Annotated in this window: 49 protein-coding genes, 2 tRNA genes, 1 rRNA gene, 1 other RNA gene and 1 pseudogene (1 of these 54 cut by a window edge); 24 read left to right on the top strand and 30 right to left on the bottom strand. The window is 71.2% G+C overall.

All coding sequences use genetic code 11. The annotated features are described in order from the left end of the window. Window positions 1–1,149, top strand: partial view of a diguanylate cyclase gene (locus tag ABZ780_RS17945; protein WP_357009713.1) — the 3' portion only. Its footprint begins 273 nt before the window's first position; 1,149 of the gene's 1,422 nt are visible here — the last part of the coding sequence; its start codon lies off the left edge, out of view; its stop codon occupies window positions 1,147–1,149. Window positions 1,150–1,260: 111 nt separating this feature from the next. On the opposite strand, the gene ABZ780_RS17940 is transcribed toward ABZ780_RS17945, so the two are convergent. Together ABZ780_RS17940 and ABZ780_RS17935 are read right to left on the bottom strand one after the other, a co-directional pair. Further along, a complete protein-coding gene (locus tag ABZ780_RS17940; protein ID WP_357009710.1) occupies window positions 1,261–2,322 on the bottom strand; it encodes an aspartate-semialdehyde dehydrogenase in 1,062 nt (353 codons plus the stop codon). 5 nt (window positions 2,323–2,327) lie between these two features. Next, window positions 2,328–3,593 carry an aspartate kinase gene (locus ABZ780_RS17935; protein WP_357009707.1) on the bottom strand — a complete coding sequence of 422 codons (1,266 nt, stop codon included), beginning with the start codon at window positions 3,591–3,593 and terminating at the stop codon, window positions 2,328–2,330. Window positions 3,594–3,862: 269 nt separating this feature from the next. Between ABZ780_RS17935 and ABZ780_RS17930 the strand changes: the two genes are divergently transcribed. After that, complete coding sequence (locus ABZ780_RS17930) at window positions 3,863–4,648, top strand: hypothetical protein (protein ID WP_357486700.1); 786 nt, start codon at window positions 3,863–3,865, stop codon at window positions 4,646–4,648. A gap of 84 nt (window positions 4,649–4,732) precedes the next feature. After that, window positions 4,733–5,263: a nitroreductase family protein gene (locus ABZ780_RS17925; protein ID WP_357486698.1), complete on the top strand. Its 531-nt coding sequence runs from the start codon at window positions 4,733–4,735 to the stop codon at window positions 5,261–5,263. Between the two features lie 13 nt (window positions 5,264–5,276). On the opposite strand, the gene ABZ780_RS17920 is transcribed toward ABZ780_RS17925, so the two are convergent. Beyond that, window positions 5,277–6,269 (bottom strand): ArsR family transcriptional regulator, encoded by a 993-nt coding sequence (locus ABZ780_RS17920; RefSeq protein WP_357009699.1) that lies wholly within the window; start codon window positions 6,267–6,269, stop codon window positions 5,277–5,279. A gap of 68 nt (window positions 6,270–6,337) precedes the next feature. Between ABZ780_RS17920 and ABZ780_RS17915 the strand changes: the two genes are divergently transcribed. Both ABZ780_RS17915 and leuA read left to right on the top strand, forming a co-directional pair. Continuing rightward, entirely contained in the window at window positions 6,338–7,609 is a 1,272-nt protein-coding gene (locus ABZ780_RS17915; protein ID WP_357009696.1) for an MFS transporter, read from the top strand. 239 nt (window positions 7,610–7,848) lie between these two features. Continuing rightward, window positions 7,849–9,600, top strand: coding sequence for a 2-isopropylmalate synthase (gene leuA, locus ABZ780_RS17910; RefSeq protein WP_357009693.1), 1,752 nt, complete (start codon window positions 7,849–7,851; stop codon window positions 9,598–9,600). A 31-nt stretch (window positions 9,601–9,631) separates the two neighbouring features. Here leuA and ABZ780_RS17905 read toward each other — a convergent pair whose 3' ends face one another. Beyond that, window positions 9,632–11,125 (bottom strand): MFS transporter, encoded by a 1,494-nt coding sequence (locus ABZ780_RS17905; protein ID WP_357486695.1) that lies wholly within the window; start codon window positions 11,123–11,125, stop codon window positions 9,632–9,634. A gap of 107 nt (window positions 11,126–11,232) precedes the next feature. Here ABZ780_RS17905 and ABZ780_RS17900 point away from each other — a divergent pair, with 107 nt between their 5' ends. Both ABZ780_RS17900 and ABZ780_RS17895 read left to right on the top strand, forming a co-directional pair. Then, a complete protein-coding gene (locus ABZ780_RS17900; RefSeq protein ID WP_357009688.1) occupies window positions 11,233–11,889 on the top strand; it encodes an HNH endonuclease family protein in 657 nt (218 codons plus the stop codon). Continuing rightward, on the top strand, window positions 11,886–12,263 hold the full coding sequence (locus ABZ780_RS17895; RefSeq protein WP_357486693.1) for a hypothetical protein: 378 nt from the start codon (window positions 11,886–11,888) through the stop codon (window positions 12,261–12,263). The genes ABZ780_RS17900 and ABZ780_RS17895 overlap by 4 nt, the downstream gene beginning before the upstream one ends. Before the next feature lie 24 nt (window positions 12,264–12,287). On the opposite strand, the gene ABZ780_RS17890 is transcribed toward ABZ780_RS17895, so the two are convergent. From ABZ780_RS17890 to ABZ780_RS17860, 7 genes are all read right to left on the bottom strand, one after another. Further along, window positions 12,288–13,391, bottom strand: a complete 1,104-nt coding sequence (locus ABZ780_RS17890) for an oligopeptide/dipeptide ABC transporter ATP-binding protein (RefSeq protein WP_357486691.1) — start codon at window positions 13,389–13,391, stop codon at window positions 12,288–12,290. 76 nt (window positions 13,392–13,467) lie between these two features. Next, a complete protein-coding gene (locus ABZ780_RS17885) occupies window positions 13,468–14,481 on the bottom strand; it encodes an ABC transporter ATP-binding protein (RefSeq protein WP_357486689.1) in 1,014 nt (337 codons plus the stop codon). 66 nt (window positions 14,482–14,547) lie between these two features. Next, window positions 14,548–15,510 (bottom strand): ABC transporter permease, encoded by a 963-nt coding sequence (locus ABZ780_RS17880; RefSeq protein WP_357009678.1) that lies wholly within the window; start codon window positions 15,508–15,510, stop codon window positions 14,548–14,550. Beyond that, entirely contained in the window at window positions 15,507–16,511 is a 1,005-nt protein-coding gene (locus tag ABZ780_RS17875; RefSeq protein WP_357009675.1) for an ABC transporter permease, read from the bottom strand. The genes ABZ780_RS17880 and ABZ780_RS17875 overlap by 4 nt, the downstream gene beginning before the upstream one ends. An 81-nt stretch (window positions 16,512–16,592) precedes the next feature. Further along, window positions 16,593–18,254: an ABC transporter substrate-binding protein gene (locus ABZ780_RS17870; protein ID WP_357009672.1), complete on the bottom strand. Its 1,662-nt coding sequence runs from the start codon at window positions 18,252–18,254 to the stop codon at window positions 16,593–16,595. A 323-nt stretch (window positions 18,255–18,577) separates the two neighbouring features. Further along, on the bottom strand, window positions 18,578–19,171 hold the full coding sequence (recR, locus tag ABZ780_RS17865) for a recombination mediator RecR (protein WP_357009669.1): 594 nt from the start codon (window positions 19,169–19,171) through the stop codon (window positions 18,578–18,580). Window positions 19,172–19,179: 8 nt separating this feature from the next. Beyond that, window positions 19,180–19,488 carry a YbaB/EbfC family nucleoid-associated protein gene (locus ABZ780_RS17860; RefSeq protein WP_357010708.1) on the bottom strand — a complete coding sequence of 103 codons (309 nt, stop codon included), beginning with the start codon at window positions 19,486–19,488 and terminating at the stop codon, window positions 19,180–19,182. Window positions 19,489–19,689: 201 nt separating this feature from the next. Here ABZ780_RS17860 and ABZ780_RS17855 point away from each other — a divergent pair, with 201 nt between their 5' ends. Next, the gene (locus tag ABZ780_RS17855) at window positions 19,690–20,355 is read left to right on the top strand and encodes a DUF998 domain-containing protein (RefSeq protein ID WP_357486687.1); all 666 of its coding nucleotides are present in this window, start codon (window positions 19,690–19,692) and stop codon (window positions 20,353–20,355) included. A gap of 186 nt (window positions 20,356–20,541) precedes the next feature. Here the strand turns inward: ABZ780_RS17855 and ABZ780_RS17850 are convergent, their stop codons facing one another. Both ABZ780_RS17850 and ffs read right to left on the bottom strand, forming a co-directional pair. Beyond that, window positions 20,542–23,724: a DNA polymerase III subunit gamma and tau gene (locus tag ABZ780_RS17850; RefSeq protein WP_357486685.1), complete on the bottom strand. Its 3,183-nt coding sequence runs from the start codon at window positions 23,722–23,724 to the stop codon at window positions 20,542–20,544. A 193-nt stretch (window positions 23,725–23,917) separates the two neighbouring features. Then, window positions 23,918–24,007, bottom strand: an RNA gene (gene ffs / locus ABZ780_RS17845) — signal recognition particle sRNA small type. 82 nt (window positions 24,008–24,089) lie between these two features. Between ffs and ABZ780_RS17840 the strand changes: the two genes are divergently transcribed. Then, window positions 24,090–24,174: transfer RNA gene (locus ABZ780_RS17840), tRNA-Ser, on the top strand. Between the two features lie 76 nt (window positions 24,175–24,250). Further along, window positions 24,251–25,087 (top strand): class I SAM-dependent methyltransferase, encoded by an 837-nt coding sequence (locus ABZ780_RS17835; RefSeq protein ID WP_357486683.1) that lies wholly within the window; start codon window positions 24,251–24,253, stop codon window positions 25,085–25,087. Between the two features lie 6 nt (window positions 25,088–25,093). Here ABZ780_RS17835 and ABZ780_RS17830 read toward each other — a convergent pair whose 3' ends face one another. Continuing rightward, complete coding sequence (locus ABZ780_RS17830) at window positions 25,094–25,336, bottom strand: flavin reductase (RefSeq protein WP_357486681.1); 243 nt, start codon at window positions 25,334–25,336, stop codon at window positions 25,094–25,096. 203 nt (window positions 25,337–25,539) lie between these two features. Between ABZ780_RS17830 and ABZ780_RS17825 the strand changes: the two genes are divergently transcribed. Beyond that, window positions 25,540–26,307, top strand: a complete 768-nt coding sequence (locus tag ABZ780_RS17825) for a helix-turn-helix transcriptional regulator (protein ID WP_357486679.1) — start codon at window positions 25,540–25,542, stop codon at window positions 26,305–26,307. After that, window positions 26,298–26,489 (top strand): DUF397 domain-containing protein, encoded by a 192-nt coding sequence (locus ABZ780_RS17820; RefSeq protein WP_357486677.1) that lies wholly within the window; start codon window positions 26,298–26,300, stop codon window positions 26,487–26,489. Before ABZ780_RS17825 ends, ABZ780_RS17820 begins: the two co-directional genes overlap by 10 nt. Window positions 26,490–26,676: 187 nt before the next feature. Here the strand turns inward: ABZ780_RS17820 and ABZ780_RS17815 are convergent, their stop codons facing one another. After that, window positions 26,677–27,312, bottom strand: a complete 636-nt coding sequence (locus tag ABZ780_RS17815; protein WP_357486675.1) for a DUF1349 domain-containing protein — start codon at window positions 27,310–27,312, stop codon at window positions 26,677–26,679. Window positions 27,313–27,430: 118 nt separating this feature from the next. Between ABZ780_RS17815 and ABZ780_RS17810 the strand changes: the two genes are divergently transcribed. Further along, on the top strand, window positions 27,431–27,985 hold the full coding sequence (locus ABZ780_RS17810; protein WP_357486673.1) for a hypothetical protein: 555 nt from the start codon (window positions 27,431–27,433) through the stop codon (window positions 27,983–27,985). 92 nt (window positions 27,986–28,077) lie between these two features. Next, complete coding sequence (locus ABZ780_RS17805) at window positions 28,078–28,569, top strand: hypothetical protein (RefSeq protein WP_357486928.1); 492 nt, start codon at window positions 28,078–28,080, stop codon at window positions 28,567–28,569. 68 nt (window positions 28,570–28,637) lie between these two features. On the opposite strand, the gene ABZ780_RS17800 is transcribed toward ABZ780_RS17805, so the two are convergent. Beyond that, window positions 28,638–28,724 (bottom strand) — tRNA-Ser (locus ABZ780_RS17800). Window positions 28,725–28,799: 75 nt separating this feature from the next. On the opposite strand from ABZ780_RS17800, the gene deoD reads away from it, so the two are divergent. The 3 genes from deoD (at window position 28,800) to ABZ780_RS17785 (ending at window position 30,731) form a co-directional block, all read left to right on the top strand. After that, window positions 28,800–29,507 (top strand): purine-nucleoside phosphorylase, encoded by a 708-nt coding sequence (gene deoD / locus ABZ780_RS17795; RefSeq protein ID WP_252417441.1) that lies wholly within the window; start codon window positions 28,800–28,802, stop codon window positions 29,505–29,507. Window positions 29,508–29,634: 127 nt separating this feature from the next. Beyond that, entirely contained in the window at window positions 29,635–30,273 is a 639-nt protein-coding gene (locus ABZ780_RS17790) for a TetR/AcrR family transcriptional regulator (protein WP_357486671.1), read from the top strand. After that, window positions 30,270–30,731, top strand: a complete 462-nt coding sequence (locus ABZ780_RS17785) for a thioesterase family protein (protein ID WP_357486669.1) — start codon at window positions 30,270–30,272, stop codon at window positions 30,729–30,731. The genes ABZ780_RS17790 and ABZ780_RS17785 overlap by 4 nt, the downstream gene beginning before the upstream one ends. Window positions 30,732–30,763: 32 nt before the next feature. Here the strand turns inward: ABZ780_RS17785 and ABZ780_RS17780 are convergent, their stop codons facing one another. The 3 genes from ABZ780_RS17780 to ABZ780_RS17770 all read right to left on the bottom strand — a co-directional run bounded on the left by ABZ780_RS17780 (window position 30,764) and on the right by ABZ780_RS17770 (window position 32,632). Continuing rightward, on the bottom strand, window positions 30,764–31,210 hold the full coding sequence (locus tag ABZ780_RS17780; RefSeq protein ID WP_357486926.1) for a nucleoside deaminase: 447 nt from the start codon (window positions 31,208–31,210) through the stop codon (window positions 30,764–30,766). A 157-nt stretch (window positions 31,211–31,367) separates the two neighbouring features. Then, the gene (locus ABZ780_RS17775; protein ID WP_357009637.1) at window positions 31,368–31,895 is read right to left on the bottom strand and encodes a tRNA adenosine deaminase-associated protein; all 528 of its coding nucleotides are present in this window, start codon (window positions 31,893–31,895) and stop codon (window positions 31,368–31,370) included. A gap of 398 nt (window positions 31,896–32,293) precedes the next feature. Continuing rightward, on the bottom strand, window positions 32,294–32,632 hold the full coding sequence (locus tag ABZ780_RS17770; protein WP_357486924.1) for a hypothetical protein: 339 nt from the start codon (window positions 32,630–32,632) through the stop codon (window positions 32,294–32,296). Between the two features lie 117 nt (window positions 32,633–32,749). On the opposite strand from ABZ780_RS17770, the gene ABZ780_RS17765 reads away from it, so the two are divergent. Next, window positions 32,750–33,499, top strand: a complete 750-nt coding sequence (locus ABZ780_RS17765; protein ID WP_357486667.1) for a M23 family metallopeptidase — start codon at window positions 32,750–32,752, stop codon at window positions 33,497–33,499. Window positions 33,500–33,528: 29 nt separating this feature from the next. Next, entirely contained in the window at window positions 33,529–34,599 is a 1,071-nt protein-coding gene (locus ABZ780_RS17760) for a PHP domain-containing protein (RefSeq protein ID WP_357009631.1), read from the top strand. A gap of 142 nt (window positions 34,600–34,741) precedes the next feature. Here ABZ780_RS17760 and ABZ780_RS17755 read toward each other — a convergent pair whose 3' ends face one another. Further along, entirely contained in the window at window positions 34,742–35,722 is a 981-nt protein-coding gene (locus ABZ780_RS17755) for a DMT family transporter (protein ID WP_357009628.1), read from the bottom strand. Window positions 35,723–35,841: 119 nt separating this feature from the next. On the opposite strand from ABZ780_RS17755, the gene ABZ780_RS17750 reads away from it, so the two are divergent. Continuing rightward, window positions 35,842–37,512, top strand: a complete 1,671-nt coding sequence (locus tag ABZ780_RS17750; RefSeq protein WP_357009625.1) for a DUF885 domain-containing protein — start codon at window positions 35,842–35,844, stop codon at window positions 37,510–37,512. 142 nt (window positions 37,513–37,654) lie between these two features. Here the strand turns inward: ABZ780_RS17750 and ABZ780_RS17745 are convergent, their stop codons facing one another. Both ABZ780_RS17745 and ABZ780_RS17740 read right to left on the bottom strand, forming a co-directional pair. Beyond that, entirely contained in the window at window positions 37,655–39,031 is a 1,377-nt protein-coding gene (locus tag ABZ780_RS17745; RefSeq protein ID WP_357009623.1) for a DUF6114 domain-containing protein, read from the bottom strand. A 71-nt stretch (window positions 39,032–39,102) separates the two neighbouring features. Then, window positions 39,103–39,663 (bottom strand): DUF6230 family protein, encoded by a 561-nt coding sequence (locus tag ABZ780_RS17740; RefSeq protein WP_357010700.1) that lies wholly within the window; start codon window positions 39,661–39,663, stop codon window positions 39,103–39,105. A gap of 446 nt (window positions 39,664–40,109) precedes the next feature. Between ABZ780_RS17740 and ABZ780_RS17735 the strand changes: the two genes are divergently transcribed. Then, window positions 40,110–40,844 carry a class I SAM-dependent methyltransferase gene (locus tag ABZ780_RS17735; protein WP_357009621.1) on the top strand — a complete coding sequence of 245 codons (735 nt, stop codon included), beginning with the start codon at window positions 40,110–40,112 and terminating at the stop codon, window positions 40,842–40,844. Window positions 40,845–40,941: 97 nt separating this feature from the next. Here the strand turns inward: ABZ780_RS17735 and ABZ780_RS17730 are convergent, their stop codons facing one another. Then, window positions 40,942–41,982, bottom strand: coding sequence for a DUF3068 domain-containing protein (locus ABZ780_RS17730; RefSeq protein WP_357009619.1), 1,041 nt, complete (start codon window positions 41,980–41,982; stop codon window positions 40,942–40,944). Between the two features lie 134 nt (window positions 41,983–42,116). Between ABZ780_RS17730 and ABZ780_RS17725 the strand changes: the two genes are divergently transcribed. Then, entirely contained in the window at window positions 42,117–43,610 is a 1,494-nt protein-coding gene (locus ABZ780_RS17725) for an acyltransferase (protein ID WP_357010698.1), read from the top strand. Between the two features lie 2,055 nt (window positions 43,611–45,665). Here the strand turns inward: ABZ780_RS17725 and ABZ780_RS17720 are convergent. The 5 genes and pseudogenes from ABZ780_RS17720 to ABZ780_RS17700 form a co-directional block, all read right to left on the bottom strand. Continuing rightward, window positions 45,666–47,663: pseudogene (locus ABZ780_RS17720) on the bottom strand (alpha-(1->3)-arabinofuranosyltransferase family protein); the annotation flags it as partial. A gap of 59 nt (window positions 47,664–47,722) precedes the next feature. After that, window positions 47,723–49,174, bottom strand: coding sequence for a glycosyltransferase family 4 protein (locus tag ABZ780_RS17715; protein ID WP_357009617.1), 1,452 nt, complete (start codon window positions 49,172–49,174; stop codon window positions 47,723–47,725). Further along, complete coding sequence (locus ABZ780_RS17710; protein WP_357009614.1) at window positions 49,171–49,986, bottom strand: glycosyltransferase; 816 nt, start codon at window positions 49,984–49,986, stop codon at window positions 49,171–49,173. The genes ABZ780_RS17715 and ABZ780_RS17710 overlap by 4 nt, the downstream gene beginning before the upstream one ends. A 30-nt stretch (window positions 49,987–50,016) precedes the next feature. Continuing rightward, the gene (locus tag ABZ780_RS17705; protein ID WP_357009612.1) at window positions 50,017–50,178 is read right to left on the bottom strand and encodes a hypothetical protein; all 162 of its coding nucleotides are present in this window, start codon (window positions 50,176–50,178) and stop codon (window positions 50,017–50,019) included. A 41-nt stretch (window positions 50,179–50,219) separates the two neighbouring features. Further along, a complete protein-coding gene (locus tag ABZ780_RS17700) occupies window positions 50,220–51,959 on the bottom strand; it encodes a hypothetical protein (RefSeq protein WP_357009610.1) in 1,740 nt (579 codons plus the stop codon). A 171-nt stretch (window positions 51,960–52,130) separates the two neighbouring features. On the opposite strand from ABZ780_RS17700, the gene ABZ780_RS17695 reads away from it, so the two are divergent. After that, window positions 52,131–53,402: a polysaccharide biosynthesis protein gene (locus tag ABZ780_RS17695; protein ID WP_357009608.1), complete on the top strand. Its 1,272-nt coding sequence runs from the start codon at window positions 52,131–52,133 to the stop codon at window positions 53,400–53,402. On the opposite strand, the gene nudC is transcribed toward ABZ780_RS17695, so the two are convergent. After that, entirely contained in the window at window positions 53,299–54,216 is a 918-nt protein-coding gene (gene nudC, locus ABZ780_RS17690; protein ID WP_357009606.1) for an NAD(+) diphosphatase, read from the bottom strand. The genes ABZ780_RS17695 and nudC overlap by 104 nt on opposite strands. A gap of 180 nt (window positions 54,217–54,396) precedes the next feature. Between nudC and ABZ780_RS17685 the strand changes: the two genes are divergently transcribed. Continuing rightward, complete coding sequence (locus tag ABZ780_RS17685; RefSeq protein WP_357009603.1) at window positions 54,397–56,226, top strand: VanW family protein; 1,830 nt, start codon at window positions 54,397–54,399, stop codon at window positions 56,224–56,226. A gap of 551 nt (window positions 56,227–56,777) precedes the next feature. Here ABZ780_RS17685 and rrf read toward each other — a convergent pair. Next, window positions 56,778–56,866 (bottom strand): 5S ribosomal RNA (gene rrf, locus ABZ780_RS17680); the annotation flags it as partial.

The raw sequence follows: 56,866 nt of genomic DNA, 5'->3' as shown, positions 1-56,866 counted from the left end.
TACCTGCCGGTACGCCCCGACGTGACCGCAGAGCTGTGCGTGCCGGTGCTGGACCCGGCAGGCCGGGCGATCGGCGTCCTCGACGTGCAGTGGAGCGGGCCGGTCGACCTGGAGCCGTGGCGGGACACCGCGCAGCGGGTGGCGGCTCGGCTCGGCGCTCGGATCGCCGCGCTCGGCGGCCCTCCGGCGGAGAGTCGCAGCGAGAAGCTTCTCCGGCACGCCGCCGCGCTCTCGTCCGCCGCGACCGAGGGGGACGTGATGAGCGCGGCGACCTGCGCCGCCCGGGAGGTCTCCACCCTCTCCACGGCGGTGTTGCTGATCGGCGGGCCGGGTGGTGCCCGGCTCGGGCCGTCGCCGCTGGCCCCGGGGGACCTGGAGATCCGCATCCGTGCCGAGTTGGCCGTGGCGGGGCCGGAGGCGCTCGGTCGGATGGTGGACCGGGCGCACCGGTACGGGGCCGGGTACACGCTGGGCGAGGTGGGGCACCCGCCGACGGAGGACTACCGGCCGCTGACCCGGGCCGGGGTGCGCTCGCTGATCGCCGTTCCGGTCGGGCCGTCGGACGCGGGCGGGGCGCTCCTCGTCGCCGACGAGCGGGCACTGCGTCCGGACCCGACCACGGTCAGCCTGATGGAGTTGCTCGCCGGGCAGGTGTGGACCAGCCTGGACCGACTGCGCACACTGGCCCGGCTGCGGGAGCAGGCCAGCTCGGACCCGCTGACAGGGCTGGGGCACACCGGCCCGTTCGGGCAGCGGATAGCGGCGGCCACCCCGGGGCGTACGGCGCTGCTGGCGATCGACGTGGACGGCTTCAAGACGATTAACGACACGTACGGCCACCAGGCTGGCGACCAGGTGCTGGTCGGGCTGGCCCGGGCGCTGGAGGGAGCGCTGCGGCACGGGGACGAGCTGTACCGGATCGGCGGTGACGAGTTCGTCGCGGTGATCGAGGTGAACCGTCCGGAGGAGGCGGTCCGGATCGCCGAACGGCTGGCCGAGGCGGCGCGTCGCACCGGACGCACGATCAGCGTGGGCGTCGCGCTACCCCGCCCCGGCGAGTCCCCCGATCGCACCCTCCGGAGAGCCGACCAGGCCCTCTACGCGGTAAAACGCCAAGGCCGAGACGGAGTCCACCTAGCAGCGGCCTAATCCCCGCCACCCCACCCCCGCGATCTTGCACTTTCGGTCGCCTCTTTGCCGCATTCACCCCATATGTCGGGGCAGAAACTGCAAGATCGCGGGTGAAGAGAGGCAGCGGGGTTACGGGGTTTTTAGCTCTTTGGCTAGGAGTTCGGCGATCTGGGCTGTGTTGAGGGCGGCGCCCTTGCGGAGGTTGTCGCCGGTCACGAAGAAGTCGAGGGCGCGCGGGTCGTCGAGGGCGCGGCGGATCCGGCCGACCCAGGACGGGTCGGTGCCGACCGCGTCGATCGGCATCGGGAACTCCCCGGAGGCCGGGTCGTCGACCAGGATCACGCCGGGGGCGTTGCGCAGCGCCTCGCGGGCGCCCTCGGCGTCCACCTCTGTGGCGAAGACGGCGTGCACGGCCACCGAGTGGGCGGTCACCACCGGCACCCGGACGCAGGTGGCGCTGACCTTGAGGTCGGGCAGGCCGAGGATCTTCCGCGACTCGTTGCGGATCTTCATCTCCTCCGACGACCAGCCGTCGTCGGCGGGTGAGCCGGCCCAGGGCACCACGTTGAGCGCCAGCGGGGCCGGGAACGGGCCGAGGTCGTCGCCGACGGCCTGGCGGACGTCACCCGTGCGGGAGCCGAGCGCGCGATCCCCGGCGACCTTGGCGAGTTGGTCGTGCAGGATGTCCACGCCGGCCTTGCCGGACCCGGAAACCGCCTGGTAGGAGGCGAGCACCAGCTCCCGCAGGCCGTACTCGCGGTGCAGCGGCGCGACCGCGACGATCATCGCGAGGGTGGTGCAGTTGGCGTTGGCGATGATGCCCCGGGGCCGGTCGCGAACCTGCTCGGGGTTGATCTCCGGAACCACCAGCGGGACGTCCCGCTCCATCCGGAAGGCGCCCGAGTTGTCCACCGCGATCGCGCCGCGGGCGACGGCGATGGGCGCCCACTCGGCGGAGACCTCGTCGGGCACGTCGAACATCGCCACGTCGACCCCGTCGAATGCCTCTGGTGTCAGAGCCTGGACGACCATCTCCTCGCCCCGGCAGCGCACCCGCTTGCCCACCGAACGTTCGGAGGCGATGAGCCGTATCTCACCCCAGACGTTGCGACGCCCGGTGAGCAGCTCACACATCACGGTGCCGACGGCACCTGTCGCTCCGACCACGGCGAGGGTGGGCAGCGCCGTCATCGGCGCTACCTACCCGTCCCCGCATAGACCACGGCTTCGCTGTCGCCGCCCAGCTCGAACGCGTCGTGGATGGCGCGCACCGCGGCGTCGAGGTCGGTGTCCCGGCAGACGACGGAGACCCGGATCTCGGAGGTGGAGATCATCTCGATGTTGACCCCGGCCGCGCCGAGCGCGGCGAAGAAGCCGGCGGCCACGCCGGGGTGCGAGCGCATACCCGCGCCGATCAGCGAGACCTTGCCGACGTGGTCGTCGTAGAGCAGGCCCTTGAACTTGACCGACTCCTGGATCTTGCTGAGCGCGGTCATCGCGGTCGGGCCGTCGGCCTTGGGCAGGGTGAACGAGATGTCCGTCCGGCCGGTGCCCTCGGTGGAGACGTTCTGCACGATCATGTCGAGGTTGATCTCGGCACCGGCGACGGTGTCGAAGATCCGCGCGGCGGCGCCCGGCTCGTCGGGCACGCCGACGATCGTGATCTTGGCCTCGCTGCGGTCGTGCGCGACCCCGGTGATCAGTGCCTGCTCCACGGAAAGGTCCTCCATCGATCCGGTGACCATCGTGCCGGTGTTGGTCGAGTATGACGAACGGACGTGGATCGGCAACCCCGCCCGGCGGGCGTACTCCACGCTACGAAGGTGCAGCACCTTGGCGCCGCACGCGGCCAGCTCCAGCATCTCCTCGTAGGTGATCTGCTGGATGTGCCGCGCGTTGGGCACGATCCGCGGGTCGGCCGTGAAGATGCCGTCGACGTCGGTGTAGATCTCGCACACGTCGGCGTGCAGGGCGGCGGCGAGCGCCACGGCCGTGGTGTCCGAACCGCCCCGGCCCAGCGTGGTGACATCCTTGGTGTCCTGCGAGACGCCCTGGAAACCGGCCACGATCACCACCGACCCCTCGTCGAGCGCGCCCTTGAGGCGCCCCGGGGTGACGTCGATGATCCGTGCGCGGCCGTGCACCGAGGTGGTGATCACGCCGGCCTGCGAGCCGGTGAACGAGCGGGCTTCGTACCCCAGGTTGTGGATCGCCATGGCCAGCAGGGCCATCGAGATCCGCTCCCCGGCGGTGAGCAGCATGTCCAGCTCGCGGCCCGGCGGCAACGGGCTGACCTGGTTGGCCAGGTCGAGCAACTCGTCGGTGGTGTCCCCCATCGCGGAGACCACCACCACGACGTCGTCGCCGGCCTTGCGGGCGGCGACGATGCGCTCGGCCACCCGCTTGATCCGCTCCGCGTTCGCGACGGAGGACCCGCCGTACTTCTGCACCACGAGTGCCACGACGGTGCACTCCCTCCCGGAGTCCCTGAGCGTGCCGACGCCGCCGGAACCGGGGCCGGCGGCGCATGTCAGACCCCATGAGGGTATCCGGCGGGCCACGACGCCGGGTCGTGTGATCCCACCATCCGGCCCGCGTGACCCGTCAGTCAGCGTGGGTGGCCAGGTCCGCAAGCCCGTCGGGTACGCCCAAAAAGTCGCGCCCGACACGCCGGGGCGGCCCGGCTGCGCGCTGCTCCCCGCGAGCCGGCCGCACCCACCAGAATGAGCCGGTGCCCGTCCTCAACCGCTCGGCCGGCCGCGTGCTCGGGTCGCTCGTGTTCGCCCTGCCGACTGCCCTGCTCTCCTGCACCACTGAGCAGCCCGCACCCCCACCCCCGGCCGATCCCGGGCCGGTCAGGGTGGACGCCGCCCGCGACGAGTTGGCCGCCCTGGCCGCCGCCGCGCAGGATCGCCATCTCGTGGCGCAGTACGTGTTCAGCCAACCCGGTCAACCCGACCGCAGCATCGTGTTCACCAGCGCGAACGACGGCAGTTGGCGGGTCGACGTGCCGGGTGGGGCGCTCGGCGGCACCGCAGACATCTCGCTGGCCGCCACGGCCGACGGGCTGTTCCAGTGCGCCCTTCCGTCCAGCGCTCGACCGGAGCCGGCGCGTTGCGTACGCCTCGGTGAGCGCGACGACACACTCCCGCGCCGGCTCGACCCTCGGATCCAGCATGCGCTCACCGACTGGCTGGACGTGTTGACCGACCGACGCGCGCCGCTCGCGGTCGCCCTGGCCGCCACACCCAAGGGACTGACCGGCGCCTGCTACTCGGTGGAGTCCACCTCGGCCTCACTCAACGCCCCGCTGGACGTCGGCATCTACTGCTACGACCCCGACGGCACGCCGACCGGTGTCCGGACCGCTGCCGGGACGCTGCGGCTGGCTGCCCCGCCCGCCCCCGCACCGGCGACCGTGCAGTTGGCCGGGCCGGTGGTGGACGCGGAACCCCTCGACACCGCGGCACCCCCAACCCCTGACCCGTCGGACAGCCCGGGCGCGGGAACGTCCTGATCTTCATCCCGTTACGGGTGCGTTTGACCACATTTGGCGAGGCTGCCCTGAGTCACGAATCACCCGTACAGGACGATTCTCACCATGGTTGACCTCACCCCGCTGCTCGCCTTCCGCTGGAGCCCTCGCGCCTTCGACCCGAGCGCCGAACTGACCCCGGACGAAGCGGCCTCGCTGCTCGAGGCCGCGCGCTGGGCGCCGTCGGAGGAGAACGGGCAGCCCTGGCGGTTCGCCCTCGGCCACCGGGACGACGAGAACTGGAAGCGGATCATGAGCAGCCTCCCGGACAGCGACCAGGGCTGGGTCCGGCACGCCGCGACCCTGGTGGTCGGCGCGCACACCGGCGGCGACACCGAGCGGGCCGCGTACGACCTCGGTCAGGCGATCGCCCACCTGACCTTGCAGGCCACCGCGCTCGGCCTGCACGTGCGCCAGCTCACCCGCTTCGATCAGGCCGGCCTCGCCACCGAGCTCAACCTGCCCGGCGGCGTCCGCCCGCTGGTGGTCGCCGCCGTCGGCCGACTCGGGGACCCGTTCGCTCTCCCGGCCGACCTACGCGCCAGGGAAACCGACCTGCGTCACCGCCGCCCGGTCGCCGACCTGCTGCTGTGCTGATCGCCCGATCAGGTCACCCGCCACGGCTGGCACGGAGCAGAATCCTCGCGGCATCGGTGTTGCGATAGAGGACGTGCCGACCCTGTCGAGACCGGGAGGCCAGGCCGGCGGCGTGCAGCGCGGCCAGGTGCTGGGAGACGTTCCCGGCGGACATCCCGGTGAGTCGGGCCAGGTCGGTGGTGGTGGACGCCGCGTCGAGCAGGTGCAGCAGCGCGGCCCGGCCGGGGCCGACCACCCGCGCCAGCGAGTCACCGGGCGGCCTCGGGGTCGCCTCCCAGAGCGTTCCGACCGCCCGGACCGGGTACACCCCGACGGGCAGCGATTCCTCCAGCAGGTTCCACAGCACCCGCCGGTCGGTGAACACGCCCGGGTTCAGCGCCAGCCCGCGACCGCGGAGGTCGAAGTCCCGCTCGAACGGGTCGTCGGTGACGACCCGGTCACCGAGCCAGCGCAGGCTCGGGTGGAGTTGCTCGAACAGCCGCTCGGCACCGCCCTCGGCGAGTTGGGCGGCGCGGTACGCCACGTCGGCGTCGAGCAGCGCGCGCATCCGTGGCCAGTCCGGGGCGATCGCCTCGTCGTACCAGACCCGCATCGCGTCGACGAGCTGCGGCAGCAGGCCGCGGGGATCGGCGAGCAGCGCCTGCCCGAACGGGCTCAACGGTCGACTCGTGGTGGTCGCCCACAGGTCCCGGACAACCACGTCCGGCGGCGTCGCCGCGATCTGGTCGAGCTGCTCGACCATCTCCAGGTTCGGCCGGGCCGCCGGGGTGAGGAAGTCGGGCAGCCAGCAACGCGGCCGGGTCAGCTCCACCAGCGGTCGGACCCGGTCGGCCACCTCGGGCCGACGCAGGGTCACGCGGGCCCGGTCGATCCAGGGCAGGTGCACGGCGTAGCGGGTCGGATTGGCCAGCGCAAACATGCTCATGACCGTCTCGTTGGCCGGCGACACGGCGAGCCGCACCCCCGCCACGTCGGCCAGGCTGAACCGCAACTCGGACACACGCACCCCCGCACGATTCGGTCCAGCCTAAAAGGTTCGACCGGGGCCATGGGGGCACGGTTCACTCACCGGCCATGGGGGCCAGAGAAACCATCCGCACCGTCGTCCGAAACGTCGTACCGCCGGCCGGGCTGACCCGCGCCCTGGCCATGCAGGCCATGGTCTACGCCATCGGCAGCGGCCTGTTCCACGCCGGCAGCGCCGTCTTCTTCACCCGGGCGCTCGGGCTCAGCGCCGCACAGGTCGGGCTGGGGCTGTCCATCGCGGCGGGGGTGTCGCTGCTGGGTACGGTGCCGCTGGGCGGGCTCACCGACCGGTACGGCCCGCAGCGGGTCTGGATCGTCGGGCTGGTGCTGGACGCGGCGCTGTTCGCGACCTACCCGTTCGTCGGCGGCTTCGCCGGGTTCCTCGCCGTGGTGGTGGCGCTCGCCACGGTGGACGCCGCCACCGGCGTGGCCCGCCAGGTCTACTCGATCAACGCGCTCCCCCCGGCCGAACGGGTCACCGCGATGGCGTACCAGCGTTCGTCGCTGAACGTCGGCTTCGGGCTCGGCGCGGTGATCAGCGGCGTGGTGCTGGCGGTGGACACGATCGAGGCGTACCGGGGGATGGTCTGGTTCATCGCGACGGTGATCCTGGTGACGGCTCTCTTCGTACGGCGACTGCCCCGGCTGCCCCACGTGGCCCGGCCCGTGGAGCCGATGAGTCGGCTCACCGTGCTCCGGGACCGCCCGTTCATGGCGGTGTCCCTGCTGTCCGGGCTGCTCACCGCGCACGGGGTGCTCTACCTGACGGTGCTGCCGCTGTGGATCCTCACCCACACCGACGCCCCGAAGACGGTGATCGCCGCCCTGGTGCTGCTCAACACGGTCCTGATCGTGCTGCTCCAGGTACGCGTCAGCCGGGGTGCCGACACCGCGTCGGGCGCGGCCCGGGCCTCGCGCCGGGGCGGCCTGCTGGTCGCCCTGTTCTGCCTGGTCCTGCCGATCTCCGGGGTCACCCGGGGTGGGCTCACCATCGCGGTGTTGGTGGCCGCCGCGACGCTGCTGATCCTGGCCGAGTTGATCCAGTCGGCGGGTGCCTGGGGGCTCACCGCCACCCTTCCGCCGGACGACCAGCGCGGCGCGTACGTGGGGGCGCTGCGGCTCGGCGAGCAGGTGCAGTACCTGATCGCCCCGGCGGGGCTGACCGCGCTCGGTGTGACCACCGGCGGCTGGGGGTGGTACCCGACGGCGGCGATCTTCGTCCTGGTCGGGCTGGCGATCGTGCCCGTGGTGGCCTGGGCCGGACGGACTCCGAGGCTGGGTGCCGCGGCTCCGGAGGAGAGCATGACGTCGGTCCCATAGTCCGGACCTACCTTTGCGCCTCCCGCTCCACCACGTAGGGTTACCTGGTCATGTGGCGTGCGCTTCTTCTCCTTAGCCGCCGCGACGAGGCCTAACCGGCCGGCACCTCGTCGCGGAGTCGCATCGCGCCGTCCAGCACATCCGATCTTCTTATCGGCAGTCGCGCGTGCACCGTCGCGCGGCACCGTGCCGACACCTTCCGATCTGCTGACGCCACATGTTCCAGGGAGCACTCTGAGATGGCTCAACCTGTCACCGACGCTGACACCGATCCGATCGCTCGGCAACGCCCGAGTGGGATGCCGTACCACCGCTACCAGCCCTACCAGGAGCAGGTCCGGGTGGAGTTGCCGGACCGCACCTGGCCCACCCGCACTGTCGAGGCCGCGCCGCGCTGGTGCGCGGTGGACCTGCGCGACGGCAACCAGGCGCTGATCGACCCGATGTCGCCCGAGCGCAAGCGCCGGATGTTCCAGCTGCTGGTGCAGATGGGCTACAAGGAGATCGAGGTCGGCTTCCCGTCGGCCAGCCAGACCGACTACGACTTCGTCCGGCAGCTCATCGAACAGGACATGATCCCGGACGACGTCACCATCCAGGTGCTCACCCAGTGCCGGGAGCACCTGATCGACCGGACGTTCGAGTCGCTGCGCGGTGCGAAGCGGGCGATCGTGCACTTCTACAACTCGACCTCCACGCTCCAGCGCCGGGTCGTCTTCGGCCTGGACAAGGACGGCATCGCCGACATCGCCACCACCGGTGCCCGGCTCTGCCAGAAGTACGCGGAGATCCACACCCCGGACACCGAGATCTTCTACGAGTACTCGCCGGAGTCCTACACGGGCACCGAGCTGGAGTACGCGCTGGAGGTCTGCTCCCGGGTGATCGACGTGATCGACCCGACGCCCGCCCGGCCCCTGATCATCAACCTGCCGGCCACCGTCGAGATGGCGACGCCGAACGTGTACGCCGACTCAATCGAGTGGATGCACCGGCACCTGCCGCGCCGGGACAGCGTGGTGCTGAGCCTGCACCCGCACAACGACCGGGGCACCGGGGTGGCCGCCGCCGAGCTGGGCCTGCTCGCCGGCGCCGACCGGATCGAGGGCTGCCTGTTCGGCAACGGTGAGCGCACCGGCAACGTGGACCTGGTGACGCTGGGCCTCAACCTGTTCTCGCAGGGCATCGACCCGATGATCGACTTCTCCAACATCGACGAGATCCGGCGAGCCGTCGAGTACTGCAACCAACTGCCGGTGCACGAGCGCCACCCGTACGCGGGCGACCTGGTCTACACCGCATTCTCCGGCTCGCACCAGGACGCCATCAAGAAGGGCTTCGACGCCCTCAACGCCGACGCGAAGGCGGCCGGCGTACCGGTCGACGAGCACACCTGGGCGGTGCCCTACCTGCCGATCGACCCGAAAGACCTGGGCCGCACCTACGAGGCGGTCATCCGGGTCAACTCGCAGTCCGGCAAGGGCGGCGTCGCGTACATCATGAAGAGCGAATACCAACTGGACCTGCCCCGCCGGCTCCAGATCGAGTTCTCCGGGGTGGTGCAGCAGGTCACCGATCACGACGGCGGAGAGGTCGACCCGCGCGCCATGTGGGAGATCTTCGCGACGCACTACCTGCTCGACCACCAGCCCGACCCGGCGGTCCGTCTGGCCGGCTACACGATCGGCACCACCGACGGCAAGGTCGAGATCGAAGCCCAGGTCGGCGTGGGCACCGAGCAGCGGTCACTCACGGCGATCGGTAACGGCCCGATCGACGCGTACGTCAACGCGCTCCAGTCGGTGGGGGTGGGCGTGCGGGTGCTCGACTACCACGAGCACGCGCTCTCCTCCGGTGGTGACGCGCAGGCCGCCGCGTACGTGGAGTGCGAGGTGGACGGCCGCACGGTCTGGGGCGTCGGCACCGACGCCAACATCGTGACCGCCTCGATCAAGGCGGTCACCAGCGCCGTCAACCGCGCCCGCCAGTAGACGACACGCGCCGCACCCCCGAGGTGGTGCCCTACTTCGGGGGTGTGGCGGCGGGCAGCGAGTGGCAGGGCTGCGACGGTGGGGCCGCGCGGGGTGGTCGGTGCACCAGCACGAGGGCCAGCACCGCGCCGGCCAGCAGCAGCCCCGCACACCAGAGCAGCGCACCCCGGTACGCGTCGGTCAGCTCGGTCTTCTGCTCGTACCCGCTGCCGGAGAGGCCGACCAGCAGCGGCAACGCGGCCACCGCGAGCAGACCGCCGGCCCGGGCCGCGGCGTTGTTGAAGCCGCTGGCCACCCCCGAGAACCGGTCCTGCACCGCCGCCAGCACCGACGCGGTCAGCGGCGCCACCACCAGGGTCAGCCCGAGGCCGAAGAGCAGCACCCCGGGCAGCACGTCCCGCCAGTACGACGCGCCCGGCCCGACGCCACGCAACAGCAGCAGGCCGGCGGCGGCCACCACCGGCCCGACGGCCAACGGCAGCCGGGGGCCGATCCGCGCCGACAGCGCCCCGGCCCGGGCCGACCCGATGAGCAGCAGCACCGTCATCGGCAGCAACGCGATCCCGGTGCGGAGGGCCGACCACTCGACGACGTTCTGCAGGTAGACGGCGAAGAAGAAGGTGAAGCCGCCGAGCGCCGCGTAGACCACCACGGTGAAGATGTTCAGCACCGAGAAGAGCCGGCTGCCGAACAACCCGGTGGGCAGCATCGCGGTGTCGCCGCGCCGCCGTTCCAGCAGGACGAACGACACCGCCGCCACCACCCCGACGAGCACCGCGACCAGGACCGGGGCCGACGCGTAGCCGCGTGCGGGCGCGTCGATCAGGGCGTACGTGATGCCGGCGAGCGCGAACGCGCCGAGCAACGCACCGGCCACGTCGAACCGGCGTCGGGTGTGGCCCGGCCCCTGCGTCCGCGAGACGTTCTCGTCGCGGCTCTCCGGCACCCACCGCGCGGTGGCCAGCAACACGAGCACGGCGAGCGGCACGTTCAGAAAGAAGATCCACCGCCAGGACAGCGCGTCGATCAGCCAGCCACCGATGAACGGCCCCAACGCCGTGGACACTCCGGACAGGCCGGCCCAGCCACCGATCGCCCGCCCCCGGTCGTCGGGGTGGAAGCTGGCCTGGAGCACCGACAGGGACCCGGGGGTGAGCAGCGCGCCGCCGACGCCCTGGAGGAACCGGGCCGCGATCAGCGTGCCGGTGCCCTGGGCCAGCCCGCACAGCACCGAGGCGGCAGTGAACCACACCACCCCGATCAGGAAGACCCGCCGCCGGCCGAAGCGATCCCCGAGCGCCCCGCCGAGCAGCACGAACGCCGCCAGCGTCAGCAGGTAACCGTTGACGGTCCATTGGAGATCGGCCACATTGGCACCGAGATCCTGACCGAGTTTCGGCAGCGCCACGTTGACGACGGTGCCGTCGAGGAAGACCATTCCGGAGGCGAGCACTGCGGCGAGCAGCGTCCCCCGACCGGCGGCGGTGCCCATCCGCAGAGCGGGCGAGGGAACGGAGGTGGTCATCTCACCAATCTGCCTTGCAGATTGTGGGAGACGCCACGAAACGCCGAAACCATCCCCGGGTACTGTGCGCAATCGCCGAGAGCCCGCAAGCTGGAGAGGTGTCGTCTGTGCGTACCAGATCAGGATCGCGCGCGGCGGTGACCGCGCTCGTCGCGGCGCTGGCGCTTGGTGTTGCCGGTTGTGTCCCTCCGGACGAACCGGAGGCGTCCCCGTCGGGTGGCGGCGGCAACGCGGCGCAGCAGTTGGGTGAGCTGACCGTCGCCGAGGCCGGCTCGATGAAGGGCTACAGCCGGAGTCGTTTTCCGCACTGGCGGAACACCGGCAAGAACTGCGACGTGCGGGACACCATCCTGCAGCGCGACGGCGAGGACGTGAAGCTGTCCGGCTGCAACGTGGTCGGTGGTCGCTGGGAGAGCGTGTACGACGGCCGCAGCGCCGCCGACCCCTCTGAGGTGGACATCGACCACATGGTGCCGTTGGCCAACGCGTGGCGTTCGGGCGCCGACGAGTGGGACGACACGAAGCGTGGCGACTTCGCCAACGACACGACCCGACCGCAGCTCTTCGCGGTTTCGGCGTCGTCGAACCGGTCAAAGGGTGACCAGGACCCGTCCCAGTGGAAGCCGGCGAACCGGTCGTACTGGTGCCAGTACGCGGAAGACTGGGTGGCGGTCAAGCACTACTGGCGGTTGACTGTGACAAGTGCCGAGAAGTCCACTCTGGCCGACATGTTGGAGGGCTGCACGGTGGGGAGCAACTCGTGACAGAGGCCGAGGAGACCGGCGACAAGGGCCCGGCCACAGCCGGCATGACGGCGGACGGTGCCGCCGAAACCCAGGCCGCCGTGCCGGGGGCCGGCATGGTCGCGGATTCCGATGGTGCCGGCGGCGCGCAGAGCCGCACCGCCGACATCGTGCCAGGTCCGGGTGGGGTGATGACCGACGAGGTCGGGGTGGTCACCGGCGAGCTGACGCTGCGCACCGAGTACGCGGACGGCACGGTCACGCTGCATGTGCAGTACAAGGACGCGGACGAGTGGTACGTGGTGACCGGCGGGTCGGTCCCGCTGGGCGACCCGGCCGGGCTGGACGCGGTGCACGGTGTCGCGGTGGCCCTGCTGCACCGCCCGGAGGGCTGACGACCTCCGGCACCGCGTCCAGTCTCAGACGTACGAGCCGGGCTCGCTGGGGGCGGAGACCACACCCGGCGAGTCACCCTCGCCCTCGGGACGGACGATCTGCACGCTGACCTTGTGCGGGCGCAGCTCTCCGCTGGCGATCTGCTCGGCGAAGTGGCAGGCGACCCGACTTGTGCCGATCTCCCGCAGCACCGGCCGCTCGTCCTTGCAGCGGGTGGGCTGCGCCCACGGGCAGCGGGTGTGGAAACGACACCCGGACGGCGGGTTCGCGGGCGAGGGCAGGTCGCCCGCGAGCAGGATCCGCTCCCGCCGGTCCTCCACGTCCGGGTCCGGCACCGGCACCGCGGACATCAACGCCCGGGTGTACGGGTGCAGCGGCTCGGTGTAGAGCCGGTCGCTCGGCGCCTCCTCGACCAGCGCGCCCAGGTACATCACGCCGACTGTGTCGGAGATGTGCCGGACGACCGCGAGATCGTGCGCGATCACCAGGTAGGTCAGCCCCAGGCTGTCCTGTAGCTCGTCCAGCAGGTTCACGACCTGAGCCTGGATCGAGACGTCGAGCGCCGAGACCGGCTCGTCGGCGACGATCAGCTCCGGCCCGAGCACCACGGCGCGGGCGATACCGATGCGCTGGCGCTGCCCGCCGGAGAACTCGTGCGGATAGCGGGACAACGCCCAGCGGGGCAACCCCACCGCGTCCAGCGTCTCGCCGATGATCCGCCGACGGTCGGTGCGGTCGGTGCCGATCCCGTGGGTCTGCAACCCCTCGGTCAGGATCGACTCGACGTTCTGCCGCGGATCGAGGCTGGACATCGGATCCTGGAAGATCATCTGCATCCGGCGCCGCATGGTGCGCAACTTGCCCGGCGGCAGCGTCGTCAGCTCGACGCCGTCGAAGCTGACCTCGCCCGCAGTCGGCGGGGTGAGCTGGAGCAGCGCACGGCCGAGCGTGGACTTTCCGCAGCCCGACTCGCCGACCAGGCCGTACGTCTTGCCGCGCGGGATGCTCAGGTCAACTCCGTCGACCGCCTTCACGTGCCCGACCACCCGGTCGAAGAGCACTCCCCGTTTGATCGGGAAGTGCACCTTCAGGTCGCGTACCTCGACGAGGATGTCGTTCTCGCTCACGCCAGCGCTCCGCTTCGCTCCGCGCCGGCGCGAGACGCCACGCTGCTGTGCCTGATGGTTCGCTCGCTACGCTCGCTCACGCTGATTCCTCCTCGCGGGGAGCGGGCACCGTGCCGGGCACCGGCTCCGGGTTGACGCACCGGTAGCTGCGCCCGTCGTAGGTGTGCGCCAACTCCGGCGGCTGCCCCACGCACTCGTCCGTGCGGCGGGCGCAACGCGGGGCGAAGGCGCAGCCGTCCGGCCAGGGCAGCAGGTCACGGACCGAACCGGGAATCGGGGTGAGCTTCTCGCCCCGCCCGGCGTCCAGGCGCGGCACCGAGCCGAGCAGACCCACGGTGTACGGGTGACGCGGCTCGCGGAACAGCGGACGACGGCGGGCCGTCTCCACCACCCGGCCGGCGTAGAGCACGTTGACCGTGTCGACCATCCCGGCCACCACACCGAGATCGTGCGTGATCATCAGCAACGCGGTGCCGGAATCCCGCACCAGCTCCTTGAGCAGCTCCAGGATCTGGGCCTGGATGGTGACGTCCAGCGCGGTCGTCGGCTCGTCGGCGATCAGCAGCCGAGGTTGGCAGGCCACCGCCATCGCGATCAACGCCCGCTGCCGCATCCCGCCGGAGAGCTGGTGCGGGTACTCCTTCAGCCGGCGCTTCGGGTCCGGGATGCCGACCCGGTCCAGCAGCGACGCCGCCTCCTTGGCTGCGGCGTCGCCCTTCATCCCCCGGTGCCGGGTGAGCACCTCGGTCACCTGCAACCCGATCGGGATCACCGGGTTCAGCGAGGAGAGTGGGTCCTGGAAGATCATCGCGATGTCGCGACCCCGGATGTCCCGCCGAGACCGGTCGTCGAGCTGGAGCAGGTCGGTGCCGTCGAAGACGGCCTTGCCACCGACCCGCAGGCCGGGCTGCTTCGGCAGCAGACCCATGAGCGCCAGCGAGGTGACGCTCTTGCCGCAGCCGGACTCGCCGACCAGGCCGACCACCTCACCGGCGTCGACGGAGAAGGACACACCGTCGACCGCGTGCACGGCCCGCTGGCCGCGCCGGGCGAACGTGACGGAGAGATCGTCCACTTCGAGCAGTGCCATTACTGGCCTTCCGTTCGCGACTGCGGGGCTCGCAAGCTCACTCCTCGCGCTTCACACATACCGGGCCTACTTCCGCAGCTTCGGGTCGAGGGCCTCGCGCATCGCCTCTCCCAGCAGGGTGAAGCCGAGCGCGGTGATGATGATCGCGACCGCCGGGTAGATCGCCAGCGACGGCCGGATGCCGAGGTACTGCTGCGCGTCGGCGAGCATGACCCCCCACTCCGGTACGGCGGTGTCGGGGTTACCCAGGCCCAGGAAGGAGAGCGCCGCGGCCTCGATGATCGCGGTCGCCAGGGTCAGGGTGGCCTGCACGATCACCGGGGCGAGCGAGTTCGGCACCACGTGGGTCAGCGCGATCTTCGACTTCTTCACGCCGAGCGAGGTGGCCGCCAGCACGTAGTCGCTGTTGGCCTGCGAGATCATCGAGCCGCGCAGCAGCCGCGCGAAGACCGGCACCGAGACCACACCGACGGCGATCATCACCGTCGTCAGGCTGGCGCCGAGCAGGGCGGCGATGCTGACCGCCAGCAGCAGGCTCGGCATCGCCAGCAGCATGTCGACGAACCGCATCAGGGTGGTGTCGATCCACCGCCCCCACCGGCCACCGAGGCCGGCCGCGGCACCGGAGATGCCGCCGATCAGCGCGCCGACCGCCAGGCCGATGAGGGTGGAGACCACGCCGACCAGCAGGGTCTGCCGGGCACCCACGATCATCCGGCTGAACTCGTCCCGGCCCTGGTGGTCGTAGCCGAACCAGTGATCGCCGTCGGGGCCCGGAATGACGCCCGGCTTGATCAGACCCTCGCGGATGCCGATCGTGTCGGTCGGCGCGTACGGCACGAGGAACGGCCCGATCACCGCGACCAGCACGAAGATCGCCAGGATGATCGCACCGACGATCGCCGCCGGGTTGCCGCGCAGCCGGCGGAACGCCTCCTGCCAGAGGCTGACGCCACGCTCGTCGTCGCGGGCGGCCAACTCCGAGAGCCGGTCGATCTTTTCGCGCTTCTTGCCCGGGCTGAGGGTCATCGGACCCTCACCCTCGGGTCGATGAAGCTGTAGGAGAGATCGACCAGGAGGTTCACCAGCACGTACACCACCGCGATGATCAGAATGAAGCCCATCAGCACCGGATAGTCGCGCTGGCCGATGGCCTCGGCGACGAACGCTCCGATGCCACTGAAGGCGAAGACGGTCTCGGTCAGTACGGCACCGGAGAGCAGACCGCCGGCGAGCAGGCCGATCGAGGTGGCCACCGGCAGCATCGCGTTGCGCAGCACGTGTCGGCCACGGACCGTCCGCTCGGTCAGGCCCTTGGCCTCGGCGGTCCGAACGAAGTCCTCGTTGAGAACCTCCAGCACGCTCGCCCGGGTTATCCGGACGATGATCGCCAGCGGGATGCTGGCCAGCGCGATGGCGGGCAGCACCAGATGCCAGAGGGCGTCGGCGGCCGCGTCCCACTCGCGGGTCATCAGCCCGTCGAGGACGAAGAAGTTGGTGACGCGGGTCGCCCCGAGCGTCGGGTCCTGCCGGCCGCTGGACGGGAACCAGTGCAGGTTCTCCGAGAAGATCGCCTTGAGCACGTAGCCCAGGAAGAACACCGGGATGCAGATGCCGATCAGCGAACCGCCCACGGACGCGTGGTCCAGGAACCGGCCACGACGTCGGGCGGCCAGATAACCGAGCGGGATGCCGACACCGATCGCGATCACCATGGCGGTGATGGTCAGCTCGACGGTGCCGGGGAAGCGCTCGATGAACTCCGTGGTGACCGCCCGCTTGGTGGAGGTCGAGGTGCCCAGGTCGAGCTTGATCATCCGGCGAACGAACCGGCCGTACTGCACCAGGATGGGCTCGTCGAGGCCCATGTTGTGGCGGATGGCGGCACGCATCTCGGGCGTGCCGCGCTCGCCCAGGATGGCGGTCTCGGGGCCGCCGGGAAGCCGACGTAGCCAGATGAAGAGCAGGAGGGAGAGCCCGAACAGCGTGGGTATCAGCTGAAGCAGGCGTCTGACGATGAACCGGAACACGGCGGCCTCGAAGGGGTGCGGAGGGTTGCGGGCGGGCGCTGTGCGACAGCGCCCGCCCGCGTTCCTTGCGTCAGATCAGACTTACTTGAACTCGGCGCTGGCGTACCGCTCGTCGGTGAGCGGGCTCGCCTTGACGCCGGTCACGTCCTTGCCGAACACGATCGCCGGCGGCGAGTGCGAGATCGGCACACCGGGCAGGAAGTCCATCACGGACTTGTTCAGGGCCTTGTACTTCTCGGTCCGGGCCGCGATGTCGGCGGTGCTGTCCGCGTCCTTGAACTGGTCGAACAGGGCCTGGTTGGTGAAGCCCCACTCGTCCTTCGGCCGGTCGAAGAAGGTGCCGATGAAGTTGTAGGCGTCGCCGTAGTCGCCGGTCCAGCCGAGGAAGTGGATGTCGTGCTTGTTCCCGGAGGTGGTGGCGTTGAGGTAGTCCGGGCTCCACTTGAGCGGGATCGCCTCGACGGTGATGCCAACAGCCTTCAGGTCCGCCGAGAGCAGCTCGAAGATGTCCTTCGGGTTCGGCATGTACGGCCGGGTGACCTCGGTCGGGTAGTGGAACCGCAGCGTCAGGTTGGACGCGCCCGCCTCGGCCAGCAGCGCCTTCGCCTTGGCCGGGTCGTACGTGTACTTGGTGACGTCGCCGTTCCAACCCTCGACGGTGTCCGGCATGAAGTTGTCGGCGACCTTGGCGCCCGGGGGCAGCTTCGAGTCGACGAGCTGCTGACGGTTCAGCGCGTACGCGATGGCCTGCCGGACCTTCAGGTCGGCGAGCTTCGGGTTGCCCTTCTGGTTGATCGCCAGGTAGAGCACGTTGAACGCCGGACGGGTGAGGACGTTGAAGCCCTCGCCCTTCAGCGGCTCGACGTCGGCCGGGCCGACCAGGTCGTAGCCCTGGATGTCACCGGAGCGCAGCGCCTGCTTGCGGGCGTTCTCGTCCGAGATCGTCTTGAAGATCAGGGTCTTCAGCTTGGCCTTGGGGCCGGCGTAGTCCTCGTTGCGCTCAAGGGTCAGCGTCTTGTTCGCGACGTCCCAGGCCTTGAACTTGAACGGGCCGGTGCCGGTCGGGTGCTCCGTCGCGTACGACGGGTACTTGATGTCCTCGGAGGTGCCGCCCACGTTGCTGGCGTCGAACTCCTGCAGCGCCTTCGGGCTGTGGATGGAGAACGAGGGGAGCATCAGCGCGGCCGGGATCTTGCTGGAGACCCGGGTGAACGACAGGTCCACAGTGGTCGCGTCCTTGGCGGCGCACGACTTGAAGAGGCTCGGCGGCAGGTCCGCGTTCTCGTTCGCGGCGAAGCCACCCATGACGTCCTGCCAGTAGGCGGTCACGTCGGGGCTCTGCATGAGGCCCTTGGCGTTGTACCACCGGTTGAAGTTGACGCAGACGGCCTCGGCGTTGAAGTCGGTGCCATCGTGGAACTTCACGCCGGACCGGAGCTTGAAGGTCCAGGTGGTGCCGGCGGCGTCCGGAGTCCAGGACTCGGCCAGGCCGGGGGTGACCTTGGTGCCGCCCTCCTCCGGTCGGACCAGGGTCTCGAAGACCTGACGGGCCACACGCAGCGACTCACCGTCGCTGGCGAAGCTCGGGTCGAGCACCTTCGGGTCTCCGGCAACGCCGAAGACGAGGGTGTCCTTCTTGCTACCGCCGGAATTGTCATCGCGGTTGCTCTCGGCGCAGCCTGCTACCGCGAGGGCCGCGACCGCGACGGCCGCTATCGCGACCTTCGGCCTGGGTGCACGCATCGTGCTTCACCTCGTCCTTGGGGGTACGGACAACGTGGTGACAGGGGTCACCGATGGCGGTGACCATAGCTCCCGTGGCGTCCAGCCGGAAACTGCCGGGTGGACGGTTGGTATCGGATCGTGCCTCAATCGTCGCTTGACATTCGAATCGAAGGTAATCGGCGTCCAGAACCGAATAATCGGTACCCGCGATGCCAAACTGTTACGTCGATGCGGCCGCAGGGGCAAGCAGGTGTCAGATCGTTTCCGGGCAGTGGCCGGGCCGAGACGTCGATGGTCGGCACCCGGACCGGGTGCCGACCATCGGCGCGTACGACAGGGATTCAGACGGCTCGGCGCCCCTCGAAGGCCCTCCCGAGGGTGATCTCGTCGGCGTACTCCAGGTCGCCGCCGACCGGCAGCCCGCTGGCCAGCCGGGTCACCGCGATGCCCATCGGCTTCACCATCAACGCCAGGTAGGTGGCGGTCGCCTCGCCCTCGGTGTTCGGGTCGGTGGCAAGGATCAGCTCCCGCACCGTGCCCTCACCAAGCCGGATCAGCAGCTCCCGGATACGCAGATTGTCCGGACCGATCCCCTCCAGCGGATTGATCGCGCCGCCGAGCACGTGGTACCGGCCGCGGAACTCACCGGTCCGCTCGATGGCCACCACGTCCTTGGGCTCCTCGACCACGCACAGCACCTCGTTGGTGCGGCGTGGGTCGCGGCAGATCCGGCACTGCTCCGACTCGGCCACGTTGTAGCAGGTCGTGCAGAACCGCACCAGCTCCTTGACCTTGCGCAGCGCGCCGGCCAGACGGTTGACGTCGGCCGGATCCGCCGACAGGACGTGGAACGCGATCCGCTGGGCACTCTTCGGACCGACGCCCGGCAGCCGACCGAGTTCGTCGATCAGATCCTGGATGGCACCTTCGTACATCTGCCGGCTCAGAAACCGGGCAGGCCGAGGCCGCCCATGCCACCGGCGACCGGGCCCATCTTGCGCTCGGTCAGCTCCCGCGCGGCCTCGGCGGCGTTGTGCATCGCCGCAACCACCAGGTCCTCCAGCGTCTCCACGTCGTCCGGGTCGACGGCCTTTGGGTCGATCTTGATCGCCTTGAGCTCGCCGGAACCGGAGACGGTCGCGGTGACCAGCCCACCACCGGCAGTGCCGGTCAGCTCGGCCTCGGCCAGCTCGGCCTGGGCGGCGGCGATCTGCTGCTGCATCTTCTGCGCCTGCTTCAGCATCTGCTGCATGTTCGGCTGTCCACCTGGGCGCACGGATGGCTCCTTCTCGCACTCGTCTGCTCGGCCGCCGCCCAGCCTAACCGCTGTGACCGCCCCCGCCCCGTCCGGTGCGTACGCCCACGCCGAGCCGCCGGGTACGGCTACCACTACCCGCAACCGGCCATCTACCGGTAGTGCGCCGGGCACCCCCGCGCTGGTCTGCTCGACGGCATGAACCTCAGCCGCACCGGCCGCGTCGGAGCGCTGTGCTGGGTGGCGGCAGCACCGGTCTTCCTGGTCGCCAACCTGATCACCGGCGTGCGCTGGCAGCATCCGCCCTACAGTTGGGCCACCAACAACATCAGCGACCTCGGCAACGTCGGCTGCGGGGTCTGGGACACCACCCGGCCCCGCTACGTGTGCTCACCCTGGTATCCGCTGATGAACGCCGGGATGCTGGCCACCGCCGTACTGCTCGCCTCCGGCCTCCTGCTGACCTGGCGGATCGTCGGTCGCGGCGGCGTGGTGCGCTCCGCCCAGACGCTCCTGCTGCTGGCCACCACCGGGTACGTCCTCGCCGCCCTCTATCCGGCGGACGTCGACGAGAACCTGCACGTCCTCGGCGCATTCCTGATCATGGGAGCGGGCAACGTCGGCCTGCTCGTCGCCGTGCTCGCACCGAACAGCACGCTGCTCGGCCGGTGGCGACGGCTCACCCTCGCCGCCGGGCTCACCGCGCTGGTCGGCACGGTGCTGTTCATCGTCCAGCACGGCGTCGGGATCGGGGTGGGCGGCATGGAACGCGTAGCCGTGCTGCCCTTCCCACTCTGGGCGTGCTGCCTAGGCGTCCTGCTAGCCGAAAGCCCAACCCCAGCAACGCAACCCCCAGCCCCCTAACCAGCCAAGCCGCCCCCCAGCCCCAACCGCCCCGTCGCCCCAACCGCGCTCCTCGCCCCGCCCGCCCCGCCCCGCCCCGCCCCGCCCCCGTCGATCATGGAGTTGTGGTGCCCGGTTGGGCCTGCAACGGGTGGTTTGTCACCCACCACAACTCCATGATCGACCGAGGGGTCGGGGGGTGGTGGATCAGCGGGCGTCTACCTCGTCGATCTTTTCGGCGCCGAACGTCTCCCGCAGCAGCCGTACCGCCTGCTCCTCGCTGGACTCCCGGGCGGTCTTCTCGTCGATGACCTCGTCCAACGGCTCGTCGCCCGGGTCGAACCCCTCGTAGACAGGCGCAGCCGGCGCCGCGCCACCCGGCCTGCCGCCGCGCGACGGGCCGTCGAAGTCCGGATCGTAGGGCGGCTCGCCGGCCCATTCGGCGTCCGCGACGGGCCGGGCTGCCGCTCCGGTACGCGCACCGCGTCCCGCCGCCGCCGCGCGAGCTGCGGCGATGGCGCTGCTCACCGGGGCACCACCGGCTGTCGCCGGCTGCCGGGCCGCCGGTGTCGGGTTACCCCGCACACCCGGCTTACCGCCGCCGGCAGCAGGGCCGGAACCACCTGAACCGCCTGCTCCGGTGCCATGCCCGCCCGCGCCGTTGGTGCCCGTGCCATGCGCGCCGGTGCCGTTGGTGCCCGTGCCGTGCGCGCCCGTGCCGTGCCCGGCGGTGCCGTTGGTGCCTGTGGCGTGCCCGCCGGTCGGTGCAGGTGCCGAGCCGGAGCCGTCCAGTGCGACGCCGGAGCCCGCGCCGTTTGCGGCCGACGCGCCACCCGGACGAGCGGCCTCCGGCCAGTCCTCGTCATCCGTCGCCTCGGCAGCGGGAGCACCACCGCCGGGGCGGGCCGCTTCCGGCCAGTCGTCGTCGTCATCTGCCGGCGCGGTGGGCGGTGCTCCACCCTGCCGGCCCGCACCGTGGCCACCGGAGCCATCCCCGCCCGTTCCGTCGGGCAGACCACCACGGGCGCCCGAGCCGGCAGCACCGGTCGGATTCGCTGGGGCAGCCGGCGCGTTGGTCGGGCCGGAAGTGGCGGCTGAGGTCCGCGCAGCAGACGGCACGCCCGTCGGAGCAGCAGCGGTGTTCATGCTCGTCGGGGCGGGCTGCACGCTCGTCGGAGCAGCAGCGGCCTGCGCGTTCGACGCGGCCGACGGCGAGCCCGACGCGGCAGTAGCGGCCTGCACATTCGACGGGCCGGATGCGGCGCTCGGATTCGCGGGGGACGACTCGGCCGGCGCGGAGGGCGATGCGGCGGCGCGGGGCGGCGTGGAGGGCTGTGCGGCAGCGCGGGCCGGCTCGGAGGGCGGTGCGGCAACGCGGGGCGGCTCGGGCGGCGCGGCAGCGCGGGCCGGCGCGGCGGACTGCGAGCGGGGCGGGCCGGACAGCGACACGCCACCGCGCTCGCCAGCCACCTCGCAGCGAATCTGCCAGCGGCCGCCCAACTCCTCGTAGAGCGCGTCGGTGAGCACCGCCGCATGGTCGGCCATCATCTTGGCCAGCACGGTGGACTTCACCGTCAGCACCAGCATGTCGCCGTCGAGTTCGCGTACCACCGCGTCGCGCATCAGTGCGGCGATCCGCTTGTTGGTGCGGTTGACCTTGCCGACCACGTCGGGCCAGACCCGGCGGACCGCGACCGCGTCCAGCGCTGCGGCGGGGGCACCCGGTCGGGGCGGCGCTGGCGTGGCCGGGTCGGGAAGCACCGCCGACGGCGGCACCACGCGACGCGGGGCCGGGGAGCCGGCGCCTGGTCCGGCGGGCGAGACGGGTGCGTCCCGGTCGGCGGATGCCTGGCCGGCGGCGGGCGGCACCGGGATCGACGCGTCGACGGCCGAGGGACGCGAGGCCGATGCGCCCGAGGCCGCCGCATGCGACGAGTCAGCACCGACGGCGGCAGCCGCGTGCGGCACCCCAGCACCGGCAGAGCCCGAGGTGTGCACGGCCGGCGCCTGCGACACCCCGGCGGCGGCAGCGGCAGCCGCGCGCGCGGCGGCAGCGCCCGAGCCGGCAGCGCCCGAGGCGGGAGTGTTGTGCGGTGCGGGCTCCGCCGGATCGACCGCCCACGGCGGTGCGGAGGTCGGGGCGTTCGCGGGTGCCGGGGTGGCGGCAGCCGGAACCGGTGGGGCGTGCTGTGGGCGTACCCCTGGGTTGGTGGCGGCGTCGGTGCCGCTCAGGGTGAGCCGGCGTTCCATGCGTTCCAGGCGCTGGAGCAGGCCGCGGGTGGAGTCGTCCGCGCCGGGCAGCAGCATCCGGGCGCAGATCAGCTCCAGCAGCAGGCGGGGCGCGGTGGTGCCGCGCATCTCCACCAGGCCGTCGTGGACGATGTCGGCGCAGCGGGACAGCGTGCCCGGGCCGAGCTGCGCGGCCTGGGCGGCCATCCGCTCGATCTGGTCGGCGGGGCCGTCGATGAGGCCCTTCGCGGCGGCGTCCGGCACCTGCTGGAGCACGATCAGGTCGCGCAGCCGCTCCAGCAGATCCGACGCGAACCGGCGCGGATCGTGCCCGGCCTCGGCCACCCGGTCGACGGTGGCGTACGCGGCGGCGCCGTCCCCGGCGGCCAGCGCGTCGCACATCTCGTCGATCAACGCGGCGTCGGTGACGCCGAGCAGCGCGGCGGCCCGCGCGTAGGTGACGCCCTCGGGGCCAGCGCCGGCCATGAGCTGGTCGAGCACCGAGAGGCTGTCCCGGGCGCTGCCGCCACCGGCGCGGACCACCAGCGGGAACACCGCCGGCTCGACGGAGACGCCCTCGGCCTGGGTGAGTTGCTCCAGGTACGGGCGGAGGACCTTCGGCGGGATCAGCCGGAACGGGTAGTGGTGGGTTCGCGACCTGATCGTGCCGAGGACCTTCTCCGGCTCGGTGGTGGCGAAGATGAACTTGACGTACTCCGGAGGCTCCTCGACCAGCTTGAGCAGGGCGTTGAAGCCCTGGGTCGAGACCATGTGCGCCTCGTCGATCACGTAGATCTTGAAGCGGCTGCTGGCCGGCGCGAAGAAGGCGCGTTCGCGCAGCTCACGGGCGTCGTCGACACCGCCGTGGCTCGCCGCGTCGATCTCGATCACGTCGATGGAGCCGGCGCCGTCGGTAGCCAGCGAGCGGCAGGACTCGCACTTGCCGCACGGCTCGGGGGTGGGGCCCTGCTCACAGTTGAGCGAGCGGGCCAGGATCCGGGCGCTGGAGGTCTTGCCGCAGCCACGTGGGCCGGAGAAGAGGTAGGCGTGGTTGAGCCGACCGCTGCGCAGCGCCTGCGACAACGGCTCGGTGACGTGCTCCTGCCCGATGACCTCGGCGAAGGTACGCGGCCGGTACTTGCGGTAGAGCGCCAGCGTCACTCGTCCCGCCTCCTCTCGACCGAGCCATTCTGCGCCGCTCGGGCGCGGGTGACCACCCACCCCGCCGGCCCCGGCACTGGTTGTGGCGGGTTGTGGCGGGTTGATCGACTCCATATCGGCGATATGGCGGTGTCCACGGCCCGGGACAGCCCCACATCGGCGACCTGGAGTGGATCGAGGGCCCCGGAGACAAAAAGGCCTCCCGTGCACCCGGCAGAGCTCGCTTATCCTTGCTGCCTTCCGGCCCTGGGGAGGTTCACGAGATACCGCCGCACGGGAGGTGACGCCCAGCCTACCCGACGACCCGTCGATCTTCAGGGGGTGGTGGGGTGGCCCGGCCGGCGAAGGCCTGTATCCTGGCTCGCGGAGGATTCGCCTAGAGGCCTAGGGCGCACGCTTGGAAAGCGTGTTGGGTTTACACCCTCACGAGTTCGAATCTCGTATCCTCCGCTCATCTGAGCAGCACCAACGCCCGGCAGACCATTATCGGTCGGCCGGGCGTTGGTCTTGTGGTCTCATCGATGCCGTGACGGACGCGGCGTGGCAGTGGGACGAGACGTTGTACGCGGGCAGCGCGAGCCACTACAGCGTCGGGCGCATGCCCTACCCGCCCAGCCTCGTGGAGGCGGTCGGTAAGGAACTCGACCTCGACGGCACCGGCCGGCTCCTGGACGTCGGCTGCGGGCCGGGGTCGTTGACGCTCCTGTTCGCGCCCCGGTTCGAGGCGGCGGTGGGTGTCGACGCCGACCGGGGCATGATCGACGAGGCGCGGCACAGGGCAGCCGAGGTCGGAGCCACCAACGTCGAGTGGCGGCACCTGCGCGCCGAGGCCCTGCCGGCCGATTTGGGTACGTTCCGGGTGGTCACATTCGCCCAGTCGTTCCACTGGATGGACCGGCCGCTCGTGGCCCGGCGGGTCCGCGACATGCTCGCGCCCGACGGGGCCTGGGTCCACATCCACGCCAACACCCACCAGGGCGTGACCGGGGACGACCTGCTGCCCCACCCCCGGCCGCCGTGGCAGCAGATCGATGAGCTGGTTGCCAGCTACCTGGGGCCGGTACGCCGAGCCGGCCAGGGTTGGCTGCCCGCCGGCACCCCCGGCGGCGAGGACGAGATCATGCGGCAGGCGGGCTTCACCGACCCGACCCGCATCGAGGTCGACCCCGCGATGGTCGTGGAACGCTCCGTCGTCGAGGTCATGTCGGCGGTGTTCTCGCTGTCCAGCTCGGCGCCGCACCTGTTCGGCGAACAGCTCCCCGCGTTCGAGGCGGACCTACGTCACCTCCTGATGGCGACGGTACGCGATGGCCTGTTCGCCGAGCGGCGGCGCGAGGTCGCCGTGTCGATCTGGCGTCTCTGACACCGGCTAACCACGGGCGCGAGCCCAGGAGAGGAAGCGTTCGGTCAGCCGGGCCGGATCCAGGTCGGTGAGTTGTTCGCCGGCCTCCGCCTGGACCGTCGCCAGGTAGACCGTCAACGCGATTCGGTCGTTGCGGTACTCGCCGAGCAGCCGCAGCTTCGCCGCCGAACAGGGCCACGCGATGCCGCACGCCGCGCAGCGCCAGGTGGGACGGGTCGGCAGGTGATCCCGGTGTCGGCGTCGGGGCATGGGCGGCTCCTCCTTCGCAGTGGAAGAGGGCCGCCGCGCCCCCGACCGGAGGCGGGCGGCCCTCCGACTGACGCCGACCGCCGGGCTTCGTCGCCTCCACCGGTCGCGTCGTCTTCTGTGGACCACCGTCGCGCGCGTCACCAGACAGGTACACCGCGTAGCGATATGGTCGGCAGATATTCGAGACATCCAATGGAGGGGCCGTGAACGACGCGCTGCGGGTGGCACTCAGCGACACCGGGCACACCACCGAATCCCTCGCCGAGACCGTCGGCGTCGACCCGAAGACGGTCGCGCGCTGGTTGACCGAGGGCCGCATCCCACACCCTCGGCACCGGCTCGCGGCGGCGGAGGCGCTCCATAAGGACGTGTCGGACATCTGGTCGGACACTTCGAGACGCCGTGACCCCATCTGGTTCCGTCCTTGGCAGGAAATCGAGCGCGAGGCGGTATCGCTGCGTTGGTTCGAATCGACCGTCCTGCCAGGGCTGCTCCAGACCGAGGCATACGCCCGCGCCGTGCTCGGTGGCGCGGGCCTCATCCCCCGGACCGAAATCGAGCGGCACCTCGCGGTGCGCCTCGGCCGGCAGGGCGTTCTCCGGCGGGACGACCCGCCGCAGTTCACGGCCGTCATCGACGAGGCGATCCTCCGCCGGCCGGTGGGCGGCCGGTCGACCATGCGCGAACAACTGCTGGCCGTGGTCGCGGCGTGCGCGGAGCCGCACATCCGGGTGCACGTGGTGCCCCGCACGGCCGGCGCGTACGCGGGGCTCAACGGACCGTTCGTGATCGCCCACAGCCACGACCACCGGGTCGCCGGCTACCTGGACAACCAACTCCAGGGACAAGTGGCTAGCGACCCCGAGGACATCGCGGCCATGATGGCGGCATGGGAGAACGTGCGCGGCGAGGCGCTGTCCCACTGGCAGTCGGTCGATCTGATGACGGAAGTGGCGGAGTCATGGAGTTGAATGGCGCCCGGTGGCGCAAGAGCAGCCGCAGCAGCGGCAACGGCGGCGCGTGTGTCGAGGTCGCCGACAATCTGCCCGGCGTGGTCGGCGTACGGGATTCGAAGGACCCGAGCGGGCCGGTGCTCGCCTTCGCGCCGACGGCTTGGCGCGCGTTCGTCGCGCACATCGCCCACCACGCCTGACTGCGGGCAGCCCAACACGAGATCTTGGACAGTTTCCGTCAGCGGCGAACGGAAACTGTCCAAGATTCGAGTCAGTTCACCGTCCCCGCCGGCCAGCAGGTCGAGCGATCCGGGGATCGATGCCAGCCCGCCCGGAATCCGTCGTACACATGTTCTATCCACAGGCTGTGGACAGCGGCGGCCTGGGTCAGGAGCCGTCGCGCAGATCGGCGAGGCGTTCGGCCCGGAAGCGGATCTCGTCGAAGGTCACGCCGCACCCCTCGCCCGTCGGCGACTGGCCCGCGAACCCGATCCGGTCGCGGGACGTCTCGCCGTCGAAGCCGAACACGCGGATCAACTGCCAGGTCCGGCCGTCGAGTGAGGCGTGGTACGCGTAGACCCGCCCGATTCGCGAGACCCGCAGCCACACCGACCGGTCGGCCACGACGAAGGCGTTCGCGTCGTCGGCAACGCCCCGGCAGATGACGGACACGATCATGGGCTCTGCCTCGGGCGAGAACTCGAAGCACAACTTGCCCCAGCACCGCTCGTCGCGCCAGAGCAGGAGCACCCCGGCGTCGAAGGTCGCGCCGAAGGCCACGGTGACCCGGGCACTGAACTGGAAGTCACCCTCCGGCGGCAGGTCGCCGAGCAGCGTCGCCGCGTTGAGGACGGGCGCCGGGCCCTCGCCCCCGTCGACGCTGCCACTCGGGTCGATGAAGAGGTCCGTACGCGGCTGCGCCGACACCGTCACGGCACCGTTCGCCTCGTCGACCCGCCAGAGCCCCGCGGACGAGGGCGTGAGCGGGGACGGCATACCGGGGACGGTCAGTTGATCAGGCACGGATACGACGGTACAGCGGGACCTGATCGACGGGTACGGTCCGGGGGCGACGCCGGGGCATCCTCGAAACCCGTCGTACACATGTTCTATCCACAGGCTGTGGACGGCGGAGGGTTCGATGGGTTACCAGCTCAGCGCGGTCGTCGCGGATGTGGAGCTGCTCCGCGAGCAGACCGCCGAGCTGGATCACGCCGTCCTCGGCGAGCTGCGGCAGGACTTCGCGCTGCTGCCGGTGACCCCGCAGTTGGTGGTGGAGCTGACCGGGTCACTGCCGGACTTCGCGGTCGACGATCGCAGCGCCGAGCACCCGTTCGGCCTGGTGCTGTCGCCAGCGCTGACCGAGCTGCTGACCGGCTGGTCGCAGTCGGGGCCGGTGGCGTACGTCGAAGCGGAGTTCGGCGGTGGCGCCGGCTACCAGTCGGCGGCGGTGTGGCTCGGCGGCGCGGTGTCGTGGGGTCCGCAGTTCGACGACGTGTTGGACGCGCCGCGCGAGCAGTGGCCGATCAACGCGGCGCTGATTCGGCTCGGCGTCGAGCGGGGCACGTGGATCGACCCGTTCGCCGAGGTGGGCCTGCACCTGGAGCGGAACACCGACGGCTGGCTGGCGCACGGGCGGCGGCGGCTCAGCGCCGACTACTGGGACGAGCTGGTCGAGCAGTGGGAAAACCAGTAATCCGGCGACGGGCAGCAACCTGAGCGGCCCGGTCCCGTTGGGGACTGGGGGATTCCATGAAATTGCGACAATTTGCGTTTATTGCCATGCTGATGATGGCTGCCTCGATCGCCGGCAGCGGCGCGCCACCAACCGGGCCGATCCCGGCGAACCAGCCCGCCGGCAACGAGATCGTCGACCTGAACGGCCTGCGCAACATCGAGTTCGGCGACACCGAGGACGAACTGACCCGCCGGGGCATCCTGCGTACCGACCTGGACGGCTGCGGCCCGACGCTCACCGGCCACGACACGGTGAGTCCCGTCTTCGTCGAGGCCAAACTGGTGCTGCTGTGGGCCGGCGACCCGATGCGGACACCCGAGGGCATCACGGCCGGCTCACCCGTCGACCAGGTCTGGGCCCGCTATCCGTGGGTCACCCGACTGCCCGCTCCACAGGGGACGCACCGGCTCGACGGGTTGCTCGCCCGCACCGGCGACCGCGCGTACCTCTTCCTGCACGACGGGCGCACCGTCCGAAAAACCATCGCCGGGTACGCCGACTGGGCCCGCCGCCTCTTCGACGAGGGCGCGGGCCCCTGCTGACCCGACCAGACAAGCTCGAACGCCCGGCCGATCCTCGCGGACCTGCCGGGCGTTCTCGCACTTCAGAGCGGTGGCGGAGGGATTTGAACCCTCGGAGGGCGTAAACCCTCACACGCTTTCGAGGCGTGCTCCTTAGGCCGCTCGGACACGCCACCGCCGACGAGGGTACAGGACCGCCGGTTCCGACGCCGAACCGGTATCACCGGAGTCGGCCTGGCAGGATCTTTGCCATGAGTACGCACATCGGCGCGAAGCCGGGCGAGATCGCCGAGCGGGTCCTGATGCCGGGCGACCCGCTGCGGGCCAAGTGGATCGCGGAGACCTACCTCGAGGGTGCCACCTGCTACTCGACGGTCCGGGGCATGTTGGGCTTCACCGGCCGCTGGAACGGCGTCGAGGTGTCCGTCCAGGGCTCCGGCATGGGCATGCCGTCGGCCTCCATCTACGCCCACGAACTGATCAACGAGTACGGCGTGAAGACGCTGATCCGGGTCGGCTCCTGCGGTGCTCTCAGCACCGACCTGCAACTGCGGGACGTGGTCGCGGCGATCGGGTCGTCGACCGACTCGAACATGAACCGGATGCGTTTCGACGGGTTGATCGACTACGCGCCGGTGGCCGATTTCGGGCTGCTGCGTACCTCGGTCGAGGTTGCCGAGCGGCGCGGCATCGCTATGCGCGTCGGGCCGATCCTCGCGGCGGACGCCTTCTACACCGACCGGCCTGACCTCTACGACACGCTCGCCGACTACGGCGTGCTGGCGGTGGAGATGGAGTCGGCGGCGCTCTACACGATCGCCGCCCGGTTCAAGGCTCGCGCGCTGACCGTGCTGACCGTCAGCGACCACATCAAGACGGGTGAGAAGACCACGTCGGAGGAGCGGGAGCAGACCTTCAGCCAGATGGTCGAGATCGCCCTCGACACGATCATCGCCTGACCCTTCGTCCTACCGCCGCCCCGTCGTCCCGTCCGGACGGCGGGGCGGCGTGCTGCGTACCGACGGGTGACGACAGTCACTGAAGAAAACAACACGACCGGTCGTGCTTATTGAGTACGGTGTCGACATGACCGCTGACGGACGTCTCGCCCGGGGAGAGCGCAGCCGCAACGCCGCGCTGGACGCGGCCGTGGTGCTCGCCACCGAGTCCGGCCTGGACGGGCTCAGCCTCGCCCAGCTCGCCGACACGCTCGGGGTGAGCAAGTCGGGCCTCTTCGCGCACTGGCGGTCGAAGGAGGCGCTCCAACTCGCCGCGATCGACCGCGCGGTGGCGCTCTGGCAGGAGCGGGTCATCGCACCGGCGCTGCTCGCCCCACCCGGCGTACGGCGGCTCCGCGCTCTGCACGACGCCCGCCTGGACTTCTACGCCACCGGCGTGCTCCCCGGTGGCTGCTTCTTCGCCAACACCCAGTTCGAATTCAACGCCCGCCCCGGCCCGGTCCGCGACCGGCTCGCCGAGACGTACCGCCAGTGGACGGCGTACCTCGAACGCCTCGTCCAGCAGGCGGTCGACGCCGGCGAACTCCCCGCCGACCTGGACGTCCCGCAGTTGGCGTACGAAATCGACGCGCTCGGGATGGCAGCCGCGATGAACTCCCGGATGCTCGACCCGGACGCCGCCTACCGGCACGCCCGCGCCGGCCTGCTGAACCGCCTGCGGGCGCTCTGCCCCGACCCGAACCTGCTAACGGAAGGCCCCTCATGAGCAACGCCGTCGCCGACCAACCCGCCGTCGACTTCGGGCACGTCGAGCACGTCACGGTGCACTTCGACGACCTCGACGCGATGGGCATCCTGCACAACGCCCGGTACGCGGTGCTGCTGGAACGGGCCCTGACGCCGTACTGGACCGAGCGAGGGCTGGCCTACCGGGGCAGCGCCACCCCGCCGGACCTGTTCCACGCGGTCCGCGAGTTCACCATCAGCTACCGGGCGCCGATCGTCACCACCGGCCCGGTGGCGGTGCACTTCTGGCTTGAGAACTTCGGCACCAGCAGCGCCGAGTACGGCTTCCAGTTCCGCTCGGTCGACGGCGGCACGGTGCACGCCGAGGGACGACGGGCGATCGTCCGCCTCGACCCGGCGACGCTTCGGCCGGCACCGTGGACCGAGGCCGCGCGGGCCGTGGCCGCCACCCTGCTCCGCCCCGCCGCCGTGGCCTGACCTGAGCAGCGTCCCGTCCCAAGGGGGAGGGATCAGCGGAAGAACGCCCGCAGGACGGCGGCGGTTTCGGCCTCCAGCACGCCGCCGTACACCTCGGGTCGGTGGTTGAGCCGGCGGTCGCGCAGCACGTCCCAGAGGGAGCCGGCCGCGCCGGTCTTGGGTTCCCAGGCACCGAAGACGACGGTGGAGATCCGGGCCAGCACCAGCGCCCCCGCGCACATGGTGCACGGCTCCAGGGTGACCACCAGGGTGCAGCCGTCGAGCCGCCACCGGCCGGCAAGCTCGGCACCCCGGCGCAGGGCCAGCACCTCGGCGTGGGCGGTCGGGTCGCCGGTCAACTCCCGCTCGTTGCGTCCGATCGCGAGTTCGGTGCCATCCGGCCCGTAGAGCACCGCACCCACCGGCACGTCGTCGACGTCGACTGCGCCCACGTCGTCGACGGCGGGGCCGGTGACGGCGACCTCCAGGGCCCGGCGCATCCACAGTTCGTGTCGCTGCCGCCGGCCAATCTGCCCCGGCTCGGCCAGCCCTTCGTGAGCACCCGGCCCGGCACGGCCAAGCACGCCAGTCGTCTCCAGCAAAGGATCCGTGGCGTCGGCCGGCTCCGCGCCGCCGGTCGGCACCGACCCGAGTGGATCAGACCTCACGCAGCTCCTCGACCTCGTCGGAGCAGCCGAGCACCTCGCAGATCTCGGCGGTGACGTCCGCCGGCAGCATCCCCTCGTGGGTGCAGAGGTTCAGCAGCTTCTGCGCCGAGATGCCCAGGTTGGCCAGCAGGTCGGCCTCACCCACCGGGTCGGCCTCCGGGTCGACGGCGGGTTGTTCGCTCTCCTCGTCGCCGCTGGTCGCCGGTCGCGGCTCGTCGTCGCCGTCGAGCCCGGTGACCGAGGTCTTCAGGTCACCGACCAGCAACTGACCCAGCCGGGACTCCTCGGCGAACGCGGAATCCGACCCGAAGACCCGCAGGTCCTCGCCCTCGTCGAGACGCAGGATCACCAGATAGGCGTCATCGGCCTCGACGAAGAGCAGCGACACGTCGGCTTCCTGGTCGACATCGCGCAGCCGGTCGGCGACCTCGTCGATGTCAGTGGCGCCCCGCAGGTTGACCTCAGCGGCGGTCCAGCCACTGTCGTCGCGCACCACGGCCGCAGCGAAGTACGACACGGTCCCCCCAATAGCCCTCGGCACAGCGCCGACTCGTTACGCGTGCACGTTAGCCGGTCGGGTCGGCAGGCGACCGGTCAACGCCCCGACAGGCCGGCCAAACCTGACAAAATCGGGATCAGCCGGCAACCCGACGGCGGGTGGCGATGAGCTGGCGTAGACGCTCCGTGCGCAAACGCTGCGGCCGGGTGCGCTGTCGTACCGACCGGGCGCCCGCCAACTCGGCGAGCAACTGGAGGCGACGGCGGTTTCGATCCGGGTCCTGCCGCGGATTGGTCCAGGCCATACCGCCGAGCGTGCCGAGTCTCGGCGGCCACGTCAAGACGGCGTTCGCTACGCAGCCAACCGGGCACGCGACGCAGTCATCCACGCCCGTTACGGGTGTCTGTGCGGCCCACTCACCACAGCGGCCAGTCGCCGGTGCCCGCCCAGCGGACCGCCACCACCGCGGCGGCGATGCTCCAGCCACCGGCGGTGACGATGGCCACGCCGGTGCCCACCCCCCGATCGCCGTGGCGGACCAACACCAGGGCGGTCAGCCAGGCCAGCAGACCGGCGATCAGCGTCCACCACGCGTAGCTGGCCACGTCGGTGCCGAGCAGGCCGAACAGCACCAGCCAACTGGTCGCCGCGCCGCCGCCGATCGCGACACCGCCGCCGGTCACCGGGTGCGGTTCCCGGTAGGTGGGCCTGGTCGGTGGCCCGGCCGGAAAGAGCCCCGAGGGGGTACGCGTCATCGGGGGTGCGGCGAAGCCGGGATCCGGGTCGGGGCCGGGCTGGGCGATGGTCACCGTCGCTGCCCTCCCCTCCGCGCGTCATTCGTGCCCACCGTACCGGTCTGCCAGGATGACCGGATGTCCTCGCCGACGATCCGCCGCGTGCGTTGGGCGTACCCGATTCTGCTGCTGCTCGCCCCGGTGCTGGCCGCCGGCTGCGCGACCACCCGGCCGGGAGTGCCTCCGGAGGGCGCCGGGCCGACGGCACCGTCGGTCTGGGAGACCGGCGAGCAGCCGGCGGCGCCGTCGTCGAGCGGGCCGACCAGCCCGGCGCCGTCGTCGGCCGGGCCGTCGTCGACCGCGCCCCGCGCGGGGCTGCGGCACGTCTTTCCGGTACGCGCCGACGACGTCGCCTATCACCCGACGCACGGGGCGTACCCGGCGACGGACATCTTCGCCGACTGCGGTGAGCCGTTCGTCGCGGTGACCGACGGGACGGTGCTGGAGGTGAGTCGCGTCGACAAGTACCGCAAGCGTGGGCCGCAGGGTCCGGACAACGGCGGCCTTTCGGTGGCCCTGCTCGGTGACGACGGGGTGCGCTACTACGGCTCGCACCTGAGCGTCGTGGCCACGGGCATCGACGCCGGGGTGCGGGTCCGCGCCGGGCAGCAGCTCGGCAAGGTGGGCCGCACCGGCAACGCGAACAACGTCTGTCACGTGCACTTCGGCATCTCACCGCCGTGTCCCGGCAAGGACGGCTGGTGGATCCGGCGCGGCGTGCTGTGGCCGGCGCGCTACCTGGACTCGTGGCGACGCGGCGGCAATCGGGAACCGGCCGCCGAGGTGACCGCGTGGCAGCGCGAACACGGCTGTCCGAAGGCTCCCTGACGAGCCCCGCACCCGCTAGGTTCGGTGGGATGAACGCCCGGGACCCCATCGCCGACCTACGCCGGATCGCGTTCCTGTTGGAGCGGGCGAACGAGGCCACGTACCGGGTGCGGGCGTTTCGGTCGGCGGCGAAGGCGCTCGCCGGCCTGCCGTCGGCCGAGGTTGCCGAGCGGGCCGGCAACGGCACGCTCACCGAGTTGGCCGGGGTGGGCGACGTGACGGCCCGGTGCGTGGCGGAGTCCCTGGCCGGTGAGGAGCCGGTCTATCTGCGCCGGCTGGTGGCGACCGAGGGCAGCGACCTGGATGCCGAGGCCACGGCGCTGCGCGCCGCCCTGCGCGGCGACTGCCACACGCACTCCGACTGGTCCGACGGCGGCTCACCCATCGAGGAGATGGCGCTGGCCGCGGTGGAGTTGGGCCACGAATACCTGGTGTTGACCGACCATTCGCCCCGGCTGAAGGTGGCGCGCGGGTTGACCGCCGACCGGCTGCGTCGTCAGTTGGACCACGTGGCGCAGGTCAACGCGGCCCTGCCGGAGGGTTTCCGGATCCTGACCGGGATCGAGGTGGACATCCTCGCCGACGGCTCGTTGGATCAGGATGACGAGTTGCTCGCCCGGTTGGACGTGGTGGTGGGGTCGGTGCACAGCGGCCTGAACGACGAGCGGGCGAAGATGACCCGGCGGATGCTGACCGCGGTCGCCAACCCGCACCTGGACATTCTCGGTCACTGCACCGGGCGGATGGTGTCGTCCCGACCGGCCGGGGTGACCGGGCCGGGTGATCGGGGGCATCGGGCCCGGACCCGCGGCGAGAGCGACTTCGACGCGGACGCGGTCTTCGCCGCCTGCGCGGAGCATGACACCGCCGTCGAGATCAACTCCCGGCCGGAGCGGCAGGACCCGCCGAAGCGGCTGATCCGCCGCGCCCTGGAGGCCGGCTGCCGATTCGCGATCGACACGGACGCGCACGCGCCCGGTCAGCTCGACTGGCAGCGGTTCGGCTGCGAGCGGGCCGCCCGCTGCGGCGTCCCGGCCGACCGGGTGGTCAACACCTGGTCGGCCGAGCAACTCGTGGAGTGGACGCACAACCGGGCCTGACCAACAGCGCGGTCTCGGGCCGTGATCGACTCGCTTTCCTTGAAATCGGGGTGTCCAAGTACGCCGGACACCCCGATTTCCATGAAGCCGAGTCGATCACGCTCGGGACGGCCGGGCGACGCGCCGCCGGACGCAGGCGGGCTCAGTTGCGGGCGGGCTCAACGGCGGGCGCGGCGGGCGCACCGAGACCGACCACCGGGCGGGGCTTCCGGCGGCCGAGGACACCCTGCGCGACCGCGACACCCAGCAGCACGATGAGCGCGCCGACCGGTTGGTGCCAGTTGAGCCGCTCGTCGAGCACGACGGCGCCGATCAGCACCGCGAAGATCGGGATCAGGTAGGTGACCGTGGACGCGGTGCTCGCGCCCGCCACCCGGATGTTGCGGATGTTGATCACGAAGGCGAGCCCGGTGCCGAGGGCACCGAGAGCCAACACGCTGGCCACCACCTTCGCCGACAGGTCGGTGGGCAGCGGCGGGGCACCCGCCACGAACGGGGTGACGACGGCCAGTTGCCCGGCGGCGAGCAGCAACTGCGCCGTGGAGAGCGACAGGCCGGAGTGTGCGCTGCCGGCGACGAACCGCTTCTGGTACGGGATGGCGACGCCGTAGCAGGCCGCCGCGCCGAAGCACATCAACTGCCCGACGAAGTGCGCGCCGCCGATGCCTTCCCAGACCCCGAGCACCACGAGTACGCCGAGGAAGCCCAACCCGAGCCCGACCGCACGGCGCACGGTCAGCCGCTCGGTGCGAAAGACCAGCACCGCCAGCGGCAGCACGATCAGCGGAGTGGTGGCGTTCCAGATGCCGGCCAGCATCGACTCGACCCGTTGCTCGCCGTAGCCGAAGAGGGTGAACGGCACGGCCACGCCGAACGCGGCGACGACGAACAGGTGTGCCCACACCCGAGGCTCGTGCGGGAGCCGGTCGCGCAGCACCGCGAGGACGACCAACAGGGTCAGCGCGCCCGCGACGACCCGATAGAGGGTGAGCTGGACCGGGTGCAGCTCGGCCACCCCGATCTTGATGAAAAGAAAGCTGGAACCCCAGATGGCGGCGAGTGCGAGGAAGCCCGGCAGCCACGTCCGCAGTGGCGCCTTGTCAGGGGCGATATCGGTGGTCACCCCTGACACTCTGCCGGAAGGGTGTGACAAAGTCGCGGGACTTTCGAACCCCGGATCTGCCGCTTGAACACGCCAAACGCCATCGACAGCGGGGAGGGGTGGTCACGTAGTGTCGCAGCGTGGGACAAATTGATGAACTCGCCAACCGCTACGTAGCCGAGTGGGCGCCGTTGAGCCCCACCGGCGCGACCCATGTCGGCATCGCCGGCCATGACGACCAGCTCGACGACCTCTCCCCCGAGGGTTACCGGGCACGCGCCGACCTGACCCGCCGGACGCTCACCGAGCTTGAGGTCACCGAGCCGGACACCGAGGCGGAGCGCACCGCCAAGGAGGCCATGCAGGAACGACTCGGCCTCGACCTGGCCCGGTACGACGCTGGTGAGGCGACCAGCGAGATCAGCGTCATCACGAGTGGGCTGCACGAGATCCGCATGGTGTTCGACCTGATGCCGACCGCGACGGCCGACGCGCAGGCCAACATCGCCGCCCGGCTCAACGGCCTCGCCGGTGCGCTGGAGGGCTACAAGACCACCCTGCGCGAGGCGCTCTCCGCCGGCCACGTCAGCTCGAAGGTGCAGCTGGTCGAGGTGGCCAAGCAGTGCGACATCTGGACCGACCCGAACGGGGACAACTTCTTCCACGGGCTCGTCGAGCGACTGGGAGCGGACGGCACGCTCGGCGCGGAACTGCGTCGGGGCGCGGCGGCGGCCACTGCGGCGACCGCCGAGTTCGGCCAGTTCCTGCGCGCCGAGTTGGCGCCGCACGGGCGGGACAAGCAGGCCGCCGGCCGTGAACGCTACGAGCTGGCCTCGCAGTACTTCCTCGGCGCGAAGGTCGACCTGGACGAGACGTACGCCTGGGGGTTCGCGGAGTTGGCCCGCCTGGAGGCGGAGATGCGGGTCGTCGCCGGACGTATCGCCGGCTCGGGCGCCACCGTCGCCGAGGCCGTGGCCAAGCTGGACGCCGACCCGGCGCGGACCATCCGGGGCAAGGAGGCGTTCCGCGACTGGATGCAGGCGCTCGCCGACAAGGCGATCACCGAGCTGAACGGGACGCACTTCGACATCCCCGAGCAGGTCCACCGGATCGAGTGCTGCCTCGCCCCGACCAGCGACGGCGCCATCTACTACACCGGGCCGAGCGAGGACTTCTCCCGTCCTGGCCGCATGTGGTGGGCGGTGCCGCAGGGGATCACCGACTTCTCCACCTGGCGGGAGGTGACGACGGTCTACCACGAGGGCGTGCCGGGTCACCACCTCCAGGTGGCGCAGACCGCCGTCCGCGCCGACCTGCTCAACCGTTGGCAGCGGCTGCTCTGCTGGGTCTCCGGTCACGGCGAGGGTTGGGCGCTCTACTCGGAGCGGCTGATGGACGAGCTCGGCTACCTGGAGGACCCGGGCGACAAGCTGGGAATGCTCGACGGCCAGGCGATGCGCGCCGCCCGGGTCATCGTCGACATCGGCATGCACCTGGAGTTGGAGATCCCGAAGGACAATCCGTTCGACTTCCACCCGGGTGAGCGGTGGACGCCCGAGCTGGGCTGGGAGTTCATGCGGGCGCACTGCCGGGTTCCGGACGAGAACCTGCGCTTCGAGCTGAACCGCTACCTGGGCTGGCCGGGGCAGGCGCCGTCGTACAAGGTCGGTGAGCGGATCTGGCTGCAGGCGCGCGAGGACGCGAAGGCCCGCAAGGGCGCTGAGTTCGACCTGCGGGAGTTCCACCGCCAGGCGTTGGACCTGGGCGCGCTGGGCCTCGACCCGCTACGCAAGGCGCTGGCCCGGCTCTGAGCCGGCGACGGTCCCGGGCACCGGCGGTACGTCCGTCGGCGCCCCGGAACCAGCGCGGTCACGCTTCGGTGCGGCGGGAGACGGCGGTCCGTTGTCGACGCAGCGGGGCGCGGCGGCCGGGCCGGGTCGGCGGACGTGCCGCTCAGCCGAGGGTCAGCGCCAACGCCGGCCGGGCGGTGAGCGTGTTGCTCGTGACGAACGCCAGGTCGATGACCGGGTCGGTGAACGAGACCGGGATGGGCAACGTGACCGGGAGACCGTCGGGGAACGGCAGGTCCGGAGTCAGAGTGATCTTGATGCCGGCCAGCTTGCCGACGAATCGGGTGGAGTAGAAGGCCACGTCGCCGCGGACCGTCAGGCGATCGGTCGCGTACCGCTGGGTGCGCCCCCGGGGACCGTCCGCGGTCAGCAGGAAGTCGTCGGTCACGGCCTCCTTCATGCTGAACTTCAGCACCTTCAGGGCGCCCTTCTCGGTCTGCAGGTCGGTGATCCCCTCGAACCGGAGCCCGGTCATGGTGACCTTGGATCCGGTGAGCTTCGACGGCCTCTGGGCCACCCTGGGCAGACCCGGGTCGGCGGCGATGCGCGGCAGCGGCTTGCCCGGCTCCACCTTGTCCGGCTTCTCGGGAGTCGTCGTGCCCGGCTTACCGGGCTGGGCCGGCGACGGGCAGGCCGTGGGCTTGGGCCGGGCCGTCGGTGTGCTGGTCGGCGTGACGGTCGGGCTCGCCGACGGCGTCGGGGTGGCCTTACGGCGTCCACCGGTGAACAGGTCGCCGATCCCGTCCAGGATGTCCGTGATGATGTTGCCGTTCCGCTCGGGGCTCGCGCTCGGGGTCGGCGTCGCGGCGCTGGAACTGGGCGACGGCCTGACCGACTGGGACGGGGTGGGGCAGGCGCTCGCGGCAGGCCGGGTCGGTGCGGCCTGCACCGCTCGGGGCTGGGTTGCCAGGCCGGCGGTGGCGAGACCGAGCACCACCAGCACGATGCCAAAGGCACGCGGATCGGCGGATCGCTTGGGCCACGCGGGCTGAGGGCTCGCGTCGGCCGGATCCATGACCGGCTGCTCAGCGGTCGGCTGCTCAGCGGTCGGCTCCTCCGCGTCGGCCTGGTCGGCTGGGGGTGCCGCCGTGCGGGAGGGCGTCCACGCGAAGGCGAGCGCGCTGCCGACGATGCCGAGCAACAGGCCGACGAAGAAGCCGCCGAGGTTGAGCCCGATCAGTGAGTAGACCGCCGTGACCGCCGCGACGATCGAGTAGAACAGCCGCTGCGCGGGGCTGAGCCAGATCAGCAGGCCGCAGGTCACCAGGATGACCGGGATCAGCAGCGAGAGCAGACCGCTGGCTCCGCTGTGGAAGCTCAGGCCGTTGATGGTCATGCGCGTGGAGGCGAACATCTCCACACCGGCCAGGATGGTGAAGAGGCCGCCCCAGAACGGTCGGCTCCGCTGCCAACGGCGGAAGCTTCGCCACGCCTGGGCCGCACTGCTGGGACGGGCGTGGGACGGGTTGGCGGTTGTCACGTACTCCTCCTGGCGGAGCGGGGACGGGGGTGGCGGCCCGCGATGGCAGACATCGCGGGCCGGCGCTCAGCTCAGAAGCACTCCTTGCCCTTGGCGTCCTCGCCCACGTTGACCTTGAGTCGGAGGCCGACCAGGTTGAAGGTGGCCGCGGTGGTGTACCGGGACACCTGCTGCAGGTTGCGGATGCTGACGTGTTCGGAGTTCTGGCCGAACGAACCCTTCTGCGCCGTCGGGTTCAGGTCGGTGGCGTCGCGGCCGATCTGGATGTTGGAGAAGGTCGCGTTGCCGTTCAGCGAGTCCATCGCGATCATCAGGTTCTTGGCGCGTACGGGCTCCTTGCCCTCACCGGCGTTGATGGTGAGCACCACCGGCAGGCCGGGCAGGTCGGCGCGGACGGACTGGCAGAGGTTGTACAGCTCTGCGCTGCTGATCTCGGAGAGCGCGACCGGGTGCACCTGGCCGTCCTTGCCCTTCTCGCGGACGATCCCGCCGTACTGCTTGAAGCCGTCGCCCTCCAGGCGGTCCGCGCCGATCTTGAACGTCTGCCCGGACACGGTGATGTCGGACGCGATCGCGCCGCTCGACATGCCGAACAGGATGACGCCGACGGCAGCCGTGGCGGGCACCATCATGGCGGCGAACCGACGCCACCGGGTACGACCCTGATTGTCCTGCACCGGTTCCTCCTCGAGTGGATGTGCGCGGGGCCGGTCCCGAACCGGAGGCCGCGCCGGGCCCGTCGCTGTTACCGGCAGGTAACGATCGGGCTTGATGGTGCACCCGTTGCGACGCGGCTCACAACCCCCCGATTACCGGGCGGTAACACGAGGGTGGCCAATCGACAGGAGATCACCACGAAGCGTTGAACTCGCTGGAGGCACATAGGCCAAAAAAAATGACAAATACCGGCACTGATTCTCACGACTACTACCGAGGGCGACTAAACATCGAGGGATTACAATCAGGTAACGGATGTAAAGCGCGCGGGCCAGACCGCCTGCTCAGGTCGTCGCCCCCGACCGAACATCCGAGCGTCCGGTCGATCCCGGCGGCCCCCCGGATGCCCTAGGGTTTCGGCGTGAATCTGAACGACGTACGGCGCGACTGGACCAAGCTGGGCGCCGAGGATCCGCTGTGGGCCGTGCTTGTCCAGCCCGGCAAGCGCGGCGGGCGGTGGGACGTCGACGAGTTCCTCGCCACCGGCCGCGCCGACGTCGAGGAGACGGCCGCTTGGCTGGGGCAACTCGGCCTGCCAACCCGGTGGGAACGGGTGCTGGACTTCGGCTGTGGGGCCGGGCGACTCTCGCAGGGCCTCGCCCCGCACGCCGACGAGGTCGTCGGCGTCGACATCGCTCCATCCATGCTGGAGACCGCCCGGCAACTTGACCGGAGCGCCGGGAACATCCGTTTCGTCCTTAACGACGCACCGGACCTGAGCCAGTTCCCCGACGGCCATTTCGATCTGGTCTACAGCGCGCTGGTGTTGCAGCACCTGCCCCGCCCGGCGATCGACCGGTACCTCGCCGAGTTCCTGCGTGTCCTACGGCCCGGCGGGATCGCCGTCGTGGGCCTGCCGACCGAGCCGGCGCGTACGGCCAAGGGCATGATCTGGAAGGTCGCGCCGTTCCGCCTGATCAGCTGGGCACAGCGTCGGCTGCTCAACTACCCGGCGCCGATGAGCATGACCGCGGTACCGCACGCCGACATGGTGCGGCTGGTGGCGGCACACGGCGGGGAGATCGTCGGGCAGCGACCCGACCTGCCGTACACCGAGGACTGGGTGTGCACCCGGTACGCGGTGCGGCGCGCCTGACCCACCGCCCGGCAGCCTGGCTAACGATCGGGCCGGCCGACCCTCGGGGTCGGCCGGCCCGGTCAGGTCGGCGTGCGGTGGTGTGATGGTGGGTTGGTTACGGCTCGCTGCGCTCCACAGCGTGGCGCCCGCCAGCGGGTGCCGGGGAGTCCTCGTCCGGCTCCGAGGCCCTCTGCGAGGGCAGCTCGGTCGTCGGCTGGTCGCCGGCGTGCACCGGCGCCGCGTCAGGCCCACGGCGACCCGCGCGGATGATGAGGAACAGACCGAGCAGGACCAGAGCGAGGCCGAGGAGACCGAGCACGATCGGCACCACCGTGGTCAGCAGGTTGATCTGACCACGCGCGTCCTCGGCAGCCTTGGCCTGCTGCTTCTGGGTCTCCTCATTGAAGACGAGAGTAGCGTCGATGATCTTGATCTTGTCCGCGCCGGTTTCGTCGCGGAGGGTCTGGAGCTGCTTCTCCTGACCCTTGACGATCACACCGCTGTCCGGCTCCACCCAGAGGGTACGGGTGTTGGCGTAGAAGCGGCCCGCGGTCACCGTGGCCTCCGTCGAACCGATCAGGTTGCCCGGAACGTCGATCTCGCTGATCTTGACCGGCTCGGCCGTCATCTCGAACTTGTAGACGGTCAAACCCTGGAGCTGCTCGGTGCCCAGGTACTTGGCGGGGTACGCCTTCCGAGCGGTGTTGTCGAAGTACTGGTAGGTCTTCTTCTCGGTGCCGAACGGGAAGGTGTAGGTCAGGCCCTCGTGCTTGAAGGGCGCACCGTTGATGTCCTCGGCACAGCAGGCGACCGCCTCTGCGGTTCGCCGATCGAGGGCAACCCGGTCCGTGCTGACCGTGATCTCCTTGCCGGCGTCGTCGATCACCCGGACACCGACGTTGAAGACCGTCCGGTCGGCGTTGCCGTCGTCGACGTCGCCCCGCACGGCGCGGTGGGCGGTCAGGTTGACGCCGCTCCGCTCCGACAGGGTGCTGAAGTCAAGGACTGTCGCGTTCTGGGCTTCTGAAACCGTTACCGAACTCTGGTCAAGGGGCACCTTGACGAGAGCGGGCGCGACGATCAGCGGCGTCGCCACGGCCCCGACGATCAGGAAAGCGCCTGCCGCCACCAAGATGGCACCCGACGTGGATCGCATGTAACTCCTCCCCTTGTAAAGACTCGACTAGTCGGCTGACAGTACATGACGAGGCCGATTTCGGATATGGTCCGAGGCGACCTTCGAGGCGTACCGACTCCGGTGGAACGCAGCCGCGCGGCTGCGACATCAAAATGGATGTTGAGGGAACTGTGAGCCGACCTGTCAAATCGGGCTCGATCAGCGGACAGGCGGGCCTGTCCGCTCCTAATACTGGCCGTTCGGATAGCTGGCTTCCCGCTTTGGAAGGACTCCGCGCCATAGCGGTGATCGGCGTTGTCGTCCACCATGTCGCCTTCCTCAGCGGACTCACAAACTCGTTCGCCCGCCTCGGAGGTGTGCTGGCCAGGCTGGATGTGGGGGTGGCAATCTTCTTCGCGCTGTCCGGCTTCCTCCTCTACCGACCATTCGCGCTCGCCACCATTCACGGGCAGTCCGGACCGTCTGTTCGGAGATACCTCTGGCATCGTGCGCTGCGCATTTTGCCCGGGTACTGGGCAATGGCTGCCGTTGGACTCGTCTGGCTCAACATCGATTACCTCAGGTCAGTCTGGGACTGGGCAATTCCCCTTCTGCTGGCACAGATTTATGAGCCATTGCGACTACCGGTCGGCATGGAGCAGACCTGGAGCCTGGCTACGGAGGCGACTTTCTACCTGGCACTGCCGGTGATAGCGATGCTCGGCCGCCGAATGGGCGGTCGAACTCCGCTGGGCCGAGCCCGACGCCAACTGGCACTCGGCGCCATACTCGTCCTTGCCGGCCTAACCTGGAATGCGTACGCGCACGGTCCCGACTCGCCACTACCGGGACTTGGGGTGCTCTGGCTGCCCGCCTTTCTGGACTGGTTCGGCATCGGCATCATGCTGGCCGTGCTCGCCTCGTGGCCCGCCAGCACGACCTCGTCCCCGTTCCTCGCGGGCCTGGCCGGCAGCGGGTCCGGCCGAGGCGACGACGACCTGTGGTCCGCCACGCCGCGCGGTCTGCGCGTCTTCACGTTCGCCCCGGGAACGTCGTGGCTCATCGCCGGCGCGCTGCTGTGGATCGCCAGCACCCCGATCGCCGGCCCGCGCGGGGTCGAACCCGCCAAGGCGATCGAGTCGATCGTCGAGCACCTGGTGTTCCTGCTCATCGCCTGGTGCGTGATCGCCCCGCTCGTTGGCCCGGGCTCCGGCGGGGTGCCGCGAGCGCTCCTCGGCCATCGGGTGGTCCTGTTTCTCGGCCGGATCTCCTACGGCATCTTCCTGTGGCACCTCCTCGCCCTCGAGGCCTGCTTCCGCCTGCTCGGATTCACCCGGATGGACAGCTCCTTCTGGGTTCTCCTCGCGCTCACGCTGGCCCTCACGATCCCGGTCGCGACGGCCAGCTACTACCTCATCGAGCGGCCGTCGCGGCGATTCCGGCGGGTCGGGCAGCGGCGGCGCGACCGCCCCGGGCCCGAGGTCGTCGAACCCGGCTCCCTGGTCCAGGTGCCGACGCCGGTGCCAGCGCTGCAGGCCGCGTCGTCGGTCCCCGGCGGGCACCCGACCCTCGCGGCGCAACTCGTACCGCCCGCGCACCCGGCGGAAACGCAGCACCAGAGCGGCGATCGCGACGAGGAGCAGCCCGGTCGGAAGCACGACCAGTAGATCCGCCAGCCGTTCCGAGCCGACCCGCGGCAGCCACCACCGCTGGGTCCCGTAGGCCGCGAGCCCCAGGGCGGCCGGCACCCAGATCCAGCCAGGGCTGGGCGTCCGTCGCCGGTGCAGGGCCAGGACCACGGCGGCGCAGCCGAGCCCGATCCAGCCCCCGAGCAGCGCCGGCACACCCACCGCGAGCAGCGGCGCCGTCGGCATCGTCGACGGCACCACCGGGTACGACGGCCGATGGCGACGCGCGGGGATCAGCGCTGCGACGACCAACAGCAGCAGCAGACCCACGCCGACGCGCAGAATGAGGACGTACTGCTCCCCGGGCGTGAAGACCAGGTCGACGCGGCCGGCGGCCCCGGCCGGCACGAACCACGCCTGCTTCCACCCGTCCAGGCGCGTCGGTACGAGCTGGACACCGTCGAGGGTTGCCCGCCAGCCGGGGTTGGCGTTCTCCGGGACGACCAGGTAGCTGCCGCCACCCGCCCCGACCTCGACCGACCGACGCTGGTCGTCCCAGTCGAGGACCGCAACGGCCTGGCGGGGCGACTCGGCGCCCGCTGCCACAGCGGGTCGCACCGCCGGCTCACCGGTCAGAATCACGCTGTCCACGACGAACCGATCCGGCGGCGCGGAGACCTCGTTCGGGCCGCCCCGCAGCGAGACCTCGTCGGCATCCGCCTTCGGGGTGGCCTTGGCTCGGCCCGCCGGCTTGGTTTCGGGGAGGCACGCGCGGTACCGCAGTGGCCGCAGATCCCTCAGGTCCCGCAACGTGCCCGAGGCAGTCGTCGGCATTGGCGCCCCGTTGATCACGATCGTCGGGCCCGCGCCGCACGGCAACGTCACCTCACGGTCGAGGCCACGGGGCTGGTTGGCTTCGGGCACGCCCTGCACGTCCATGCCGCTGAGGCCGACGGGCAGCGGTTGCGGCTCGAACAGCGCGGTCGACTGGTTGATCCTTGGCACCGTCGAGGTCACGGCCACGGCGAGGCCGCGGGTACGCAGGGCCGGGAAGCGGGCAACACCGTCCAGGTCGACCGTCACCTCCCGGATGCCGTCGTCGCCGGTGATCCGGACCGTCCTGGGCGGAGCCGCGACCAGGCTCTCCGCGAACCGCAGGCGCACCCAGCTCACCGTCCGAAGCTTGGCCCAGCGCACCTTCACGGTCGGCTGCGGGTCGTACGGGTCCGCCCACCAGGCCGTGCCGTCGTCCCCGTCGCCCAGCGACCTCGATGAGGCGACCGGATCGTCGAACCACGAGCTCGACGTGGTGAAGGTTTCGCCGCCCGTCATGTCGTCGTACACCGCTCGCGCGGTGGCGGGTGTGGCGCGGGCCAGGCCGGTGAGGTGGTAGTTGGTGGACGCCGGCAGGTCGAAGCGGCGGGGCACCAGTCCCGTCTCCTCGCCCTGCCGGATGAGGTCGGGAGAGCACAGGTAGTGGACACCGGCGACCGCGCAGGCCGGCCGGTCCACGGCCTTGCGGGTCAGCGCGACGACCTCCGGCGCGCTGGTGGCATCGGGCATCGCCGGCAGTTGCAGGTACCGCTGTGGGCTCACCCCGGCAACGCGTACCTCCCGGATGCCCGCGCGGCGACCCGGCACGTCGGCACCCGCGACACCGTCGATCGTCACCCGAAGCCAGGTGGTACGCCCCGACGGCAGCGACAGTCGCAGCGGCGCCGACCCGGCGTCGACCACCGAGTGCACGTACGAGCCGCCCTCGGTGCTGACCTCGACCCGGGTGACCGGTGCGCCGACAACCTCGTCGCCGACCACCTGCAACTCCACCGACCCGGCTTGGACCTTGTCCTGGAACCGGATCTCCACCCACTGGCCCACGGGTTTACGCGCACCGTCCGACAGCCACGAGGTGCCGCTGTCGCCGTCGATGGCCGCGAACGGGGTGGCCGAGGGGTCGCGCAACCCGGCCGGCCCCGCGACGTCGGCCGCGCTGGAGGACGCCTCGACGCTGGTCACCCCGGCATGTCCCGACGAGGTGACCGACGAGGTCCACGCGGGATCGATGATGTCGTGTTCCATGCGCGACAGCCGGGGCCGCTCCTCGGGGGTCAGTGTCCGCGAGGTGTTGCCACGGACGAGGCCGAAGTCGATCTCCCGGTTGCGCAGGCTGTCGGCGAGCACCGTGCCCCCGCCGGTCGTCGACGGGGCGTCGCCGTCGAGGATCACCGGCCGGTTGCCGAGCACACCGGCGTCGCTGAGGTCCAGCAACGTCTCCGGTGCGCCGACCAGGTTGAGCGGCTGCGTCGCGTCGGTCAGCGTGGCCCGAGGGGTCGGCCGGTCCACCTCGTAGATCTCCACCGCCGGATACGGCACGTGCAGCCCGTAGTCCCACGCTCCGGTGAAGTCCGGCGTCGCCCCGCTGTTCGGGCCGAACGCGGCGACCCGGAACAACCCCGGAGCGCTGTCCAGCGTGCGGTGCACGAGAACCGGCCACGCGATGCCGCCGACAGGCTGGCGGAGGTCGTTGCGGACGAGCAGGTATCGCACGCCGAGTCGACCGAGCACGTCGGCCAGCCCTGGCGAGGCGGTGCCGGAGGCGAGTCGATCGTCGATCGCGGAGAGCAGCCGGGCGTTGCCCGCCGACCCGGCCGGCACCAGCGACCGCACCGCCCACGGCGAGTCCAGCAAGGGCTGGACCGGCTCGTCCAACGATCGCCCCCAGTTGTACTCGGCGAAGTTGGAACCGGGGACCAGCAGCGTGGTGCCCGGGCCGGCGTTCCGGTCGAGCCATCCGGTCGCCTGCCGCCAGTGGTCGGGCACCGTCCAGAATCCGCCGCCCGCCGCGAGCCCCGCATTCCCCGCGCCGCTGGTGACCGCGAGGAGCGCGACGGCGGTGACGCCCAACGCGACCCGCCGGGGTGCCATGTTGGTGGGACGCGTGACCCGGCGGATGACAGCGATCCGGCCGGCGGTGTGCAGCATGTGCGCGGTGGCCAGGGCCAGCGGCAGGCGAAGTACGACGTCGAACTTGTGCAGGTTGCGCAGCGCGGCGAGCGGGCCGTCGAGGGCCTCGCGCACCGTCGAGGCGAAGGCGGCGCCCCCGTCCGACAGGTTTCCCGCGGTCAGGGTCAGCAACCCGACCAGGGCCCCGATGAACAGGAACCGCCGCTCCGGCAGATCCCGACGGGCCAGTCCGGCCAGGCCGATGCACGCGATAAGGCCGGTGAGCACGATCATCCAGAGCGTCGTGACCAACGCCCATCCCGAGCGCCACCAGGGCACACCGTCGACGGCCAGGTAACCCACCCAGTGGGTGGCGCCCCGCACGGCCGACGGGAGCGACGTCACGCTCGTCGTGACCGCCGCACTCTCGGTGTACGGCAGGAACGGGAACCCGTACCGCTGTAGGAGCAGCAGCGGCACCAGCCACCAGAAGGTGGCCACGACCATCGCCACCGTCCACCAGGCCAGCAGGCGGATCCGTCGCCAGCCCGGCGCGCGGGTCACCACGAAGAGGAACGCCGGGAGTACGGCGCACGCGGCGGCGGCCCCGTTCGCTCCGCCCATGCAGACCACCGCCAAGCCGCTGAGCGCGGCCGCCCGCCGCAGCGAGCCACCCGCAGCTCCCTTGACCAGGGGCAGCAGCACCCACGGGGCGACGCAGTACGGCAGCAGTTCCAGCGACACGGTGCCGACCAGGGAGAGGGCTCGGGGCGAGAGCGCGAACACCGCGCCGGCCACCAGGCGTGACGCCGGTCCACCCAGGTCGAGGGCGCGAGCCAGCCGCACCACACCGGTGAGGGCCACACAGAGCAGGGCCGCCATCCAGAGCCGCTGGACGAGCCAGGCCGGCAGCCCCACCGCCTCACCGAGCAGGAAGAACGGCCCCATCGGGAAGAAGTAGCCGACGGCCTGGTTCTGGAGGGTGCCGAACTGCCAGTCCGCGGTCCACAGGTGGGTGGCCCGGGCGAGGAACCCGCCCGGGTCCAGGGCCATGTCCAGCTTCGTGTCGGGCACGATGAGCCCGGGCTCCTGGGTGATGCAGAGACCGATCAGCGCGAGGCAGACCAGCAGCTCACGCAGGCGCCACACCGCCAGGGACACCGTGGCGGTCGGTATTCCGGGGGCGCGACGAGCGGTCGACCAGGCGGTCAGCACTGCCGTACCGGAACTCCGGTGAGCAGTTCGTCCCCACTGGCGTTCCGCTCGCTGATGTCTTCGGCGCCGATGCCCGCCCCGAGCAGCACCTGCCGGATCGCGGCTGGGTCCGCGCCCGGCACCAGGATCCACAGACCGTGTTCGTCGACCGCGACATGTCGGGTGTACGGGAGGAGTGGGGCCAGCCGGGCGAGGAGGCTCTCCGGCTGGTCGGTCCGGACCACGAGAGACGCGTTCCCCGCAGCCCACGGCACCGCACGTGGCTCGAGCAGATCACCGAGGACCGCTCGGACCCGCCGGCCGGTGTCGGCCCAGCCGAACGAATCGCTCCACTGTCGACACTCAGCGGCCATCCGGTCCGCCTCGGCCGGCACCGCGAGGGAGTCCAACGCGCGGTCGAGACCGGCGGCGAGACTCTGCGCGGGGTTCTCGCCCTCGCTGACCAGCCACCCGGTGCGGCCCGGTCGGACGGCGTCGCGCAGCCCGTCCACGTCGAACGCGACAGTGGGCAGCCCGGCGGCGGCGGCCTCCACCACCACGAGACCCCAGCCCTCACCCCACGAGCCGGAGACGTGCAACCAGGCGGCGGCCAGCAGTGCGTCCCGCTCGGCGGAGGGCAGGTGCCCGTGGACCGTGACCGTGTCGCTCAGCCCACGCTCGTCGACCAGCCGGCGGATGGTCGTCACGTCCGGCCCGCCACCGACGATGTCCAGGCGCAGGTCGGGCCGATCCGCTCGGAGCTGGTGGACGGCGTCGAGCACCAGATCCACCCGCTTGTGCCGGGTCACCCGGCCGACGCAGACGACACGGGGTCGGCTGTCCCGGGCCACGCCAGCGGCTGCCGGCGGCGACGTCGCGTCCGCGCCGTTGGGCACCACGACCACCGGACCGGCCCAGCGCAGCCGGTCCCGGATGGCCACGGCCGTCGAGGGTGAGACCGCGAGGGTCACCGCACGGCGGTAGACCCGTCGGGCGACCGGCCCTTCCAGCCACGCCCCGAAGCGACCCACGACCGGGCCGAAGTACAGCCGGAACTGGCGGTCGTGCACGTGGTGGATCACGCAGATCACCGGCACGTCCGCCGGCAGGACCGCCGGGCTGAAGAACGGGATGCCGTTCTGACAGTCCACGACCGCGTCGAACTGACGCCGTCGTCGCGCCAGCCAGCCCAGCACCCGGGGGTAGATGCTCCACCGGCCGCCGACACGGACGATCCTGATGCCGTCCCGGACCTCGTCGCCGCGCTGACCCGGCGGGCGCGCGGTGACGAAGGTGACCTCCGCCCCGGCGCTCACCAGGTCGCGGGCGACCTGCCAGGCGTAGACCTCGGCTCCCCCGGCGTCCGGATGCCAGAGGTCCTTCCAGTTGAGCACCGCGACCCGGCGGCCCACGACCGTGGCGTCGGTGGTGGGCGCCGCGGTGGTCCGGGATGATCTGACACTCACGGCCGCATTCCAACGGTGGCGGTGCCACTTGTCACGTCCGGGGCGACCGGAAGGGTGACGACCGGCATCGGCATCGGCATCGCCGGGGCGACGCCGGCGCCACGGAGCCGCCACTGGATCTTCGCGACGTCAACGAAACTCTGCCAGCCGTGTCGGAGCGGTGAGAAGCGGGAGCCGGGCATATCCACCCAGTTCACCGGGACCTCCACCAAACGGGCACCGGCCCGCTCGGCGCGGCCCAGCACCTCGACGTCGAACGCGAACCCACCGCACCGAAGTGGCGCGAAGGCCCGCCGTGCGACGTCGTTGCCGAAGAACTTGAACCCGCACTGCGTCTCACTCACGCCGCGCACCACCTGCCGGACAGCGCCACGGAACGCCACCGCGCCCCACCGTCGCAGCAAGCTGTGCCGCTCCTGGACAACCGACTCGGGGTGGGCCCGCGACCCGACCACCGCGTCGGCCCCCTCGGTCAGGAGACTGAGCACCCGCCCGAGAATGGCTGGCGCGGTGGCCAGGTCCGCGTCACAGAAGCCGACGTAGCGCGCGTCGCTTGCCAGCACGCCGGTACGCACCGCGAAACCCTTGCCCGGTTTGCCGCACCAGAGCAGTCGAACGGGAACCGGACCGGCGGGTGCGCCCGTCACCACCTCAGCGGTCCCGTCGGTGCTGGCGTTGTCCACCACGGTGACCCGGCAGGGCACACCGAGGTCGGCCAGCGCCGCCCGGAGCAGGATCAGGGTGTCGGGCAGCCGGAGTGCCTCGTTGAACGCGGGCACCACGACGTCGAGTACGACCACATCTGACGACACGTCAGGAGGAAGGACCTCCATGGAGGGCCGTCAACGCTCGCCGTACACGATGATGGGCTGCTCCACGTTCGCAGGCTTGCTGTTGGTGTTGGTGATAGTGGACGTCCCGATCGAGACGGCCAGGATTCCGAGCACAGCACCCACCGCCGCGGCGACGACCGCGGTCAGGAGGGGATTGAAGGATGCCTTCATTGATGATCCCTTCGGGGAAAGGTACCGAAGAGTAACATGCGTCACTGCTGTGCGGGCCGGTGCAAAAGGGCGATCAACAGGGTGGCCCCGAGTACCGAATACCCCAGCAACGGAACTATGCCGATACGCCCTGCCGACTCGGAGAAATCGGCACCAGGCAGGCGTAACAGGGTTAACGACCCGTCTCGCCGCACCAGCTCGGCGTCCGCGAAACGGCTCTCCGCCTGGGCACCGTCGGGTTGATCGGTCTGAATGAGCACATACCGCACGCCGAGCCGACGCAGGGCCGGCCCAGGGTCGCCGGGCACGGCCAGCGCTGCCGCCACCCGATCGGCCTCACGGCTCTCCCCCCGAATCCGGTCCCGACCGACCAACACGTCCTGGTCGCCGATCACCGGCCGCCGGAACGCCCGCGACGCCGGATCGAGCACCGGCACGTTGCCCGCCCACCGGTAGGCCCGGAACGAGGACCAGGGCAGTGAGACGAGGCTGCCGCCGGCCGGATCCCGGTTCACCTCGGCGCGCACCGCCGACCACTCCGCCGGGTACCGCACCGTGTCGAGCTGACCGCTGAGACCCCACGCCAGGCCAGGCAGCAGCAACACCGGAGCGGCCACCACCAGCGGTGCCCACGCCCGGGCCCTCGCCGTCGTCAGCGACTCCACCAGCATCCCGAGACCCACCGCCTGCACCAACGCCAGCGGTGCGAGCAGCCGGGTGCCGTCCCGGACCGCGCCGGCCAGCGGAACGTGCTCGACGAGCGCGACCATCCACTGCGCACCCACCGACCAGGCCGGCAGTACGGCGATCACGGTGCCCAGGACCGCGCTGACGAGCAGGCCCCACCACGCCGTCGACGGCCAGCGACGACGGATCAGCACGTACCCCCAGAACGCCGCCGCGGCGAGCACCAGCGCGAGCAGGGCGACCGGCCACTGGTCCCGGCCGACCGGTACGGCATGGCGGCTCCAGATGCCACCGAGCGTGCCGACGCTGCCGAGCACGCCCAGCGGAGTGTCCGGGCGGACAGCGAAGGCGGCGACCCCCCGCTCGTCGAGATCGACGGCACCACCCCGGCTCATCAACGCCAACCACCACGGTGCGGTGAGGCCGACCAGCGCCGCGGCACCTGCTACCAACGCCCGCCACCGCCGCGCCAGGGCCAACGCCGGAGCGCAGGCGAGGACGGCCGCCAACACCATCGCCGGGCCGCCCAGCACCACCGTGACCCCACCTGCCACGGCGGAACGCCGACCCGGACCGGTGCCGTCGGACGGTGGCCGCACCACGCCCAGCACCCAGGCGTACGCCCAGGGCAACGCGGCGTACCCCGCGATGACCGCCCACTGCCCGAGGTGCAGCCGGCCGTACACCCAGGGATTCCAGACGTACGCGAGCCCGGCCGCGATCCGCGCCATCGGGTGGCCGACGGGAGCCAACCGGGCGGCACCCACCGCGGCCAGGGCGAGGCAGCCGGCGAGGAGCACCTTCTGGGCCATGTCGGCGGGGATCAGCTGGGACAGGCCGACCGCGAGCAGTTCGCTGGGCACCGCACGGGGCAGCTCGGAGCCGCTGCCCCAGACCGTGGCGCCGAACGGCGGGTCCGGCACGAACACCAGGTCGTAACGGAGGACGTAGCCACGACGGAGCACCGGGCCGAGAATCGCGATGACCACGCCGAATCCGAGCGCGGCCTCCGGCCACCACCGACGGAGTACGACGGCAGCCCGCAGCAGCGCCGGACCGATCTCCGGTGACGGTCGACGCACACGGACCCCCATGGACCTGGACGGGACGCGGGCCCGACATCGCGCCCGGGGCTCCGGACAGCACTCTAGGCACAGGGGAAGCGCGGACGGTAGCTTGCCAGACGACATCGACGAGCGGCCCGCGACGACGACGCGAGGCTTCGGGACGAACCCGTTTCCCCCGGCGAACCGACATGAGGCGCGATGACAGAGACGACGGCTGGGCCTGGCGCGGGCCGCATGGGAGCGGCGGGCGCGGCGGTGGCGGGCGCCGCGATGGTGACGAACGGGCTGGCCTACCTGCTCCCGATGCTCGGTGCCCGGCACCTCGCGGTGGAGGAGTTGAGTGTGCTGGCCACGGTGCTGGCCCTCGTCGCGATAGCCGGCGTCGCCGGTGTGGGCCTGCAGATGGCGATCGCCGTGCACCGGGCCCGGCACCCGGGCGCACCGACCAACCGGGTCACCCTCGTCACCACAGCCGTCGCCGGTGGCGCCGTCGTCGTGGCCGCGCCGCTGATGATGACCGCGCTACGGCTGTCGTTGACGGTCGCGGCGCTGGTCGCCGCCACCACCGTCGCGGTCGTCCTGGCCGCCCGGTGGCTCGGCGAGTTGCAGGGTGAGCAGCGCTTCCTCCGCCTCGCCTGGGCGATGGGGGTGGTCGCGGTCGGACGGTACGGCGGCATGATCGTCGCGCTCGTCCTCGGCGCCGACGTCGTCGACACCCTCGTGGCCGGCATGGTGACCTCGTACCTGGTGCTGCCCGTGCTGGCCTGGGTCGCCCGACCGGCCCGCCGGGCCACCTCGGGCCGGGAGAGCGCCGCCCTGCGCATCCGGCAGGTGACGAGTGCCGGCACGGCCGCGCTGGCGATGCTCGCCGTGTCGTACGCCGACCTGATCTTCGCCCGCCAACTGCTGTCACCTGCGGACTCCGGGGCGTACGCCGTCGGAACCGTGCTCACCAAGGGTGCGCTCTGGGCACCCCAGGTGATCGTGGTGCTGGCACTGCCCCGACTGGCCGTGGGGGACAACCGGGTCCGCACCGTCGTGCTCGCGATCGTCGCCGGCTGCGGTGCCGTGCTCGTCGCCGCCTCGGCCCTGGCCGGCGGTTTCGCGTTCCGGCTGGTGGGCGGCGAGGACTACGCGTCCCTGGGTGAGTACGCCCCGTTCTTCGCCGCCACCGGCGCGCTCTACGCGCTGGTCTTCGCGGCCGTCAACGCCAAGATCGCGGCGGGGGCGCGCTGGCCCTCCGCGCCGCTCTGGGTGGCCGCGGGCGTCCTGGCCATCCTGACCATGGCCGTCGCGCCACGGACGTTCCAGGGAATCATGTGGTGTGCTCTCGCCACCGCTGCGGCGACCGCGCTGGTGATGGTCCTCAGCCTGCCGTCAGCCACCGATCGAGCAACTGGTGATCGATCGAGTCCACCCGACCGAGCGGACGACCGGCCGCGACCCTCTCCCGCAACTCAGCCCGGGTGAACCAGCGTGCCTCCAGCAACTCCACGCCGTCGACGCGTACCTCCTCGGACGTGGCGGTGGCCCGGAAGCCCACCATCAGGCCGGCGGGGAACGGCCACCCCTGCGACCCCTGGTAGGTCACGTCGGTGACTGTCACGCCCGCCTCCTCGGCCATCTCCCGACGGACCGCGTCCTCCAGGCTCTCGCCGACCTCGACGAAGCCGGCCAACGTCGAGTACGCCCCCTCGGGAGCGCCGGCGTGCCGGGCCAGCAGGCAGCGCTCCGGCGAGCCGGGCGCCTCCACCAGCACGATGATCGCCGGCTCGATGCGGGGGAACAGGAGCCGCCCGCAGTCCCCGCCGCCGCAGGTCCGGACGTGCCCGCCACCGCCGGCGACGGCCGGCGAACCGCATCCGCCGCAGTACCGTGACTGCCGGTGCCAGTGCAGCAACCCCCGGGCGTACGCCTGGACGGCCGCGCCGGACGGGTCGAGCCGCCCCACCAGGGCCCGCACGTCGACGGCCCGTGCCGCACCGGTCATCTCGACGGCCGACCGCTCGCTGAGCGCGGAGAGGTCCACGGCGAACACGGCGACGTCCCCGTCGAGCCCCAGAAAGACGGTTTCGTCGGCGGCGGACCGGACGAGGGCCGCCCGGTCCGCCGTGAGCCGCACCGGGCCGTCCCCGTCGACCAGGCAGCGGTCCCGCCACAGCGGCAGCACGACCGTGGTCGGCTCGGTCAGCAGCGCGTCCAGTCGATGGGGGTCGGTGCGCAGGGGCCCTGCCCGGTCCAACCAGCCGCCGCCGTACGCCAGCACCCGCTCCTCAGCGTCCACTCCGCCACCGTGCCACGGCGGCGGACAAGGACCCACACCGACCCGGCTCCCGCGACACGCCGGTGCGACACGCGGCGGCGACGCGGGTGGGCGCAGCCCGCAGGTACGGCCGACCATTCGTTACCGTAGGTGGTCTCCGGGAGGGGAGACCTCCCGTGGCACCTGGCGATCGAGGTTGTAGTGACGCTGTACGGCGAAAAACGTCCACCCGCCGACGACCGGCCCACCGTGCAGGTCACCGCGGTCACCTGGCCGGACGACGGGCCGACGGCGGTCACACCGCCCGTCCCCACCCCGGCCGGTGAGCCGGCGGGCGGTGGGCGCCGCCCCCGGCGGGTGCGGATGCTGCTCGCGGCCGGCATCACCGGAGGCGTGCTCGCGGCCGGTGCGGGTGCCGGCGCCTGGGCGTACGCCGGGGACGTACCCCGGGGCACCAGCGTGCTCGGCACCGAACTGGGCGGCCGGAGCCTCACCGCCGCCGACCGTGAGCTGCGGGCCGAACTGGACCGGCGTGCGGCGGCCCTCGCCGCACCGCTGAAGGTCACCGTCGGGGAGCGCACCGCCGAGATCAACCCCGCCGACGTCGGGTTGACCGTCGACGTGGCGGCGACCGTGGCGGCGGCGGCCGACGCCGACGCGCACGCGGTCAGCCGGTTGGTCGGCTCCCGCACCGTCGATCCGGTGGTCACCGTCGACGCCGACCGGCTGGACGGCGCGCTCCGCAAGGTGCTCGGCGACCAGGCCCGCCCGATGACCAAGCCGGCGATCACCTATCAGGGCACCACGCCGAAGGTGGTGCAGCCCAAGCCGGGGCTGGCGTTCGACCCGGAGCGCTCCGCCGACGCCGTGCGCGCCGGTTGGCTGGCCGGCGCCCCGGTCACCGTGCCGCTGGTGGAGAGCCACCCCGCGACCACCGCCGAGGAGTTGGACCGGCTGGTCGCCGACCTGGCGAAGCCGGCCGTCGCCGCACCGGTCACCCTGCGCACTGACAAGGGTTCGGTGAAGGTACCTCCCGCCGCCATCGCGAAGAGCCTGCGGTTCACCGCCGACGACGCCGGCAAGCTCACGCCGACGGTGGACGTGAAGCGGCTGCGCACGGCCCTCGGCGACAGCCTGAACGCGATCGAGGTGCCGCCGAAGGACGCGACGATGACCATCGCCGGAGGGCGGCCCACGGTCAGCGACGGACGCGACGGCCAGCAGCTGGACAGCGCCGCCCTGAGCCGCGACCTGCTGGCCGTGCTGCCGAAGTCGGACGGCCGTGAGGTGACCGGCGAGGTGAAGGCGACGCCGCCGGAACTGACCGCGGAGAAGCTCGCCGGCCTGGGCATCAAGGAGCGGGTGTCCACCTTCACCACCAAGTTCACCGGGGGCCTGGCCTCCTCGCGCAGCCAGAACATCGTCACCATCGCGAAGAAGGTGGACGGCACAGTCGTGCTTCCCGGCAAGACGTTCTCGCTGAACGGGCACACCGGGGAGCGCAGCTACAAACAGGGCTACCGGGACGCGCCGGTCATCCTCGACGGCAAGCTGGTGCCGGGCGTGGGCGGTGGCACCTCGCAGTTCACCACCACGCTGTTCAACGCCACCTACTACGCCGGGTTGGAGGACGTCGAGCACAAGCCGCACTCGTACTGGTTCGACCGGTACCCGGCGGTCATCGAGTCGACCATCTTCTGGCCGAACCTGGACTTCAAGTTCCGCAACAACACCGAGTACGGCGTGCTCATCGACACCTCGTACACGTCGAGCACGATCACCGTGTCGATCTGGAGCACCAAGATCTACGACAGCGTGAAGACGGAGTACGGGCCGCGCCGCAACATCACCACGCCGAAGCTGATCCATCTGGAGCCTGGGCCCACGTGCATCGCGACGAACGGCATCAACGGCTTCACCCAGGACGCCTTCCGGGTCATCAAGAAGGACGGCAAGGTGGTCAAGCGGGAGAAGTTCACCTGGCGCTACGACGCCGAGCCCCGCTACGTCTGCGGGCCGAAGCCCTCCTGAGCCGCGGCTATCCGCCGCCCGACCCGAACGTTGAGGACCGCCATGGCCACCGGCCCGGCGGTCCTCAACGGATAAGGGGCCCGGACGTCTCGGGAACTCTTTCACCGAAGCCACTTCGCCTGGGCGTTCGGCCTCCTGCTTCGCCTCGTCCGCCGCCGCCTGCAGGTCGTGTCGATCGTGCGAATGCATCTCCCCGGCTGGGCGCTCCGGGCCGTGCGTCGCGCTGTCCTTGGGCGCGTGAGCGACCTCGGCACCGCCACCGCTCGGTGCCGCTGCAATGGAGTCGTGGGCGTAGCCCTTATCCGCGATCAAGCACGCCGGGGCGTGCACGAGCCTGACCAGGTCCGAGCTCGTTGACCCGGATCTGGTCTCGTTGACTCGAATCTGGTCCAGCAACGTTTGGACCTGGGGGGTTATCGCCGGCTGGGCGGGCGTGAGCGGGATTGTGCGTCGGGCGCCGCAGGCAGGCCGCCGCCCGCGTTCCCGCCCGCAGGCATACCGGTGAACGCAGTTAAGGCCACCCCATATGGGGTGGCCTTAACTGGAAGATTGTCCGGCGGTGTCCTACTCTCCCACACCCTCACGAGTGCAGTACCATCGGCGCTGGAGGGCTTAGCTTCCGGGTTCGGAATGTAACCGG

The organism is Micromonospora sp. NPDC047467 (assembly GCF_040643095.1).
In the GTDB taxonomy this organism is placed as follows: domain Bacteria; phylum Actinomycetota; class Actinomycetes; order Mycobacteriales; family Micromonosporaceae; genus Micromonospora.
This window is presented reverse-complemented; position numbering and strand designations above follow the sequence as displayed.

Bases quoted from the DNA above. Each gene is read 5' to 3' on its own strand.
- ABZ780_RS17940 (WP_357009710.1), bottom strand. From the start codon at position 2,322: ATGACGGCGCTGCCCACCCTCGCCGTGGTCGGAGCGACAGGTGCCGTC.
- ABZ780_RS17925 (WP_357486698.1), top strand. From the start codon at position 4,733: ATGGTTGACCTCACCCCGCTGCTCGCCTTCCGCTGGAGCCCTCGCGCC.
- ABZ780_RS17915 (WP_357009696.1), top strand. From the start codon at position 6,338: ATGGGGGCCAGAGAAACCATCCGCACCGTCGTCCGAAACGTCGTACCG.
- leuA (WP_357009693.1), top strand. From the start codon at position 7,849: ATGGCTCAACCTGTCACCGACGCTGACACCGATCCGATCGCTCGGCAA.
- ABZ780_RS17905 (WP_357486695.1), bottom strand. From the start codon at position 11,125: ATGACCACCTCCGTTCCCTCGCCCGCTCTGCGGATGGGCACCGCCGCC.
- ABZ780_RS17885 (WP_357486689.1), bottom strand. From the start codon at position 14,481: ATGGCACTGCTCGAAGTGGACGATCTCTCCGTCACGTTCGCCCGGCGC.
- ABZ780_RS17880 (WP_357009678.1), bottom strand. From the start codon at position 15,510: ATGACCCTCAGCCCGGGCAAGAAGCGCGAAAAGATCGACCGGCTCTCG.
- ABZ780_RS17870 (WP_357009672.1), bottom strand. From the start codon at position 18,254: ATGCGTGCACCCAGGCCGAAGGTCGCGATAGCGGCCGTCGCGGTCGCG.
- recR (WP_357009669.1), bottom strand. From the start codon at position 19,171: ATGTACGAAGGTGCCATCCAGGATCTGATCGACGAACTCGGTCGGCTG.
- ABZ780_RS17860 (WP_357010708.1), bottom strand. From the start codon at position 19,488: ATGCAGCAGATGCTGAAGCAGGCGCAGAAGATGCAGCAGCAGATCGCC.
- ABZ780_RS17855 (WP_357486687.1), top strand. From the start codon at position 19,690: ATGAACCTCAGCCGCACCGGCCGCGTCGGAGCGCTGTGCTGGGTGGCG.
- ABZ780_RS17830 (WP_357486681.1), bottom strand. From the start codon at position 25,336: ATGCCCCGACGCCGACACCGGGATCACCTGCCGACCCGTCCCACCTGG.
- ABZ780_RS17820 (WP_357486677.1), top strand. From the start codon at position 26,298: ATGGAGTTGAATGGCGCCCGGTGGCGCAAGAGCAGCCGCAGCAGCGGC.
- ABZ780_RS17810 (WP_357486673.1), top strand. From the start codon at position 27,431: ATGGGTTACCAGCTCAGCGCGGTCGTCGCGGATGTGGAGCTGCTCCGC.
- ABZ780_RS17805 (WP_357486928.1), top strand. From the start codon at position 28,078: ATGATGGCTGCCTCGATCGCCGGCAGCGGCGCGCCACCAACCGGGCCG.
- deoD (WP_252417441.1), top strand. From the start codon at position 28,800: ATGAGTACGCACATCGGCGCGAAGCCGGGCGAGATCGCCGAGCGGGTC.
- ABZ780_RS17790 (WP_357486671.1), top strand. From the start codon at position 29,635: ATGACCGCTGACGGACGTCTCGCCCGGGGAGAGCGCAGCCGCAACGCC.
- ABZ780_RS17785 (WP_357486669.1), top strand. From the start codon at position 30,270: ATGAGCAACGCCGTCGCCGACCAACCCGCCGTCGACTTCGGGCACGTC.
- ABZ780_RS17780 (WP_357486926.1), bottom strand. From the start codon at position 31,210: ATGCGCCGGGCCCTGGAGGTCGCCGTCACCGGCCCCGCCGTCGACGAC.
- ABZ780_RS17770 (WP_357486924.1), bottom strand. From the start codon at position 32,632: ATGACGCGTACCCCCTCGGGGCTCTTTCCGGCCGGGCCACCGACCAGG.
- ABZ780_RS17765 (WP_357486667.1), top strand. From the start codon at position 32,750: ATGTCCTCGCCGACGATCCGCCGCGTGCGTTGGGCGTACCCGATTCTG.
- ABZ780_RS17760 (WP_357009631.1), top strand. From the start codon at position 33,529: ATGAACGCCCGGGACCCCATCGCCGACCTACGCCGGATCGCGTTCCTG.
- ABZ780_RS17740 (WP_357010700.1), bottom strand. From the start codon at position 39,663: ATGATGGTGCCCGCCACGGCTGCCGTCGGCGTCATCCTGTTCGGCATG.
- ABZ780_RS17730 (WP_357009619.1), bottom strand. From the start codon at position 41,982: ATGCGATCCACGTCGGGTGCCATCTTGGTGGCGGCAGGCGCTTTCCTG.
- ABZ780_RS17725 (WP_357010698.1), top strand. From the start codon at position 42,117: ATGGATGTTGAGGGAACTGTGAGCCGACCTGTCAAATCGGGCTCGATC.
- ABZ780_RS17705 (WP_357009612.1), bottom strand. From the start codon at position 50,178: ATGAAGGCATCCTTCAATCCCCTCCTGACCGCGGTCGTCGCCGCGGCG.
- ABZ780_RS17700 (WP_357009610.1), bottom strand. From the start codon at position 51,959: ATGGGGGTCCGTGTGCGTCGACCGTCACCGGAGATCGGTCCGGCGCTG.
- ABZ780_RS17695 (WP_357009608.1), top strand. From the start codon at position 52,131: ATGACAGAGACGACGGCTGGGCCTGGCGCGGGCCGCATGGGAGCGGCG.